Source organism: Rathayibacter rhapontici, assembly GCF_001995175.1.
Classification (GTDB): Bacteria; Actinomycetota; Actinomycetes; order Actinomycetales; family Microbacteriaceae; genus Rathayibacter.
Map to the genome: position 1 here is coordinate 1 of NZ_MUKN01000018.1, position 56,838 is coordinate 56,838.

The window sequence follows — 56,838 nt, forward strand, 5'->3', positions numbered from 1 at the left end:
GTCGCGTTCTGCAGAGCGGGGTGCGTTCCGTTCCGCGGTGCCGATACGGGGCCGGTCCCTGCCCGGCCCCGCGCGGTCGGCTCGGGCGGGTGGTCGCGTTCCGCAGAGCGGGGTGCGTTCGCGTAGGTCGATCCGCTGGCACGCGGATCGCCCGTTCAGCTCGGGGTGGTCAGTGTGCCGGTGCGCCCCGCTCTTGCTGATCGAGTAGGGCGCGCAGCGCCCGTATCAAGATCCGCGTCCGCTCGGTAGGTGGCTCTCGATACGCCCCTGCGGGGCTACTCGACCAGCAGGAGGAGGCGGAAGCATCGTCGGAGCGCCAGCGTGATGCGCTACGCCAGCTGCCAAGGCGGACCAGCCCCTGTCAGCGGACGCACCCCCTCCTCAGCTCCTGTTCCGTACCGGGATCGTTCACCGGGACCGTTCTGTACCGGGACCGAGCTGCAGCGGCCGGGTGGGCGGCCCCGTTCGAGCCGAACAGGTGATCCGCGTGTCAGCGGATCGCCGTAGGCGGACGGGACCCGCTCTGCGGAACATCCACCGTCGAAAAGCCGACCGCGAGTCGCCGGGCGGGGACCGGCGACTACGATGGACACCGTGCCAGGACGGATTCGACAACAGGATGTCGAGGAGGTCAAGGCTCGGGTCAACATCGGCGACGTCGTCGGCGAGTACGTCACCCTGAAGTCGGCGGGCGTCGGGTCGCTCAAGGGTCTCTGCCCCTTCCACGACGAGCGCAGCCCCAGCTTCCATGTGCGTCCGCAGGCCGGTTTCTACCACTGCTTCGGCTGCCAGGAGTCGGGCGACGTCTACAGCTTCATCATGAAGATGGACCACACGTCCTTCAGCGAGACGGTGGAGCGGCTCGCCGCCCGCGTCGGCATCGTCCTCCAGTACGAGGAGGGCGGCGGTCAGGCCCCCGAGACCGGTGGTCGCGTGCGCCTGCTCGAGGCGAACCGGGCGGCGGAGGAGTACTTCCGCGAGCAGCTGGCCACGCCGGGCGCCGACGTCGGCCGCAGGTTCCTGGGCGAGCGGGGCTTCGACCGCGCCGCTGCCGACCGCTTCGGCGTCGGCTTCGCGCCCGACGGCTGGGACGGGCTGACGACCGCGCTCAAGCGGCGCGGCTTCTCCGAGACCGAGCTCACCGCGGCGGGACTGGTCAGCAGCAGCAACCGCGGCGGCGTCTACGACCGGTTCCGCGGTCGCCTCGTCTGGCCGATCCGCGACGTCACCGGGCAGACCGTCGGTTTCGGCGCCCGCCGCCTCCTCGAGGAGGACAAGGGCCCGAAGTACCTCAACACCCCCGAGACGCCCGTCTACCACAAGTCGCAGGTGCTCTACGGGCTCGACCTCGCCAAGCGCGACATCTCGCGCGGGCACCAAGTCGTCGTGGTCGAGGGCTACACCGACGTGATGGCGTGCCATCTCGCGGGAGTGACGACCGCGGTCGCCACGTGCGGCACCTCCTTCGGCGTCGACCACATCAAGGTGCTGCGCCGGGTGCTGGGCGACGACAGCGGAGTGGGGGAGGTCGTCTTCACGTTCGACCCCGACGCGGCGGGTCAGAAGGCGGCGATGCGGGCGTTCCAGGAGGAGCACCGCTTCGCCGCGCAGACCTTCGTCGCCGTCGCACCCGAGGGCCTGGACCCGTGCGACCTGCGGCTCAACCGCGGCGACGACGCGGTCCGGCGCCTGATCGACGACAAGAAGCCGATGTTCGAGTTCGTGATCCGCCAGCTGCTCTCGCGGTACGACCTCGAGACGGTCGAGGGGCGGATCGCCGCTCTGCGCGCGGCCGCCCCGGTGGTCGCCGAGATCCGCGATCCCGCGCTCCGGCCCGGCTACTCCCGCGAGCTCGCCCGGATGCTCGGCCTGGACATGTCCGAGGTCAACTCCGCGGTGCGCTCGGCCGGCTCGCGTCCCCGCGGCTCCCGCGAGGAGCGCCGTGAGCCCGAGCGCGAGACCGCTGCCACCGAGCCGCCCGCGGCGCGCGCCTCGCCGACCTCCCCGTCGACGTCGTCACGCGCATCGAGCGCGAGGCGCTGATGGCGATGCTCCAGCTCCCGCAGGCGATGGGCGTCGAGCTGCTGACCCGCGCCGCGCACGCCGCCGTGACCAACGAGACCCTGCGCGTCGTCCGCGACGCCGTCGTCGCCAACCTCGAGCGCGCGGAGGACCGCGACTGGGTCGAGCACGTCGCCAACGACGTCCCCGGTCCGTTCGCCTCCCTCGTCCGCCAGCTCGCGGTGGCGCCGATCCCGGCCGCCGACGAGGCCAAGCTCGCGCGCTACGCCCGCGACGTCGCCGTCTCCCTGATCGAGCGCGACCTGCTCCGCGAGATCGCCGAGCTGCGCGGGGCCCTGCAGCGCGCCTCCGCCGACCCCGTGATGTCGCGCGCCGTGCAGGTGCGCCTCGTCGAGCTCGAGCGCGAGAAGCGCGCTCTGCGGAGCGAGTGAGCACCGGAGCAGCGACGGTCACCCTTCCAGGGGCGTGTTGCAGTCGTGTGAAGATTCCGACGCGGCGGAGCGCTCGGGCCCGGAGAGCGCTTCCACATGTGTTACCACTGAACAACAGCACTGCAGGCGCCCGGCCCGGGTGCGCTGGTGCGCGCCCGGGAGAACCGGTGCGCCGCACGACCGCGCGCGCCACGAGCGCGCCCGCATCAGATCCTTACCAGGAAGAGGTAGACGGACAATGACATCCGCATCCACCCGGGGCGCTCGCGCGCTCTCCGCCGCCGCCGGCTTCGCCGCGGTCGCGATCGTGCTCGCGGGCTGCTCCGCCGGCGGCTCCGACTCCGCGGGCGACAGCGCCGCCGGAGGCGCCCTGACGATCGGCACGACCGACAAGATCACGACGCTCGACCCGGCCGCTCGTACGACAACGGCTCCTTCGCCGTGATGAACCAGGTCTACCCGTTCCTCATGAACACGCCCTACGGCAGCCCCGACGTCGAGCCCGACATCGCCGAGTCCGCCGAGTTCTCGGCGCCCACCGAGTACACCGTGACCCTCAAGGAGGGTCTGAAGTGGGCGAACGGCAACGACCTCACCTCCTCGGACGTCAAGTTCTCGTTCGACCGCCAGCTGGCGATCGCGGACGCCAACGGCCCGTCCTCGCTCCTCGCGAACCTCGACAGCGTCGCGGCTCCCGACGACACCACCGTGGTCTTCACGCTCAAGTCCGAGAACGACCAGACGTTCCCGCAGATCCTCTCGAGCCCCGCCGGCCCGATCGTCGACGAGGACGTCTTCTCGGCCGACGCGCTGACTCCGGACGACGAGATCGTCTCTGGCGAGGCCTTCGCCGGTCAGTACACGATCGCGAACTACGACGTGAACAACCTCATCCAGTACAAGGCGTACGAGGGCTACGAGGGCGTGCTCGGCGCGGCCGAGACCGGCACCGTCAACGTCAAGTACTACGCCGACTCGTCGAACCTCAAGCTGGACATCCAGGAGGGCAACATCGACGTGGCGTTCCGGAGCCTCTCGGCGACCGACGTCGAGGACCTCCGCGGCAACGACGCGGTCAAGGTCGTCGACGGCCCCGGCGGCGAGATCCGCTACATCGTCTTCAACTTCGACACCCAGCCCTTCGGAGCGACGACCGCCGAGGCCGACCCGGCCAAGTCGCTCGCCGTGCGCCAGGCCGTGGCCGACCTGATCGACCGCGATGAGATCGCCGACCAGGTCTACAAGGGCACCTACACCCCGCTCTACTCCTTCGTCCCCGAGGGCCTGACCGGCGCGACCGAGCCGCTCAAGTCGCTCTACGGCGACGGCCAGGGCGGACCGGACGCGGACAAGGCCGCGGCGCGGCTCCAGGCGGCCGGCATCACCGAGCCTGTCACGCTCAGCCTCCAGTACTCGAACGACCACTACGGCCCGTCCTCGGGCGACGAGTACGCGCTGATCAAGGACCAGCTCGAGTCGTCGGGTCTGTTCACCGTCGACCTGCAGACCACGGAGTGGGTCCAGTACTCCAAGGACCGCAGCTCGGACGTCTACCCGGCGTACCAGCTGGGCTGGTTCCCGGACTACTCGGACGCCGACAACTACCTCTCGCCGTTCTTCATCGAGGAGAACTTCCTCGCGAACCACTACGACGACGCCGAGGTCCAGGGCCTGATCGCGGAGCAGGTCTCGACGACCGATCCCGACGCGCGCACCGCGGTCATCGAGGAGATCCAGGACAAGGTCGCGGCGCAGCTGTCGACCGTCCCGTACCTCCAGGGCTCGCAGGTCGCGGTCGTCGGCAGCGACGTGAGCGGAGCAGAGGACACCCTCGACGCCTCGTTCAAGTTCCGCTACGCGGCGCTCAGCAAGGGCTGATCCACCCCTCCGAGGCCGGCGCCTCCCCGATCGGGAGCGCCGGCCTTTCTCCACGAAAGGCATCACGTGACGACAGCCACGACGGCTGCGGCGACGACGCCCACCCGGCGATCGCGCGGCTCCGGAGGTGGACTCGGGCGCTACCTGCTCGTCCGCTTCCTGCTCATCATCCCCACCGTCTTCATCCTCGTGACGCTGGTGTTCCTGCTCATGCGCACCACGGGCGACCCGATCACGGCCGCCCTCGGCGGACGCCTGACCGCCGACCAGCTCGCCGAGCGCGTCGCGGCCGCCGGCTACGACCGGCCGCTGTTCGTGCAGTACGTCGAGTACCTCGGCCAGCTGCTCACGGGCGACTTCGGCACCACGCTGAGCGACAACCGTCCCGTCACCGAGGTGCTGCTGACCTACGGCGCGGCGACCGTCGAGCTCGCGTTCTACGCGCTCCTCGTGGCGTTCCTCGTCGGAATCCCGCTCGGCATGCTGGCCGCCTACCACCGCGACCGCACGCCCGACGCGGTGCTGCGCATCTTCGCGATCCTCTGCTACGCCACTCCGGTGTTCTTCGCCGGACTCCTGCTCAAGCTCGTCTTCGCGGTCTGGCTGAAGTGGTTCCCGGTCGCCGGTCGCGCCTCGACCAGCACGGAGCTGTCGCTGCAGTTCCTCGAGAACAAGACCGGCATCTACCTGATCGACGCGTTCCAGACCGGCGACCCGGCGGCGGTGTCCGACGTGCTCTCGCACGCGGTGCTGCCCGCCGTCGCGCTGGGCCTGCTGACCGCCGGCATCTTCCTCCGCCTCGTCCGCACCAACGTCATCGGCACCCTCGGCACCGACTACGTCGACGCGGCGCGCTCGCGCGGCGTCGGCGAGTTCCGCCTGGTCCGCACGCACGCCTACCGGCCCGCGCTCATCCCGATCATCACCGTGATCGGACTGCAGATCGCCCTGCTGCTCGGCGGCGCGGTCCTGACCGAGACCACGTTCGAGTGGAAGGGACTCGGCTTCCAGCTGGCCGAGTACCTCCAGGCGCGCGACTTCGTGGCCGTCCAGGGCATCGTCGCCCTGCTGGCGGTCATCGTGGCGCTCACCAACTTCATCGTCGACGTCATCGCGGCGCTCATCGACCCGCGAGTGAGGTACTGAGCATGAGCACCACCACCGCCTCCGCCGCGCGTCCGCGGCGCCGCCTCGTCGACCGGCTCCCCGTCGTGCACCAGCTCCGCCAGAGCGTGGGGCTGCAGCGCGGGATGCTCGTCACGGGCCTCGTCATCACCGGCGCGTTCCTCCTGGTCGCCCTCTTCGCTCCGCTGATCGCGCCGTACGGCTACTCGCAGCTGCGCTCGGACGACGGAGCGTTCGGCGCCCAGCAGCCGCCGAGCGCCGAGCACCTGCTCGGCACGACCGTCGGCGGCTACGACGTCCTGAGCCGCGTGCTCTGGGGTGCGCAGACCGCGTTCCTCGTGATCGTCGTCGCGGTCGTGCTGTCGATCTTCGTCGGCGTCTTCCTCGGGCTGGTCTCGGGGTACCTCGGCGGCTGGCTCGACCGCGTGCTCGTCGTGATCTGCGACGCGATCTACGCCTTCCCGACTCTGCTCCTCGCGATCGTCATGTCGATCGTGATCTCGGGCGGGCAGTCGAACCTCTGGGCCGGCATCTTCGCCGCCGCCGTCTCGATCACGGTCGTCTACATCCCGCAGTACTTCCGGGTGATCCGCGCCGAGACGGTGCGGATCAAGGGCGACGCCTACGTCGAGTCCGCGAAGGTCGTCGGAGCCTCGACGAGCCGGATCATGTTCCGTCACGTGCTGCGCAACGCCACCCGCACCCTGCCGCTGATCTTCACGCTCAACTCGTCCGAGGCGATCCTGACCCTCGCAGGTCTCGGCTTCCTCGGGTTCGGCATCGAGCCCACGTCCGCGGCCGAGTGGGGCTACGACCTCAACAAGGCGCTCTCGGACGTCACGAGCGGCATCTGGTGGACCTCGGTCTTCCCGGGCCTCGCCATCGTCCTCGTCGTGCTGGGCATCACGCTCGTCGGCGAGAGCCTGAACGACCTCGCCGACCCGCGCCTGCGCGGTCGCGCGCGGTGGCCGCCGGAGCCGGCGACGTCGCCGCGACGTCCGTCGTCCCGGGCGGCGTGCTCGCCGCGGACGGCCTGGAGACGCCGGGGCACGACCCCGTCGCCGGAGTGGAGGGGACGCGATGAGCGACCAGAGGCCGATCGTCGACATCACCGATCTCGAGGTCGCCTTCGCCAGCGACCGGGGTGCCGTCCGCGCCGTCGCCGGAGTGAGCCTCCGGGTCGAGCGCGGCGAGGTGCTCGCGATCGTCGGCGAGTCCGGCAGCGGCAAGACCGTGACGGCGAAGACGATCCTGGGCCTGCTGCCCGAGACCGCCACCGCCTCGGGCGTCGTGCTGCTCTCGAAGAAGGACGGCAGCTCCTCCACCGACGTCGTGTCGGTGCCGAAGGCGCGACTGCGCGAGATCCGCGGCACCGACGTGGCGATGGTCTTCCAGGAGCCCTCGACCGCGCTGAACCCCGTCTTCACCGTCGGCTGGCAGATCGCCGAGGGGCTGCGCGCCCACGGCAGCGTCTCGAAGAAGGAGGCGCGCGCCCGCGCGATCGACGTCCTCCGCACCGTCGGCATCCCCGAGCCGGAGAAGCGGGTCGACTACTACCCGCACCAGTTCTCGGGCGGGCAGAAGCAGCGCGTCGTCATCGCGATGGCGCTCGTGCTCGATCCCGGGCTCATCGTGGCCGACGAGCCCACCACGGCGCTCGACGTCACGGTGCAGGCCGAGATCCTCGATCTCCTCCGCCGCTGCCGCGACGACTTCGGCACCTCCATCGTGCTGATCACCCACAACATGGGCGTGGTCGCCGATCTCGCCGACCGCGTCGCCGTGATGTACCAGGGCGAGCTGGTCGAGGAGGCGCCGGTCGCCGAGCTCTTCGCCTCGCCGAAGGCCGAGTACACGAAGAAGCTGCTCGCCGCCGTGCCGCATGTCGGCCAGGGCGTCGAGCGGGCGAAGGACCGCGCCATCGAGCGGGCGAGCCTGCCCGAGGCCGAGACCCTGGTCGAGGCCGACGGTCTCCGGATCCAGTACCCGGGCCGGCTCGGCCGCTCCGGCTTCGTCGCGGTCGACGGCGTCTCGTTCCGCATCCGCGCGGGCGAGGTCCTGGGCCTGGTGGGCGAGAGCGGATCGGGCAAGACGACGATCGGGCGCGCGATCGCGGGCCTGACGACCGTCACGGGCGGATCCCTCCGCGTCCTGGGGAAGGAGATGCGCGGCATCCGCGAGCGGTCGTTCCGCCCGGTGCGCGGCGACATCGGCTTCGTCTTCCAGGACCCGGCGTCGAGCTTCAACCCGCTGCTCACCATCGCCGAGTGCGTCGCCGAGCCGCTCGTCGTGCATCGGCGGTTCCCGGATGCCGGCTCCGCGCGATCCAGGGTGGACGAGCTCCTCGAGGCGGTGCAGCTGCCGAAGTCCTACGGCGACCGCTACCCGCACGAGCTCTCGGGCGGGCAGCGTCAGCGCGCGAGCCTCGCGCGAGCGCTCGCCCTCCAGCCCAAGCTGCTGATCGCCGACGAGCCGACCTCGGCGCTCGACGTCTCGGTGCAGGCCCGCGTCCTCGAGCTGTTCTCGGAGCTGCAGCGCGAGTTCGGCTTCGCCTCGCTGTTCATCAGCCACGACCTCGCGGTCGTCGACCTCCTGGCCGACCGGATCGCGGTGCTCTACCGCGGCGAGCTGGTCGAGGAGGGCACGGGCGAGGAGGTCCTCGCGACCCCGAAGCACCCCTACACGCAGCGACTGCTGGCGTCCCTGCCGGTCCCGGATCCCGCCGAGCAGGCCGAGCGGCGTGAGCTCCTGCGCCGCATCACCCGCGCGGAGCGCGACGCGTGAGCACGGAGTCCGCGCCGATCGTCGTCGACGATCTCAGCGTCGAGTACCCGCCGCGCGGCATCAGCCGCCGGTGGACCGCCCTGCGCGGCATCAGCCTCCGGGTCGAGCCGGGGGAGGTGCTCGGGATCCTCGGCGGCAGCGGCTCGGGCAAGTCCACGCTCGCCCGGGTCCTCGGCGGCGACGGGCTCGGCGGCGACGGCGACCGGGCCCGCCCGCTGATCGTCGGAGGCGATGCGACCGTCGCGGGTCACCGGCTCCGGCACCTGCCCGCCCGCGAGATCAAGCGCTTCACGTTCGACGTGGCGTACCTGGCGCAGGACGCGGGAGCGACGCTCCGACCGGAGCTCACCGTCTCGGAGCTGATCGCCGAGCCGATCTTCCTCCGCGACCGCCACTACGACCCCAAGAGCGCCGCCGTGCGCGTCGCGACCCTGCTCGACTCGGTGCACCTGCCGCTGTTCCTGCTCGACCGCTTCCCGTACGAGCTCTCGAGCGGCCAGCGCCAGCGCGTCGCGATCGCCCGGGCGCTCGTGCTCGGCCCGAAGGTCCTCGTCGCCGACGAGCCGACGTCGGGCATCGACGCGACCGTCCGGGAGTCGATCGTCGATCTGCTCGCCGATCTGCGCCGGCGGGAGGAGTTCGCCGCGGTCGTCGTCAGCCACGACATCGACGTGCTCAGCCGCGCTACCGACCGCATCGCCGTGCTCGTGGGCGGGGAGGTCGTCGCCTACGGCCCGCTCCTGGACGTGCTGATCGAGTCGCGCCACCCGTACGTGCGGGAGCTCGGCGCCGCCTTCGCGGAGTACGAGCGGTTCGACGCCTCGCGCGCCCAGCGCGTCGCTCCGGTCGAGGAGGCGCTGTGACGACGCCGCGGGTCGCGGTGCTGCCGCGCACGAAGGACGTCTTCACCCGCGCGATCGAGGACGGCGGCGGCCGGGTCGTCGGACTCGACGGCACTCCGGATGCGCTGCTCTGGCTCTCGTACGGCCGGGTGGACGAGCTCGAGGACGTCCTCGAGCAGCACCCGTCGATCCGCTGGGTGCAGCTGCCCTGGGCCGGAGTCGACGCGTTCGCCTCCACCCTGCGCAGCGCCGCGCGACCGGGACTGTCCTGGACGAGCGCGAAGGGCGCCTACTCGGAGCCGGTGGCCGAGCACGCGCTCGCCCTGACTCTGGCGCTCCTGCGCTCCCTCCCCGAGCGCGCCCGGGCGACCTCGTGGGGTGCGAAGCGCGCCGCGACCCTGCACCGCGCCCGCGTCGTCGTCGTCGGCGCAGGAGGCATCGCGCAGGAGCTCGTCCGCCTGGTCACGGTCTTCGACGCGCACGTCACGGTGGTCCGGCGCGGCGCCGACCCGCTGCCGGGCGCCGAGCGCACCGTGACGAGCGACAGGCTCGCCGAGGTCGTGGCCGACGCCGACGTGCTGGTCCTCGCGGCCGCCGCGACCGGTGGGACGCGGCACCTCGTCGACGCGGAGCTGCTCTCGCGACTCGCGCCGCACGCGGTCCTCGTGAACATCGCACGGGGGAGCCTCGTCGACACGGACGCACTCGTCGCCGCGCTGGCCGAGGGCCGGCTCGCAGGAGCCGCGCTCGACGTCACAGACCCGGAGCCGCTGCCCGACGGGCACCCGCTGTGGAGCGAGCCGCGGTGCCTGATCACCCCGCACTCCGCCGACACCCCCGAGATGACCGCGCCGCTGCTCGCCGAGCGCGTCCGGATCAACACCGCGGCGTTCGCCTCGGGGGAGGACCTGGTCGGCGTCGTCGACCCGGAAGCGGGCTACTGACGGACCCCGCCGCCCGATTTGGTCTTCCCGCAGAGTTTGCTAAAGTAGTCCTGCGCTGATCGCCTCCGGGTGGTCGGATGATCCTCGATAGCTCAATTGGCAGAGCAATCGGCTGTTAACCGGTAGGTTCTTGGTTCGAGTCCAAGTCGGGGAGCGAAGGGCCTGGGACTCCACTCTCGGGCCCTTTTTCTTTGCCCTGGTGAGGGTCGCGGGTGCTCGAGCCCGTGGCCGCCGCCGGAACGGAGGCGCGATGCGCGAGGACGTCCTCGGCCTCCTCCGTCGACGCCCCGATGTCGAGGCCCCGTCCCTCGTGGCGGTCGACGCCTCGGACCGGCTCCTCCTCGACCTCCTCGAGCAGCGCGGCCGCGTCGCGGTCGTCGGAGACGCCTACGGAGCCCTCGCCCTCGCTCTCGCCGCCGAGGGGGTCGCGGTGAGCGTCGTCCAGGACTCGATCACCGCCGAGCGGGCCCTCGCCGCGAACACCGAGGCGGTGCGCGCTGCGGGCATCGAGCTCGCCGCCGTGACCGTCGCCGAGAGCGTCGAGGCCGCCGTCGGCGGGAGCGACGCGGTGCTCCTCCGGCTGCCCCGCTCGCTCGACGCACTCGCCGCGATCACGGCCGGGACCGCGCGGTCCGCCCCGACCTCCCCGCTGATCGCCGCGGGACGGATCAAGCACATGAGCCACGGCATGAACGACGTGCTGCTCGCCCGCTACGAGCGCGTCGACGTCAGCCCGGCGCGGCAGAAGTCGCGGGCGCTGCTCGCCACCACCGCCCGCGCCGAGCAGGCGCCCGCCCCCGTGCCCGAGCGCCGCCGCCTCGACGAGCTCGACCTCGAGGTGGTCGCCGTCCCCGGAGCCTTCGCCGGCGCCCGCCTCGACATCGGCACCCGGGCGCTGCTGGCGGCCCTCGACACGCGGAGGCTCCCCGCGGGCACGGCCGTCGACCTCGGCTGCGGCACGGGGATCCTCGCCGCCGTGCTCGCCCGCTCCCGCCCCGACCTCGACGTCGTCGCCACCGACACCTCCCGCGCGGCGACGGAGTCGGCCCGCGCCACCGCCGAGGCCAACGGCCTGCGCTACCGCGTCCTGCGTGACGACAACGCCTCGACGCTCGAGGCCGGATCGGTCGACGTCGTCGTCTGCAATCCGCCGTTCCACTCCGACGGAGCGGTCACCGACCTCGTCGCGCGGCGCATGATCCGCGCAGCAGGCCGCCTCCTGCGCCCGCGCGGCGAGCTCTGGACCGTCTTCAACTCCCACCTCGCCCACCCGGCCGAGCTGCGGCGGTCGATCGGAGCGACGTCCGTCGTCGCCCGCGACCGCAAGTTCACCGTCACCCGCTCGGTCCGGGCCGCCGACCGCTGAGCGCAAGCCCCGTCGCAGGCTCAGCGAGCGGCCGCCGCACGCGGGTACCATCGCTCTCCGGCGTGCCCTCGCGCCGATCCCCGTCACCGCACCGGAGGCCGTCGTGCTCGAAGTCGTCCTCGTCCTGGCCCTGATCGTCGCCGTCGGCGCGATCGTCCTGTGGCGCCGCTCCTTCACCGCCGAGAAGGAGCTGCGCGAGCGGCACTCCCGCGAGACGGAGCGCGTCGCACGTCTCGAGCTGGCCGTCGGCGAGCAGGAGGCGCGGCTGCGGATCGTGGGGGAGCTCGAGCAGCTCGCCGTCCGCAGCGCCTCCCTCGTCGTCGAGGAGGCCGAGAGCGTGCGGCTGACCATCGAGCGCGACCCCGCCGCCGCCGAGCGCTCCGCGGTGCGCGCGGTGCGCGCCGCTGAGTCCTCGCTCGCGCAGCTGCGGCGCATCGCGGTCGTCGCAGCGGTCGACCCGCGGGAGCTGCCCGCGACCGACGGCGCCGAGACGCTGACGGCCCTCGCCCGCGACCGCGGCCTCTCCGTCCACGAGGAGACCTTCGGCGAGCCGTTCGCACTGCAGGACGGAGCCGAGGTGGCCGTCCTGCGCGTCCTCGAGTACGCCTTCGACCAGGCGTCGGCGACCGGTGGCACCGGCACCGAGGTCCGGATCAGCTCGCGCTGGACATCGACGGGCCTGCGCGTCGAGATCGACGACGACCGCGAGCGGCACGGAGCGGCGCAGGCGGATGCGAGCGCCGTCGAGGCCGATCTGCACGCCCTGACCGAGCGGATCGACAGCCCCGCCCTCCTGGAGCTTCGCGAGCGCGCCGCCCTCTTCGGCGGAGACGTGACCGAGAAGCGGACGCCGGGCGTGGGCCGCTCCGTCACCGCCTCGTTCCCCGCGCTGCGCCACCACAACGGCGTGCACGGGGTCGACCTGGGCTGAACGGCCGGAGGTCAGTCCTCCAGGCCGTCGACTCCCGGCATCCACGTCGTGCCGGGCACGCCCCAGCCGCGCTTGCGGGTGATCTTCGCGACGGGCTTCCGGTACTCGTGCTCGAGGCGGTCTGTGTAGAGGATGCCGTCGAGGTGGTCGTACTCGTGCTGGAACACGCGCGCGAACCAGCCGTCGGCCACGATCTCGAAGGGCGCTCCGTCGAGATCGACGGCCCGCAGGATCGCCTTCTCGGAGCGGCGCAGCGGGAAGCGCTCACCCGGGAACGAGAGGCACCCCTCGGACTCGAGGTCCTCGTCGGCCTCGCCGAGGGGCGCGGGCGAGACGAAGAGCTCCGGATTGATCGCGACGCCGCGGCGGGGGGTGCCGTCGTCGTCGGCGTAGTCGTAGACGAAGAGGCGCAGCGCCACTCCGACCTGCGGGCCGGCGAGGCCGACGCCGGGGGCCGCCTCCATCGTCTCGAACATGTCCGCGACCAGCGTGCGGAGGGTGTCGTCGAACACGGTGACGGGGGCGGCGGGGGAGTGCAGCACGGGGTCGCCGGCGATGAGGATAGGGAGGACGGCCATGGAGCCCAGGGTATCGCGGGGGTCCTCGAGCCCCGTCCTCGGGGGTCATCCGCTGGGCTTCCCACGTCACCCGTGCGCCGGACGGCCCGCGGAGGATATGTCGGTAGGGTCGAGCGCATGCCCGCAGACCTGACCGAGTTGACCGAGCAGTTCACGCTCGACCCGGTGCAGTTCATCGGCATCCCGATCGCGCTCGTCGGCGCGGTCTTCCTCTCGCTGGGGGCGCAGTTCCAGCACCGCGGAGTCGCGAAGGTGGAGCGGTTCTCGGGCCGCTCCGGCTCCTCCGGGCTGAACGGCGGCCAGCTCTTCGCCCTGCTCTCGCGGCCCTCGTGGGTCGTCGGGACGCTCATGCTCGGCCTCGCCGTCGTGTTCCAGCTGACGAGCCTCGGCTTCTCGCCGCTCATCGTGGTGCAGCCGCTGGGCGCGGTCGCCCTGGTCATCACGGCCGTCATGAACGCGCGCGTCAGCCGGGTCCGCCTCAACAAGGCCTCGATCCGCGCGATCGTCCTCTGCGTCGGCGGCGTGGGAACCTTCGTCCTCGTCGCGGCCTTCAACGCGGTCGACAAGTCGATCCGGACGCCCCAGCTGATCACCATCCTCGTCATCCTGGGGATCGTGCTCGCGGTGTTCGTCGTCGCGTTCCGGGTGTTCCGCCGCCGGGCGCGCGCCATCTTCTACATCCTGGGCGCCGGAGTCGTCTACGGCTTCGTCGCGACCCTCGCGAAGGTCGTCCTCAACCGCATCAAGTTCGGCGAGTTCGACCCGCTCACCGTCGTCTGCATCGTCGCCCTGCTCGCGGCCAGCGCGCTCGGCGGCTACTTCGTGCAGAACGCCTACTCGTCCGGTCCGCCGGACCTCGTCGTCGCCGGTCTCACCGTCATCGATCCGCTGGTCGCCGTGGCCATCGGCATCATCGTGCTCGGCGAGGCGCAGTACGCGGCCCCCTGGGCGATCCCGCTCTTCGTGATCGCCGGAGCGGTCGCCATCTGGGGCGTCCTGCTGCTCGCGAAGCACCACCCGCAGGCCCGCTGACCCGGACGACGCGGCCCGCCAATCCGCGGATCCCCGAGGCCCGCTGTCTACACTGGGACCGCGCCGAGGTGATCCGAAGCCGACCGACCACTCGCCGATCGTCACCCCGCCACGAGCGGACAACACCGTGAGGAACCACCCCGTGCCAGACCCCCGCGCCGCGTCACGACCGGAGTCGCCCGTGCCGAGCGAGACCTCGGACGCTCCCGACGAGTCCGTCCCGCACGGCACCGAGGCGACGTCCTCGACCGGCTCCTCCTCCGACTCCGGCGCACGAGCGCTGAAGGTCGTCATCGGCTGCGACACGTTCGCCCCGAACGTGAACGGCGCCGCGAAGTTCGCCGAGCGCCTCGCCGCGGGCCTCGTCGCGCGCGGTCACGAGGTGCACGTCGTCGCTCCGTCGGCCGACGGCTGGAGCGGCACGCGGTTCGAGACCCACGAGGGCCGGCGGATGATCGTGCACCGCCTCCACAGCTGGCGCTGGTTCCCGCACGACTGGCTGCGCTTCGCCATGCCGTGGCGGATCAAGCAGAACAGCGCGCGGATCCTCGACGAGGTCAAGCCCGACGTCGTCCACTTCCAGTCGCACATCATCGTCGGCCGCGGCCTGGGCATCGAGGCGGCGAAGCGCGGCATCCGCATCATCGGCACCAACCACTTCATGCCCGAGAACATGCTCGAGTTCACGCTGCTGCCCAAGGCGTCCAGGCGAAGGCCGTGCAGATGGCGTGGCGCGCCGCCCGCCGCACCTTCGGCCGCGCCGAGGCCGTCACCACTCCGACCCGCCGGGCCGCCCAGTTCCTCGAGCAGTACACCGGGCTCCGCGGCGTGCACGCGATCTCGTGCGGCATCGACGCCGACAACTACACCCCCGACTTCACCCCGCGCGGCGAGAACCGCATCCTCTTCGTCGGCCGCGTGACCGGCGAGAAGAACATCGACGTCCTCCTGCGCGCCGTCGCCCTGCTCGATCCGTCCCTCGACGCGCAGCTCGACATCGTCGGCGGCGGCGACCAGATGCGCAACCTCCAGCAGCTGGCCGCGAGCCTCGACCTCGGCGACAGGGTCCGCTTCACCGGCTACGTCTCCGACTCCGAGCTCAAGCAGGCGTACTCGCGCGCGACCGTCTTCGCGATGCCCTCGATCGCCGAGCTGCAGAGCATCGCGACGATGGAGGCGATGGCCTCGGCCCTCCCCGTCGTCGCCGCCGACGCGATGGCCCTCCCGCACCTCGTGCACGACGGCGAGAACGGCCACCTCTTCGAGCCCGGCAACGCGCAGGTCCTCGCCGACCGCCTGACCGAGGTCCTGACCAGCACCCCCGAGCACCTCGAGGAGATGAAGCGCGCCTCCCTGCGCATCGTCGCCGCCCACGACATCAACCGCACGATCAGCACATTCGAGAGCCTGTATCGTGGTGAGCCGGTGGCCGATCCGACCATCGACGCAGCCTCCGCCACGGCTGGCCGAGCCTGACGGCTCTCCCGCCGGCGGGGTCCGCGGGGCGTTAGCTCAGCCGGTCAGAGCAGCGGACTCATAATCCGTCGGTCACGGGTTCAAGTCCCGTACGCCCTACTTCCGCACGACCGCTCGCCACGAGACGTCCGGCCTCCGCCGCGACTCGTCGGGCACCGGTGAGCCGACCGTCAGCCTGCGTCGAGGGTGTCTCCCTCGCTCGCACGCTTCAGTCGTGCCAGGTGGTAGCGCCACCCCTCCTCGTGCTCCGCCGGCAGCGCCGACGTCGTCCGCGCGCGGAGGAAGCCGCTCTCGGTGATCGTCACGGCGGTCGACCGCTCCACCGCGGCGAGGCGGATCTCGACGTCGAGCGGGTGCGCCCACGTCGGCTCGGTCCAGGTGAAGCCGAGGAGGTGCGGCGCCTCGCAGCGGGTGACCGCTCCCGAGGCGCTCATCGGACGTCCGTCGTCGAGCCAGGTCTCGACGAGCGGGGAGCCGACGGCCGGGTCGAAGCGCAGATCGGGCCACCAGGAGCCGCGCTCGAGGGTCAGGACACGCCAGACGACCTCGGGGGTCGCATCGACGATCGCATCGACCGTCACCGGATCGCGGAGCACGGGATCACCGTACCGACGCCCGAGCGGGCTCCGGGGGCCGTCAGGCCGAGGGCGACTTCTTCAGGCGGGACTTGGCGGCGCGCTCCGTGAGCACCGACAGGTAGTCGCGGACCGGGCGGTCGGCGAGGGCGTCGAGCTCGGTGCGGACGGTCGCGTCGACCTCCTCCGCGGAGCGGTCGGGGAAGCGGGCGCGCAGGCGCGCCGATACTTCGGAGGCGATCTCGTCGAGGTTCACGTCAGCAGCCACCGGAGAATGATGCACCAGTCGGGTGAACAGCAGGTGCCGCTGTCCAGGAAGGGGGGTGCGCCGCGCCGTCCGGCGTCTCTAGCCTGGTCGTGGAGGCGACGGAGCGTTCACCCGCACTGCAGGAGGCCTGCCGCGGGCGAGAGGGCCCGGCCGTCCCGCCCCCGCCGGCCGCGAAGGACGACGGAGGATCACCGATGGAGCACATCGAGCTCGCGACGCGGTTGCACGACCTGGGGCGGGGCGTCCTGTCCGACGCGGTCACCCGTGCGGTGAACAGGGGGGATCTGACGGTCGCACCGCTGCCCGTCCGGTCGGCGACCCGGGTCCATGTCGGGCGCGGACGGCGGTCCGTCGACGCGACGGTCGAGACCGCCGGGGTGAACGCGTGGCTGCTCGACGACGACACGGCGGTGGCGCTCGCGCGCGGAGGGATCCTGCTCCGCGACCCCGCCGACGGGGTGTTCAGTGCGCCGACGATCGCCCGGCTGGCGGAGGCCCGGGAGGCGGCCGCGCTGCTCGGCTACCTGGCGGACGCCGACGAGCTCATCGCCGCCGTCCTCGGACCGCGTCCGGACGCCACCTCGTGATCGCTAGCACGTCCGTCGCCCGTGCGCCCGTACTGGCCGCCGACTGCCGGACATGATTCCCTGGACCTGTGCCTGACCTCCCGATGTTCCCGCTCGGCTCCGTGCTCCTGCCGCACATGCCGCTCCCGCTCCGGCTCTTCGAGCCGCGGTACCTGCGGATGCTCGGCGACGTGCTCGAGGACGAGAGCCTGTCCTTCGGCGTGGTCCTCATCGAGCGCGGCCAGGAGGTGGGCGGCGGCGATCAGCGCTTCGCGGTCGGCACCGTGGCGCGCATCCTGAACATCGACGGCGCGGAGTCGTTCGTCACCCTCGACTCGGTCGGCGAGCACCGCTTCGAGGTCGTCCGCTGGTACGAGGACGACCCGTACCCGCGCGCCGAGGTCCGCCTGCTGCCCGACCTGGAGTGGGAGCCACGCCTCGCCGAGGCTCTGACCGCCGCGGAGTCCGCGGTGCGCACGGCGCTGGCCGTGGCGAGCGAGTTCGTCGAGCAGCGCTACGGCGCGGTCGTCGAGCTCGCCGAGGACCCGGCCGCGCACGCGTGGCAGCTCGCGGGCGTCGCCCCGGTGACGGAGCTCGACCGCCTGGCGTTCCTCCGGAGCGAGTCGATGGAGCAGCTGCTCGAGGCCGTGCGCGAGAGGTCGACCGAGGCGACGGAGTCGTTCCGCGCCGGCTGGGCCTGAACCGACCCGCGCCCTCCTCAGGGCTCGAGATCGACGCCGCGGTCCTGGGCGAGCTTGGCCAGGTCGTCGACGACGACCAGCGCCATCCGCACGGAGCGGTCGCGGCGGTACTCCTCGTCGTCGGGGTCGATCCTCGGTGCACGGTCGAGGGTCTCCTCGATCGACTGCGAGAGCTCGCGCCAGGCGTCCTGGCGCGCTCCGTCGACGAGAGTCGCGAGGTACGCGTCGTCTCCCGCGCGGCGGCGCAGGGTATCGGCGACGGCGAGCGACAGCCGCTCGCGGTGGTCGAGGTTGTCGACGTCGGCCGAGCGGTAGTCGTGCACGTGATCGGAGCGGCCGCCCACCGAGGTCGCCTCAGCGGCGATCGCGCGCAGCCGCGCGGCGGCGGCCTCCGACTCGTCGGCGAGCTTCCGCAGCTCGAGCGCGGCGGCCCGCGAGTAGTGCCCCACGTCGAAGGGGACGTCGGCGGTCAGCCCGTCCATCAGCACGCGGTTCTTCACGGCCATCCGGCTCGCGTACTCCGCGAGCATGAGACCTTCCTCGGTGGCCTCCTCGACCGAGACCGGCTCGCGCGAGGGGTTCTCGTCGGGATCGTACGGCCGCATCTTGAGTCGGCGTCGACGGCGGAACCACACGCGCGTCACCTACATCCCGAGCCCGGCGCTCCGCCCGCCGGAGCACCTCTTCGAGAGTACCGGTCGGGGGAGCGGCGCGGGGAGTCGCTCAGGCCTCGCGCCAGTCGTCCTGCAGCAGATGCGAGCCGGCCTGCGGGCCCATCTGCAGCATGCCGCCGTCGACCACGTACGAGGAGCCGGTGACGTAGGCGGCTCCGGGGGAGGCGAGGAACGCGATGACGGAGGCGATCTCGCGCGCGTCGCCAGGGCGGCCGAGCGGGATGCCGGGTCGGTCGATCGTGAAGGGGTCGACGTCGTCGGCGTCGTTCATCGGGGTCGCGATCTCGCCGGGAGCGACGGCGTTCACGGTGATCCCGTGCGCCCCGAGCTCGAGTGCGGCGACCTTGAGCAGCCCGCCGAGTCCGTGCTTGGACGCGACGTACGCTCCGGCTCCGACGCGGGGCTGGTGCTCGTGCACGCTGGTGACGGCGATCAGCGTCCTCCGGTCCCCGCGTCCACCATCCGCCGAGCCGCCCGCTGCAGGCAGACGAAGGCGCCGTCGAGGTTCAGCGCCACCGTGCTCCGCCAGCTCTCGACGCTCTGCTCGAGGAAGGGCTCGCCGCCTCCGCCGCCCGCGTTGTTGACGAACACGTCGAGGCCGCCGAGGCGCTCGGCGAGATCGTCGATCACGGCCCCCGCCCGGTCGAGCTCTGTGGCATCGAGCTGCGCGATCTCGGCGCGGCGGCCGTGGGAGCGGACCTCCTCCGCGGTGCCGTTCGCCCCCTCCTCGTCGCTGTGCCAGGTGATGCCGACGTCCATCCCGGCCCGGGCCAGGGCGACGGCGGTCGCCCGGCCGATGCCGGAGTCCGACGCCGTCACGACGGCGCGCGTCGGGTGGAAGTCTCGAGGTCCGTGGGTCATGTCGTCTCCTGATTCCGAGTGGGGGTCGTCGTCGTCACCTCGATCCGAGCATCCGGAGGAGGCGTGCGGGACCGGCTTGACACGATCGCGAGAGGCGCGACCGGCGTGGGAGGGTCCCTCCGGCCCCTGGGATCGCGTTGACTGGGCGGATGGAACACCGTCGCATCTCGTCGTCGTCCCCGTGAAGGACGACGCCCGCCACCTGGAGCGGCTGCTCGCCCTCCTCGCCGAGCAGACCCTCGCCCCCCTCGAGGTCGTGGTCGTCGACGACGGGAGCACCGACGACAGCGCCGAGGTGGCTCGGGCGTTCGGCGCCCGGGTCGTGGTGCACGAGGGGAGCGGGATCCCCGCGAGCACGGCGTTCGGCTTCGACGCCGCCGAGGGCGACGTGCTGGCCCGGCTTGACGCCGACTCGCAGCCGGGACCGGACTGGATCGCACGACTCTCCGGTCACTTCGCCGATCCGACGGTCGGAGCCGTGACGGGCCCGGGCCGCTTCGTCGAGCTGAGCCCCGTGCCGCGCCTGCTCGCCCGCGTGGTCTACATGGACGCGTACTTCGCCCTGATGGGCTCCGCCCTGTCCCACTGGCCGCTGTTCGGGTCGAACTGCGCGATCCGCCGCTCCGCCTGGCGGGAGATCGCGGAGGAGATGCACCGCGAGGACTCGTACGTGCACGACGACGTCGAGATCAGCGTGCACCTCGGCGTGCGGCACAGGATCGTGCTCGACCGCCACCTCGAGGTCGGCATCTCGGCACGGCCGTTCGGTGCGGCGAGGGACATGATGCGCCGCCTCGACCGCGCGCTGCACACGCTGCGCCGGCACCCGGGTCTCGGCGACCCCGTGCTGCGCTGGACGCACCGGGTCCGGCGCTCCCGGATCGCACGACTGCAGCGGATCGCCGCGTCGCGCCGCGCGATCGCTGCGCGAGCCGACCGCACGCGCGACTGATCAGTCGGCGGCGGGACGCCCCTCCTTCGGCATCGCCGCGACCGCCGCGAGCATTCCGAGGGCGACGACCGCGAGGGCGATGCAGACGGACCGCGTCCCGGCGGCCAGATCCTCGGGGGCGGGAGTGCCGTCTCCGGTCGCGGCGTTGACGATCGCGCCGAAGACCGCGACGGCGACCGCGCTGCCGATGTTACGGGCGAAGAAGTTGGTCGACGACACCACGCCGCGCTCGTTCCACTCGACGCTGGACTGCGCCCGGATGAGGGTCGGAGTGGCCACGAGGCCCATGCCCGCACCGATCAGCACGCAGAAGCCCGCGATCTGCCAGAGCGTCGAGCTGCTGCCGAGGAGGATCGTCAGCGCGGTGCCGACGACGACGAGGCCCGCTCCGATGAACCCCGTGCTGCGGAAGCCGATGCGGAGGTAGAGGCGCCCCGACAGGCTCGCCGCGACGGGCCAGCCGAGCGTCATCGCCGCGACGGCGAAGCCCGCCCCGAGCGCCGAGCTGCCGAGCACGCCCTGGGCGAAGGTCGGGAAGTAGGAGGTGACGCCGAGGGTGATCGCGCCGACGGCGGCCGAGACGAGGCTCGTCGACAGCAGGAGCCGACGGCTGAGGACCCAGAGCGGCAGCACCGGGGCGGCGGCGCGCCGCTCGATCGCGACGAAGACGGCGAAGGCGAGGGCCGAGAGCGCGAAGACGCCGATCCCGGCGGGCGAGAGCCAGGGCCAGGCGGTCCCTCCTTCGAGCAGGCCGAGGATCAGCAGTGCGGTTCCCACGGCGAGGACGGCCGCTCCGGCCACGTCGATCGGCTGCCGCTCGCCTCTGGTCGTCTCGCGGAAGCTCCGGATCAGGAGGAACGCGGCGAGCAGGCAGAGCGGGATGTTGATCAGGAAGATCCCGCGCCAGGCGCCGAGGTCAGACAGCACACCGCCGAGGGTCGGCCCGACGACGGAGGAGATGCCCCACACGCTCGCCAGGTAGCCCTGGGTCTTCGCGCGCTCGGCGACGGTATAGATGTCGCCCGCGATGGTGATGCCCATGGGCTGGATCGCACCCGCGCCGAGCCCCTGCAGAGCCCGGAAGGCGATCAGCGCCGGCATGCTCCAGGCCAGCCCGCAGAGCAGGGAGCCGAGGAGGAACAGCCCGATGCCGATCAGCATGATCGGCTTGCGCCCGATCACGTCCGAGAGCTTGCCGTACAGGGGGACCGAGACGGCCTGGGCGAGCAGGTAGATCGAGAACAGCCAGGGGAACTGCGCGAATCCGCCGAGGTCGTCGACGATCGACGGCACGGCGGTCGCGAGGATCGTGGCGTCGAGGGCGACCAGCGCGGTCGAGATCATCAGCGAGAGGAGGATCGGACCGCGCTCGGAGCGCAGTCCGACGCTGGCTCGGGTCGGGGCGTCGGTCACTCGTCCGACGGTATTCCATAGCCGGGGGATGGAAGGAGGACTCGACGCGCTCGGTAGACTCGTCGTATGGAACTCGTGCTCTGGCTCGTCATCGCAGGTATCACCGCCGCCGGCCTCGTCTCGGGCACCGCCGCCCTGATCGCCATGACCGTGGCGCCCTGGTCGGCCGACAAGTAGCACCGGCGCCGTCGCGCCTCGCTAGCACCGGCGCCGTCGCGCCTCACTCGTAGACCCGCACGACGCTCCAGCTCGGCTCCGTCGACGCGATGACGTCGAGGACGAACGACCCGCCCGTCTCGACGTGCGTGGCCTGGAACCGCCAGCCGCCGATGCTCACGGGGGGCCTGCCGAACGTGGGCCGGAAGCCCTCGAGCGGCGCCCACCAGGCGCTCGTGCAGGTCCAGACCGTCGGCCGGTCGGTCACGCGGTAGCGCCCGCCCCGCCAGTCGAGCGCGACAGGCACGCCCTCGCCGTCGGTCGAGACCAGCGCCGTCTCGTCGATCACCGCCATCCTCGCGCCCCGTTCCTCCTCGTCGGCGACCCGCCCGGATGCTCCGGTGCCGGTTGGCCGTTCGAACATGTGTTCGATAGTCTGCGAGTGTACGCCGCGGCGCAGATGCCCGCCACGGCCACGAGCGAACGGCGGGAGGCGCGATGATCGAGTGGAGTCCGCTGCAGATGCTGCGCAGCAGCGGCCCGGACGAGTGGGTCATGGTCGACGCCGTGCGCACCGGTCGCATCGGACTCGTGCGCCGGATCGAGACGGGCCCGTACCGCGAGACGTGGTTCCGCGCGGTGACCTGGGCGGCCGAGCCCGAGAAGCGGACGCTCGTCGGCTACTCCCGCGACATGGAGACCATCGCGAAGGCGCTCTGGGAGCGTCAGCCGCCGACCGCGCAGGAGAAGCCGTTCCCCGGCTACCCGGCCTCGCAGCATCCGCGATGAGCACTTCCGGCGCCGGGGGCGTCCGCTCTCCGGAGGAGAATGGACGGATGCTCCTCGTCCTCGCCGGTTCCCCCTCGGGTGCCTGGTGGGCCGTCTCCGTCGCGGAGACGGGGGAGTCGTCTCCCGAGGGGAGCGGGCGCGGCGCCGCGGACCTCGCCCGCTTCGTCCGGGCGAACGAGTCCCGCGCCCGCGCTGGGTGTGGGACGACACCTCGCGCTGGTACCCCGCGCTGCTCGACGCCGACGTCCGCGTGTCGCGGTGCCACGATCTGCGGCTGGGCCGCGCGATCCTCCGCCGCTCCGTCGCCGCAGGCGGCTCGGAGCTCGCCCGGGCTCCTCGGGACGCGTGGGACTCGGGCGCCGTCGCGCCCGCCGCCACCGACACGCTCGTGGGCTTCGAGGAGGCCGACTCCGACCCCGCCGAGCTCGACCCCGTCGTCGAGCTCGCCCGCCAGGAGGAGGCGGTCACGGCCTCCTCGCAGCCCGGCCGTCTGCGCCTGCTCCTCGCGGCGGAGTCGGTCGGCGCGCTCATCGCGCGCGAGATCGCCGCCGCGGGCCTGCCCTGGCGCGCCGACGTGCACGACCGCGTGCTGACCGAGGCGCTCGGTCCGCGGCCCGTGTTCGGCGGTCGTCCCGCCCGCCTCGAGGCGCTGGCCGATCGCATCCGCGAGGCTCTGGCGGCCCCCGAGCTCAACCCCGACTCGCCCGCCGACCTCATCCGCTCGCTCCGTCGCGCCGGTCTGGCCGTCGAGTCGACCCGGTCGTGGGAGCTCCAGTCGATCGAGCACCCGGTGATCCCGCCGCTCCTGGAGTACAAGAAGCTGTCGCGGCTGCTGACCGCGAACGGCTGGGCGTGGCTCGACGCCTGGGTGCACGGCGGCCGGTTCCGGCCGGAGTACGTGGTGGGAGGGGTGGTCACCGGCCGCTGGGCGACCTCGGGCGGGGGCGCACTGCAGCTCCCGCGGCAGATCCGCGCGGCCGTGGTCGCCGACGACGGTTGGAAGCTCGTCGTGGCCGACGCCGCGCAGCTGGAGCCGCGGATCCTCGCGGCGCTGGCGGGCGACTCCGCCATGGCCGCCGCAGGGCGCGGACGCGACCTCTACCAGGGCATCGTCGACGCCGGAGTCGTCCCCGACCGTCCCCGGGCCAAGGTCGCGATGCTCGGCGCGATGTACGGCGCGACCAGCGGGGAGGCGGGGAGCCTCCTGCCTCGGCTGACCCGCGCCTATCCGCGCTCCGTCGCGCACGTCGAGGCCGCGGCGCGCGCGGGGGAGAGGGGCGAGAGCGTCTCGACCTGGCTCGGCCGCAGCTCCCCGCCGGGAGCCGTGGGAGCGAACGACGAGAGCCCCGACGCGCGCAGTGCGCAACGGGCCCGGGACTGGGGCCGCTTCACCCGGAACTTCGTCGTGCAGGGCACGGCGGCGGAGTGGGCGCTCTGCTGGATGGGCGATCTGCGCGCCCGACTGCGGGACGGCGGCCCGGGCCTGGACCGGGCGCACCTCGTGTACTTCCTGCACGACGAGGTGATCGTGCACGCTCCGGCGGACGTCGCCGAGCAGGTCGCCGCGATCGTCCGGGAGTCGGCCGCCCGTGCGGGCCGGGCCCTGTTCGGCGGGGCCGACATCGACTTCCCCGTGACCGTGGCCGTGGTCGACGCCTACGACGAGGCGAAGTGAGGCGCGGGCTCAGTACCAGTGCGGCGTGCGGGAGTTCCACTTCGCCCAGGCGTTGCAGGGCGATCCGTACGAGCTCCTGATGTACGAGAGGCCCCAGTCCACCTGCGTCGCCGCGTTGGTCTGGTAGTCCGATCCGGAGGAGGCCATCTTGCTCGCAGGCAGTGCCTGCGGGATCCCGTAGGCACCGGAGGAGCGGTTCAGGGCGTTCCAGCGCCAGCCGGACTCGCCGTTCCAGAGCGGGACTAGGCAGGAGTCCATCTGGTCCTGGCCCCAGCCGTAGTTCCCGAGGACCGTCCGCGCGTACGCCTGCGCCTGCGAGGGCGACATGCCGTCGGTGCGGCCGGCGTAGGTGCTGAGGGCCGCGATGGTCTCGGGGGAGCTGTTGCGCGCTCCGGTCGGATCGTCGTTCCCGAGCTGCAGCGGCCCACCACCGGGAGCGGCGGGGGCGGGTGCGGCGGCCACGGGGCGCGAGCCGGCGGCCGGCGCAGTGCGCGTCGCCTCCTGCTGGGCGGCCTCCCTGGCGCGGCGCTGCTGGTCCTCGAAGACCGCCTTCTCCTGCTGCCCGGTCGCGTACTGCTCCTCGAGTGCCGCGGTCGTGTTCTTGAGCTCGGCGAGCTGGGCGTAGAGCGTCGAGCTGTACTCCTCCTGCTCGGCCACCTTCGCGTCGGCCGCCGACTGCGCCGCCTCGGCCTCGTCGAGGGCCCGACCGGCCGCATCGGCGAGGGCGACCCGCTCGGAGCGGGCCTTCTCGGCCTGGGCGGCGAGAGCGCCGGCCTCGTTCTCGCTCGTCTCGGCCGCGGTCTGCAGGGTGCTCGTCTGGAGCGTCAGCTGGCTCATCGTGCCGATGCGGTACAGCAGCTCGTCCGACTCCTGGCCGCCGACGAGGAGGTTCAGCGTGGCGTCGGTGCCGCCGGTGCGGTAGAGCTGGGCGGCCAGCCGGCCGGCCTGCTCCTTCGCGGCATCGGCGGCGGAACGTGCGGCATCGGCTCGGCTCTCGAGAGCGGTGACCCGCTGGCCCGCCTCGTCGAGCGCGGTGCGAGCGGCGTCCGCCTCGGACGCGCGGGCGATGGCGACGTCGGTGAGCTCGGCGGCCTGGTCGCGGAGATCGGCCAGGAAGGCCGTGATCCTGTCGACCTCGGCCGCCGTCGCGCCCTCGCTGTCCTTCGCGGCCTCGACGTCGGACCACGACGGGTAGTCGGCGGGGTCGTACGCGGCGGAGGCGGTCAGCGGTGAGGCGAGGGAGGCGCACAGGACGAGGAGAGTGCCGGTGCCCGCCGCGATCAGGCGTCGACGCGCGCGCGAGGCGACGCGGAGGCCGAACGGGGAGCGGGACATGCGCTCCAGCCTAAGCGACGGCCCCTTCGCCTGTCTCGTCCCGGGACACCGCTCTCCGGCCCCGGCGCGGACGCTCGAGGGTGAAGCCGCGGACGCCCGCCTCCGCACCGGCCCCGGACAGCTCCTCGCGGGCCGCGTCGAGCAGGCTCCGCAGGGCGTCGTCGCGGACGCGGACGGCGCGGGCGGCGAGACGGCGCTGCGGATGGTCGTCGACGGGATCCTCCTCCGCCGGGAGCGCGACCGAGTAGGCGGCCAGGACCGCGTCGAGGTCGGCCTCCTCGAGGGTCGACGCGAGCAGGATGCGGTCGAGGACGTCGTCCCAGTCCTCCCGCGCCGAGGCGCCGTCGCCGTGCAGCCAGGCCGACGCCTCCGCCCGGCCGTCCTCGGTCAGGGCGTGCAGGGGGAGTCCGTCCTCCGTCGCTCCGGCCGGGAGGACGAGACCGCGCTCGCGCAGGCGCTCGAGCGTCGAGTAGATCTGCCCCACGTTCACGCGGCGGCGGTGCGCGGCGCGATCCAGCAGCTCGGAGTGCAGCTGCAGCCCGTAGGCGGGACCGAGGGTGAGGAGCGCCAGGAGACCGTCGCGGACCGACACGGGACTCCTCTCGAACGTGCCCGAGCAGGAGCAGGCACCGGACGTCCCGAGTATAGGCAGGGGATCCGAGCGCACCCCGGGCGGGCGCGGCGAGCCGCCTTGTCGGCGCGGGACGGCTGATGCATACTCTGACGTGGTGGCTCGTCCACCGCACAATCGAAGAATGCACCGCTAGTCGTACGTGGTCCGGGTCGTTGGGGAAGACGCACCGGGACGAACGGAGGACAGCATGGTGGCGCAGCAGACTCGGGGTGTGCTCTTCGTGCACTCCGCCCCTCGCGCGCTCTGCCCCCACCTCGAGTGGGGAGCCGGGCGCGCTCTCGGTCGTGCCGTGAACTTCGAGTGGATCGACCAGCCGGTCCTGCGGGGCACGCAGCGCGCCGAGTTCGCCTGGGAGGGACCCCCCGGCACCGGCGCGAGCATCGCCTCCGCTCTGCGCGGCTGGGAGGACGTCCGCTACGAGGTCACCGAGGAGCCGTCCCCCGGTGTCGACGGCGGCCGCTGGATGCACACCCCCGGCCTCGGGATCTTCTTCGCCCAGACCGACAGCGTCGGCAACACCGTCGTCCCCGAGGACCGCGTCCGCGCCGCGATGGAGACCGCCGGCGCGACCCCATCGAGCTCCACCGCGAACTCCGCCTCGCCCTCGGCCAGGCCTGGGAGGACGAACTCGAGCCGTTCCGGTACGCGAGCGACTTCGCGCCGGTCATCTGGATGCACGGAGTCGGCTGACGCCGACTCCGTGCATCGTCGACGCCGCTCCTCGCGCGGCGTCGCGCGGTCGGCTTCGCGAGCTGGTCGCGTTCCGAAGAGCGGGTTGCGATCGGCGACGCCGAATCGCTGGCACGCGATTCGGCGGATGCGCCTTGCGGGGCTCGGCGATCGGGTGACGGGGGCGAGCTCGGGACCTTCGACCGGTGGAGTCCGGCTCAGGCGCCGCACCTTCGGCTCGTGGGAAGCGGCTGGGCTCGCCGGATCGTCTGATTTCGCGAGCCGAGTGTGGTTCTGCGGGTCGGAGACGACGTCAGGAGGTCGGGACGCCGCTGCGCGTCGCGGGGAAGGAGACGAGTCCGTACCGGGTGATCGGCTCGACGGAAGGGACAGTGCCGGTCGGAGGCGCCCGAGGGCATCCTTCCCGCGGTTTCGGCTCGTGGGATCGGGTCGGGCTCGTCAGATACCGTGATTCTCGTGCGCCCAACGCGGTTCTGCGAGCCCGAGGTGCGGTCCGCGGGTTCCAGCGACGGGTGCTGGTGCCCGGTACGGCGAGCAGTGCGTCGATTCCCTCTCGGCGACCCCTGCTGCGGAAGCCCGACGGAAGTGCTTCGCGTCGATGTCCGGCAGGGCGAGCGCGCGGTGCCCGATGCCCGATCGGGCGAGCTGACCGCCGATGCCCGGATGGGCGAGTACCGCGCCGATGCCCGGCAGGGCGAGCCGTGTATCGATGCCCGGCAGGGTGGACTGTGTGCCGCTGCCCGGCAGGGCGAGCCGTGTGTTAGTGCCCGGCAGGGTGAACTGTGCGCCGATGCCCGAGAGGGCGAGCCGTGTGTCGATGCCCGATAGGGCGAGCCGTTTGTCGATGCCCGGAAGGGCGAGCTCCGCGCCGATGCCCGGCAGGGCGAGCCGTGTATCGATGCCCGGCAGGGTGAGCTGAGCGCCGATGCCCGGAGGGCAGCGCGCACCCCACCCGAGCGCCGCGAGGCGCATCCGGAGATCCGCGTCCCAGCGGATCTCCGTCGCCGCACCGCACCGGCCCTCGGGAACTCAGCCCCCTAGGGAGCGGACGCGCCTTCGTTGCGCTCGGCGCAACGAAGCCCGCGTTCCGCTCGGTCTACTGGGCGAAGCCCCGTCAGACCGACCGGAACGCGGCCACAGCATTGTGCCCCCCGAACCCGAAGGAGTTCGAGAGGGCGACGAGCGGGCCGTCGCCGAGGGCGCGGGGGCTGGTGACGACGTCGAGGGGGATCTGGGGGTCCTGCTCGGTGAGGTTGATCGTCGGCGGGGCGGTGCGCTCGTGGAGGGCGAGCACGGTGAAGATCGCCTCGAGGGCGCCGGTGCCGCCGAGGAGGTGGCCGGTGGCCGCCTTCGTCGCCGAGACGGCGATGCTGGGCAGGTGGTCGCCGAACACGCGGGCCAGGGCGCGGTACTCGGCGATGTCGCCGACCGGGGTGCTGGTCGCGTGGGCGTTGACGTGGACGACGTCGGTGGGCGCGGCGCCGGCCTGCTCGAGGGCGGCGATCATCGCGCGGGCGGCGGCGGAGCCCTCGGGGTCGGGGGCGGTGATGTGGTACGAGTCGCTGGTGACGGCGCCGCCGGCGAGCTCGGCGTAGATGCGGGCGCGCGGGCGAGGGCGTGCTCCTCGGTCTCGAGGACGAGCGAGGCGGCTCCCTCGCCCATGACGAAGCCGTCGCGGCTCACGTCGTAGGGGCGGGAGGCGGTGGCCGGGTCGTCGTTGCGGCGCGAGAGGGCCTGCATGGCGGCGAAGGCGGCGAGGGGGAGCGGGTGGATGACCGACTCCGTGCCGCCGGCGATGACGACGTCGGCGAGACCGCGCTGGAGGTGCTCGTAGGCGTTCGCGAGAGCTTCGGTGCTCGAGGCGCAGGCCGAGACGTCGGTGCGGGCGTAGGCGCGGGAGGGGATGGACATGCTGATCGCGGCGGCGGCGGCGTTGGGCATGAGCATCGGGATGGTCATGGGCAGGACGCGGCGGGGTCCGCGCTCGCGCAACGTGTCCCACGCGTCGAGCAGCGTCCAGAGTCCGCCGATGCCGGTGGAGTAGTCGACGCCCACGCGCAGCGGGTCGATGTCGGTGATGCCCGCGTCGGCCCAGGCCTCGCGAGCCGAGATCACGGCGAAACGGGCGGAGGGATCGAGCCGCTTGAACTCGGCACGGGGCAGGACGTCCTCGGGACGGACCTTGGCCTGGCCGGCGAACGTCACGGGCAGCTCGTGCTTCGCGACCCACTCGGCCTCGATGGTGCTGATGCCGGACTCCCCTGCGAGCAGGGCGTTCCACGAGTCCCGGGCGGTCCCGCCGAGGGGCGTGGTGGCTCCGAGGCCGGTGACGACGATTTTCTTGGTGCTCATGACGACGTTCTCTGTTCCGTGACGGGGTGGGTGCGGGCGCACCCCGGCCGGGCGGGAGCCGGGCCGGGGTGTCCGCCTCAGGGGCGCGGAAGTGCTACTCGGACGCCTTGACGATGAAGGTGACCGCGTCGCCGACCGTCTTGAGGTTCTTGACCTCGTCGTCCGGGATCTTCACGTCGAACTTCTCCTCGGCGTTGACGACGATGGTCATCATCGAGATGGAGTCGATGTCGAGGTCGTCGGTGAACGACTTGTCCATCTCGACGGAATCGGTCGCGATGCCGGTCTCGTCGTTGACCAGCTCGGCCAGGCCGGCGAGGACTTCTTCGGTGGACAGTGCCATGGTGCTCTCCTTGAGGGGTTCGGTTCGGGTTGTCGTCGAGTGACCGTGAGTCAGTTTAGGGGTGGGGTGGTGCCCCCTAAGGGAGCACCACGACCTGCGCGCCGAAGACGAGTCCGGCGCCGAACCCGATCTGCAGGGCGAGTCCGCCGCTGAGCTCGGGGTGCTCCTCGAGCAGGCGGTGGGTCGCCAGCGGGATGGAGGCGGCGGAGGTGTTGCCGGTCGTCTCGATGTCGCGGGCGATCGTGACGGTGTCGGGCAGCTTGAGCTGCTTCGCGAACTCGTCGATGATGCGCATGTTCGCCTGGTGCGGGATGAACGCGGCGAGGTCGGAGGGCTCGACGCCCGCCTCCGCCAGCGCCTGCTTCGCGATCTTCGCCATGTCCCAGACGGCCCAGCGGAAGACGGAGGGGCCGTCCTGGCGGAGGGTGGGCCATTCGGCGCGCCCCTCGCGGTAGGCGAGCATCGGGTTGTCCATGCCGACGGTGTCCCAGCGGGAGCCGTCCGAGCCCCAGACCGTCTTCGAGATGCCAGCCGAGTCGCTCGGCCCGACGACCGCCGCGCCGGCGCCGTCGCCCAGGAGGAACGAGATGCTGCGGTCGGTGGGGCTGACCAGGTCCGAGAGCTTCTCGGCGCCGACGACGAGCACGTACTCGGCGAGGCCGGAGCGGATGAACGAGTCGGCCTGCGCGATGCCGTACGTGTATCCGGCGCAGGCGGCCGAGATGTCGTAGGCCGGGGCCGGGTTGGCGCCGATGCGGTCGGCCAGGAGGGCCGCGAGCGACGGGGTCTGCACCGTGTTGCTGATGGTCGAGACGAGGACGACGCCGATCTGGTCGGGACGGATGCCGGCCTTCTCGATCGCCTCGAGGGAGGCGGTGGTCGCGAGGTCGACCGCCTGGACGTCGGCCGAGGCGCGGCGGCGCTCGATGATGCCGGTGCGCTGGCGGATCCACTCGTCGGAGGAGTTGATCGGCTCGATCAGGTCGTCGTTCGGCACGACGCGGTCGCCGCGCGCCGCTCCGATGCCGAGGATCCGGGTGTAGGCGGTACCGCTGGACTGGGTGAGGGAAGGGGTCGTCATGGGTCTCTCCTGCTAGGCGGCGTGCTCGTCGATGAAGGCGCGGGCGGCGTCGAGGTCGTCGGGGGTCTTGACCGCGAGGGTCGGCAGGCCCTTGAGGCCGCGCTTGGCGAGGCCGACGAGGGCGCCGGCGGGGGCGAGCTCGATGAGGCCGGTGACTCCCGCCTCGGCGAACGCGGCCATGCAGAGGTCCCAGCGCACCGGCGAGGCGACCTGGCCCACGAGGAGGTCCAGGAAGGCCGGGCCGGACTCGACGACCGAGCCGTCGCGGTTGGTCCACAGGCGCAGGGTCGGGTCGGACGGGGTGAGGCCGGCGGCCACCTCGGCGAGCGAGTCGCGGGCGGGCGCCATGTAGCGGGTGTGGAAGGCTCCGGCGACCTGGAGCGGGATGACGCGGGTGCCGGCGACCGGCTCGTCCTTGAGCGCCTGCAGGGCGTCGACGGCTCCCGCGACCACGATCTGCCCGCCGCCGTTGTAGTTGGCCGGCTCGAGGCCGAGCTCGTCCAGGCGGGCGAGGAGCGCCTGCTCGTCGCCACCGAGGACGGCGCTCATCGCGGTCGGCTCGGCGGCGGCCGCCGCGGCCATGGCGCGGGCGCGCTCGCGGACGAAGACGAGGGCGTCGGCCTCGGAGAGGACTCCCGCTCCGGCGGCCGCGGTGATCTCGCCCACCGAGTGCCCGGCGATGCCGGCGATCCGATCGCGGCGTCCGCCCTCGAGGAGGGCGGCGAGGCTGACGAGTCCGGCGGAGACGATCAGCGGCTGGGCGACCGCGGTGTCGCGGATGGTGTCCGCATCCGACTCGGTGCCGTGCGCCGCGAGGTCGATGCCGACGGCGTCGGAGTGGGCCGCCACCTGCTCGGCGACGGACGGAACGGCCAACCAGGGCGCGAGGAATCCGGGGGTCTGGGAGCCCTGACCCGGGGCGACGACGACGATCACGTGTCCAGTCTTCCGATCCGCGCCACCGTGGGCGCCACTTGTTCGTACGGAGAAACCACAAAGAGCTTGTGGCGGGTCTACAAGGAGTCGGCGTCAGCTGCGCGCGGGACGGCGCCGGACGGCTCCGTCGGGGTCGCTCATCGAGCCGAGGATGAGCGCCGACTGGAGGATGAGCGCCTCCCTGGCCCCCGTCGCGTCCCAGCCGATCACCTCGGCGACGCGCTTCAGCCGGTAGCGGACCGTGTTGGGGTGCACGAACAGCTCGCGGGCGGTCGCCTCGAGCGAGCGCCCGTTGTCGAGGTAGGCCCACAGCGTGGTGAGCAGCTCGGTCGAGTGCTTCTGCAGGGGCTTGTAGATCTGGGTGATGAGGCTCTGCCGGGCGAGCGGATCGCCGGCGAGCGCGCGCTCGGGCAGGAGGTCGTCGGCACTGACCGGTCGCGGCGCGTTCCGCCAGGAGCGGGCGACGGCGAAGCCGGCCAGAGCGGCCCGGGCGCTGCGGGAGGCCTCGACGAGTGTCGGGACCTCGTGGCCCAGCACCAGGTGGCCGGTGCCGAACCCGGGCTCGAGCGCCTCCGCGATCTCGAGGAACGCGACCGGCGGACCCGTCTCCTCCGTCGCGTTCTCGCTCGGCTCGGCGCGGCCGATCACCAGGACGAGGCGGCTGCCCTGGACGCCGATGAGCACGTCGGCGTCCATGTGCCGGGCGGTCCGCCGCAGCTGGTCGACGTCGAGCATCTTCGGCGCCGTGCCGACCAGGACCGCGACCTCGCCGTGCCCGTGCCAGCCGAGGGCGGCGATGCGGCTGGGCAGCTCGTCGTCGGCCTCGCCGGTCAGGATCGAGTCGACCACGAGGGCCTCGAGGCGCGCATCCCAGAGGCCGCGGGCCTCGGCGGCGCGCGCGTAGACGTCGGCCGCCGCGAACGCCACCTCGCGGGAGTAGAGGAGGATCGCCTCGCGGAGGTCCTCGCTGCCGTTGCGGACCCGGTCCTCGACCACCTCGACGGTGACCTTGATCAACTGCAGCGTCTGGGTCAGCGACACCGAGCGGAGCAGCTCCCGGGGAGCGGCTCCGAACACGTCCGCCGCGATCCACGGGGTCGCCTGCGGATCGTCGAACCACGAGATGAACGACGTGATGCCGGCCTGGGCGACCAGGCCGACGGCCGAGCGCCGACCCGGCGGCATCGCTCCGTACCAGGGGAGCGTGTCGTCCAGGCGCTTGATGGTCTGCGTCGCGAGTTCACCGGCGATGGTGCGCAGCCACGCGAGGGTCTGCTCCTTGGTGCGCGCAGCACCCGGCCGTGAGGCCGGGGCTGCGGCAGCAGACCCTCGCGTGGTCGACGACGACGCGTCGGGGGAGAGCACCGACTTGTCCGTCAGCTCTCGCCGCCCGCGTTGCCGGTGGTGCCGGCGTTCACGTCGTGCAGCCGGTACTTCTCGATCGCCTGGACCGACAGCGAGGGGTCGACCTCGCCGCGCTTGGCGAGCAGCTGCAGCGTGCGCACCACGACGGACGGGCCGTCGATCTTGAAGTGGCGACGAGCGGCGGCGCGGGTGTCCGAGAAGCCGAAGTCGTCCGCTCCGAGCGTCGCGAAGTCGCCCGGGATGAACTGGCGCAGCTGGTCGGGCACCTGGTGCGAGAAGTCGGAGACGGCGACGAAGGGGCCCTTCGCGTCGGCGAGCTTCTCGGTGACGTACGGCACCTGCTGAGCGTCCTCGGGGTGGAGGAAGTTGTGCTGCTCGGCCTTCATGCCGTCGCGGCGCAGCTCGTTCCACGAGGTGACCGACCAGACGTCGGCCGAGACGCCCCAGTCCTCCGCGAGGAGCTTCTGCGCCTCGATCGCCCACGGCACCGCGACGCCGCTGGCCAGCAGCTGCGCCTTGGGTCCGTCCCACTGGCCCCAGGAGACGCGGTGGATGCCGCGGACGATGCCGTCCACATCCACGTCCTCGGGCTCGGCGGGCTGCACGATCGGCTCGTTGTACACCGTGAGGTAGTACATGACGTTCGGATCGGAGTGCTCGCCGCCGTACATCCGCTGGAGACCGGACTGCACGATGTGCGCGATCTCGTAGCCGTACGCCGGGTCGTAGCTGACGACGGCCGGGTTGGTCGCCGCGAGGATCGGGGAGTGCCCGTCCGCGTGCTGCAGGCCCTCGCCGGTCAGCGTGGTGCGTCCGGCGGTCGCTCCGATCATGAAGCCGCGGGCCATCATGTCGCCCGCCGCCCAGATCGCGTCGCCGGTGCGCTGGAACCCGAACATCGAGTAGAAGACGTAGACCGGGATGAGCGGCTCGCCCTGCGTCGAGTAGGAGGTGCCCACCGCGGTGAACGCCGCCAGCGCCCGCCTCGTTGATGCCGACGTGCAGGATCTGCCCCTGGGGGCTCTCCTTGTACGCCAGCAGCAGCTCGCGGTCGACCGAGGTGTAGTGCTGCCCGCGGGGGTTGTAGATCTTCGCGTTCGGGAAGAACGCGTCCATGCCGAAGGTGCGGGCCTCGTCCGGGATGATCGGGACGACGCGGTTGCCGAAGTCCTTGGAGCGGAGGATGTCCTTCAGGATGCGGACGAACGCCATCGTGGTGGCGATCTCCTGCGTCCCGGAGCCCTTCTTGCCGATCTTGTACGCGGAGTCGTCCGGGAGGTTGAGCTGCGTGTACTTCGAGCGGCGCTCGGGGAGGTAGCCGCCGAGCGCGCGGCGGCGCTCCTGCAGGTACTCGATCGCCTCGTCGTTCTGACCGGGGTGGTAGTACGGCGGGAGGTAGGGGTTCTCCTCGAGCTGGGCGTCCGTGATCGGGATCCGCATGGTGTCGCGGAAGCCCTTCAGGTTGTCCAGCGTCATCTTCTTCATCTGGTGGGTCGCGTTGCGGCCCTCGAAGCTGCGGCCGAGACCGTAGCCCTTGATGGTGTGGGCGAGGATGACGGTGGGCTGGCCCTTGTGCTCCGTCGCGGCCTTCATGGCCGCGTAGATCTTGCGGTAGTCGTGGCCACCGCGGCGAAGACCCCAGATCTGCTCGTCGGAGTAGTCCTCGACCAGCTTCTTGGCGCGCTCGTCGCGGCCGAAGAAGTTCTCGCGGACGTAGGCGCCGTCCTCCGTCTTGTAGGTCTGGAAGTCGCCGTCGGGCGTCTTGTTCATCAGGTCGAGCAGCGCGCCCTCGGTGTCGCGGGCGAGCAGGTCGTCCCACTCGCGGCCCCAGATCAGCTTGATGACGTTCCAGCCGGCACCGCGGAAGTACGACTCGAGCTCCTGCACGATCTTGCCGTTGCCGCGGACGGGTCCGTCGAGGCGCTGGAGGTTGCAGTTGACGATGAAGTTCAGGTTGTCGAGGCCGTCGTTCGCGGCCACCTGGAGCTGACCGCGCGACTCGACCTCGTCCATCTCGCCGTCGCCGAGGAAGGCCCAGACCTGCTGGTCGGACGCGTCCTTGATGCCGCGGTTGGTGAGGTACTTGTTCGCCTGCGCCTGGTAGATCGCGTTGATCGGCCCGAGGCCCATCGACACGGTCGGGAACTGCCAGAACTCCGGCATGAGGCGCGGGTGCGGGTAGCTCGAGAGCCCTCCGCCGCTGTGCGAGCGCTCCTGACGGAAGCCGTCGAGCTGGTGCTCGGTCAGGCGTCCCTCGAGGTAGGCGCGGGCGTAGGGACCGGGCGAGGCGTGACCCTGGATGAAGACCTGGTCGCCTCCGCCGGGGTGGTCCTGGCCGCGGAAGAAGTGGTTGAAGCCGACCTCGTACAGCGACGCGCTCGACGCGTACGTCGAGATGTGGCCGCCGACGCCGATGCCGGGACGCTGCGCGCGGTGCACGAGGATCGCGGCGTTCCAGCGGATCCACGCGCGGTAGCGGCGCTCGACGTCCTCGTCACCGGGGAACTCGGGCTCGTTCTCGGGCGCGATGGTGTTGATGTAGTCCGTGGTCGGCACCATCGGCACGCCGAGGTGCAGCTCCTTGGAGTGCTTGAGGAGGCTGAGCATGACGTCGCGTCCGCGACCCGCACCCCGCTCCTGCACGAGCGCGTCCAGCGACTCGTTCCACTCCGACGTTTCCTCGGGGTCCGAGTCCACGTGACCGACGGAATACGGGTCCTGATCGTTAACAGTCACCCTCGACCTCTCTCTGGGGGCAGATCGTGCCCGAGACATCATTCTCATGAAGCGGTGCGGATCCACGCGCGGGGGCTACGGATGACGAGCTGCGCGCAGGCACCTGGGCAAGCCTAGCGATTCCCGCCTACTGTGGCGATCCACGACGGAAGCGTTCAGCGGTCTGTGGGGTAGCACCATCCGGAGGGCCCTTCGCGGCCATCGGGCGAGTCGGCTCCGATCCCCGGTTCGACGATCCCCCTTGGTGGGGGCCCGAAGCGGGTCTAGCATTGCCCCTCGTGCTCGCGCGAATCTCGTGCGCACGGAAGGACATCGGACCGATGGCTCTCGAGAAGCTGACGCTCGCTCCCGACTTCGAACTCGCCAACCAGTACGGCGAGCGGATCCAGCTCGGCGACTTCCACGGGCGGCGCAACGTCGCCCTCGTCTTCTTCCCCCTCGCCTTCTCGGGCACCTGCACGGGGGAGTTCTGCGCTCTGCGCGAGAACCTCTCGCTCTTCGAGCACGCGGACGTCGAGGTGATCGGCATCTCCGTCGACTCCAAGCACACGCTGCGCGCCTGGGGCGAGAAGCAGGGCTACGACTTCACGCTGCTCTCGGACTTCTGGCCGCACGGCGACGTGGCGAAGCAGTACGGCGTCTTCGTCGAGAGCAAGGGCTACGCGACGCGCGCGACGTTCCTCATCGATCGGGAGGGCGTCATCCGCGACACCTTCATCACCGAGCCCGGCGAGGCGCGCTCGATCGACGCGTACCGCGCCGCCATCGAGGCCCTGCAGCCGGCGCACGCCTGACGCTCTCCGCGAGATGCCGCTCCGGTACGGCTCCTGCGGCGTGCCGTGCACCGGAGTGGCATCCCGCCCAGGCGCAGCCCGAGTGATCGGGTAGCGGGTCAGTTCAGGATGTCGACCGCGCGGGCGATGACCAGGGCGAGCAGGACGAATCCGGTGACGCCCTCGACGGCCATCAGGAGCTTCGCCCGACTCGAGAGCGGCATGGTGTCGGTCGGGCTGAACGCCGTGGTGTTCGTCGTCGAGACGTAGAGGTAGTCGACGAAGCCGGGCCGCCAGTCGGCGCGCTCGGAGGAGGTCGCCGAGACCTCCTGCACCGTGTCGCGGTAGCCGTCCTGCGGGAACGCGAAATCGGCGGCGGGCAGCTCGGCCCGGGGGAGCGTGCCGCGGGCGACGGGGCCGCCGCGGTCCAGCTCCCAGTAGAGCAGCGCGTACGCGACCACGTTCGTCACCCAGACCTGCAGGGCGGTCAGCAGGAGGAGCGGCCCGTCCGTGGACCCGTCGACGAGCGCCGTGATGAGGGCGACGACGCTCACCTGGTTGGCGACCGCGAGGACGACGGCCAGCGAGATCGAGACGGCCCGCGACCACTTCGTCCCGCTGTCGAGGCGGCGCGGGTTGACGACGAACAGCGGCACGAGGAGGACGAGGGTGAGCGCCGCCGCGGCCAGCCTGACCGCCGACGTGCGGTCGTCGTGGCCCAGGACGTTGAGAGCGACGGCGACGAGGATCGCGGCGGAGGCGGGCCAGCGGCTCTCGGCGCGCCGCCTCGCCCGGTCGCCGGGTGCGTCGGTCATGTGCCGAGGCTAGCGGCGCCGAGCGGCCGGGGCCGCGGGGGACCGTGCCGTACGATGGGGACGCTCGTTCGCGGCCTGGCCGCGACGGGGGCCTTTAGCTCAGTTGGTAGAGCGCCACGTTTACACCGTGGATGTCATCGGTTCGAGCCCGGTAGGGCCCACCTCGGGATCGCGCTCGGCGGATCCGCACTCGGCGGCTCCGGCCTCAGCGGGTCTGGCGGCGCTTGTAGGGCTTGGGCTGGCCCTTGACGATCGGGGCGCGGCCGGTTCCCTTCGAGGCCTTCGCCTTGCCGCCGGCGGGAGCCGCCGCCTCGGGCTCGTCGCCGAGGGCCGCGAGCTCCGCGCGGGCGGAGGCGAGCCGTTCGCGGCCGGCCGCGGTGAGCACGGTGCGGGACGCGCCGGGCTCGAAGAGCGGACGCCCGAGGTCGAACTCGACGGCGGCGACGGAGGAGTCGAGCTTCTTCCGCGAGATGCCGAGCTTCTCGGCAGCGCGCACGAAGTGCAGCTCCTCGGCGACCGCCACGAAGTGGCGCAGCTGGCTGATCTTCATCCGGAACCCTTCGCGGCCGCGGGCACGGCCTCCTGAACCCTACGCGGTCGGGGAGGAGGAGCCGACCCGTCCATCGCCGCCGATCCCTCCGGCCGTTCTTGCATGAGAGCGCTCTCGCCTCTACCCTGCGCTGGTGGGCGGAACCCGAAGCCGCCCGCGGAGGAGGCCGACGTGGGCGCGCTCGTCTACAGCGGCTTCGCCTCGATCGACGGCTACACCCGGGACGAGGCCGGCGGCTTCACCTGGGCGGAGCCGCGACCCGAGGTGCACCGCTTCATCAACGAGACCGAGGCGGAGGTGCGCACCTACCTCTACGGCCGGCGGATGTACGAGACCATGAGCCCCTGGGGGCCCGGATTCGCTCTCGCCGAGCAGTTCGCCTTCATCCGCGACTTCCAGGAGATGTGGCGGGCGGCGGACAAGGTCGTGTACTCGCGGACCCTCGACGACGTCCGGACCGAGCGCACCCGGCTCGAGCGACGCTTCGACAGCAGCGTGGTGCGCGAGCAGGTCGACGCGCTCGATCACGACGCCTCGATCGGAGGGGCCGACCTCGCCGGTCAGGCTCTGCGCGCGGGCATCGTGGACGAGATCCGCTGGTACGTGGTGCCGGTCGTGGTCGGCGGCGGCACGCCGTTCCTGCCGCCGGGATTCCGGGCCGCGCTGGAGCTGCGCGAGCAGCGGCGCTTCAGCGACGGGACGCTCTTCCTCCGCTACGGGGTCGTGCGCTGAGGCGGGGTCAGGCGCCGACGAGCTCCGCGATCCTGCTCGCGATCCGAGCGCCCTGGGCGCGACCGGCCTCGGCCGAGGCGGCACGCACGGCGGGGTCGAGCGAGTTGGGTCCGAAGGCGCGGATCGACGCTTCGTCGGCGTAGACGACCTCGACCCGCGAGGACGAGAGGGCGTCCAGCTCGGCCGTCGGCAGCGTGCCCGCTCCGGGCGCGCCGATGCCGGGCAGCGGAGTGACGACGAGGACCCAGTCGGCGCCCGCGGCCAGGTCGGCGTTGCTCCCCGAGCGCACGCCCCCGTCCATGTAGCGCACGCCGTCGATCGTGACGGGCGGCCAGACGCCCGGGACCGCGCAGCTGGCGGCGATGGCGTCGACCAGCGGGACGCCGCTCGTGCGGTCGAAGACGACGAGGGCGCCGGTGGCGGTGTCGACCGCGGTGATCAGGAGGCGCCGATCGGGCCAGTCCGCGTCGGCGACGCGAGCGGCGATGACGTCGCGGCGCGACTCCTCCGGCAGGGTCGGCGTCGACAGGGCGAGCACGCCGATGCGACGACGAGCGTCCTCGGGCGAGGTCGCGCCCTCGATCGCGGCGGCGAAGCTCGCCTGCAGCGCCTCGGTGTCGATGACGGCGCCGATCTCGGCCGACTCCTCGCGCAGCTGCGAGGCGTAGGCCTCGTCGAGTCCGACGGAGGTGCTCAGCTGGGCCGCGACCGCGGATCCCGCCGACGTGCCGAGGAACGTGGTCGAGGGGTCGAGCAGGAGCCGGGCCGCCTCGGGGGACGCGTCGGCGATGCCGCGCACGACGCCGAGCTCCCAGGCGATACCGGCCAGTCCGCCTCCGGCGAGGACGAGGGCACCAGGCATGGACGAGTTCCTTCCGCAGGGGTCCCGCTGCTCCGGTTCCGGGCGCGGCGCCTCTACGCTGGCACACGGTTCTGGACGTCGCCCCCTGCGCCCCGTGGGGGAGTGCTCAGGAGCGCTTGCGCTCGCGCACGATCGTCCAGACGTTCTGCCCGTCGACGCGCCGGTGGTCGAAGCTGGTCACGAGGGCCTGGATGAACGGGATGCCGCGTCCGGCCTCCTCCCACTCGTCGGGCATCTCGCGGCGCTCGGCGACGTCGATGTCGGCCGCCTCGCCCGAGTCGCTCAGAACGGCGCGCATCTCGAGGTCGTCGACGCGGATCCCGACGCGGCAGACGACGGGCCGGGAGGAGCGCGCGTGCTGGACGACGTTGGAGGTCACCTCGACGAGGGCCGTGGTGAAGGACATGCGGTCCCACGAGCCCAGCCCGGGGCTCTCGGTCCAGAGCTCGTCGAGCGCCTCGTGGATCGCGGTCATCCCGTCGTCCGGGGGAGTGTGCAGGACGAAGGAGCGCTCAGGCACGGCGCGCCCCGCGGACGGCGTCCGCTCCGATGCCGGTGCGAAGCTGCATGAGTCCTCCTGCGAGCGAGCGCGCCCTGCGGCCCGAGCCGCGGATCCGCGGGGGCGGTCCAGGACGGGCGGTCGTGCGACTCCGGTTCCGGTGCTCGTGGCCCGGGAAGTCGATCCGGGACGACGGTACAAGGAATCCGGGCGATCCGGCGACGGCGGGCCGCGCTGGAGACACCACGACTCAGCCGCGGGAGGCGGCGATCGCGTCGGCGGCCAGGCGGGCGGAGGTCTCCCGGTCGCGCAGCCAGAGGGGCACCGAGCGCGCCCGCAGACCCGCGGCCTCGAGGGCGGGGACGGCTCCGGCGTCCTCCTCGCCGACCAGCCACGCGTCGAGCAGTCCGCCCGCGGAGCGGGAGCCGTAGTGCAGGCCGACGGCCTCGGCCGAGGGCTCGACGCCGATCGCGGCGAGGCAGGCGTCGGCCATGCCGCGCACGACGGCGCCCCCGATCACCGGGGAGACCCCGACGACGGGCGCCGACGTCGTGCGCAGGGCGTCGGCGATCCCGGGCACGCCGAGGATCGTGCCGATCGACACGACGGGGTTCGACGGAGCGACGAGCACCGCATCCGTGTCGGCGATCGCCTCGAGGACGCCGGGAGCGGGACGCGCGGTCTCGACCCCCTTCTGCACGAAGCGGCGGGCGGGGACGGAGGCGCGCAACCGCACCCACCACTCCTCGAAGTGCAGCAGGCGCACCCCCTCGCCGGGCAGGTCGACCTCGACGTGAGTCTCGACGTCGTCGTCGGACATGGGGAGCAGCCGGACGCCGAGGGGCCAGCGCGCGGTGATGCGCTCGGTCGCCTCCGACAGGGTGAGGCCGTCGCGCAGCATCGAGGTGCGGGCGATGTGGGTGCCGAGGTCGAGGTCCCCGAGCGTGAACCAGGGCCAGCCGACGCCGAACGCGGCGAGCTCCGCCGAGACCCGCTCCGACTCGCCCGCGCGACCCCAGCCGCGCTCGGTGTCGTTCACTCCGCCCAGGGCGTAGGTGAGGGAGTCGAGGTCGGGGCAGACCTTGAGCCCGGTGAGCCACATGTCGTCGCCCGTGTTGGCGACCACCGTGATCTCGGACGGGCCGCCGCCCGCGGCCTCGAGGTCGCGGAGGTGCTCCCGCACGGCCGAGGTGAAGCGGGCTCCTCCGACGCCGCCGGCGAGGATCGTGATGCGCATCCGCTCACGGTACCGCGCTCGCGGGGCGGCGACGGAATCGGTGGAGCCGACTCCTTAATCCCGCGGATTCCCAACCGAAACACGCGGGAAACGTCGAAGGACGACGATGAACCCCTGTCCACGGAGTCGGACGGGACGTTGCCTTCGGGCGCTCGGCCCACCACAGTGGGACCACGGTCCCCCGGCTCCGCATCCGCAGGGTGCCGAGGCACCCGAGGAGTTCCGCCGTCGAAGCCCCGCTGGCGGATGGCCCCACTGTCATGGAGGTACCGATGACCATCGTCCGCGCAGCGATCACCCAGACCACCTGGACCGGCGACAAGGAGTCGATGCTCGACAAGCACGAGCAGATGGCCCGGGACGCCGCCGCCGACGGGGCGCAGGTCGTCTGCTTCCAGGAGCTGTTCTACGGCCCGTACTTCGGCATCACCCAGGACAAGAAGTACTACCGCTACGCCGAGCCCGCCGACGGCCCGATCGTGCAGCGCTTCGCCGCCCTGGCGAAGGAGCTCGGGGTGGTGATGATCCTCCCGATCTACGAGGAGGAGCAGACGGGCGTGTACTACAACACCGCGGTGGTCGTCGACGCCGACGGCACGATCCTCGGGAAGTACCGCAAGCACCACATCCCGCACCTCGACCGCTTCTGGGAGAAGTTCTACTTCCGCCCGGGCAACCTCGGCTACCCCGTGTTCGACACCGCCGTCGGCAAGGTCGGCGTGCACATCTGCTACGACCGGCACTTCCCCGAGGGCTGGCGGGAGCTGGGCCTCAACGGCGCCCACCTGGTCTTCAACCCCAATGCGACCAAGCCGGGCCTCTCGAACCGCCTGTGGGAGGTCGAGGGACCGGCCGCCGCCGTGGCGAACGGCTACTTCGTGCTGCAGCCCAACCGGGTGGGGCGCGAGGACAACGAGTACGGCGACCTCGCGGTCGACTTCTACGGCACCAGCCAGGTCATCGATCCGCGGGGGGAGTTCGTCGGCGAGCGCGGCTCCGGGGAGAGCGAGGAGATCCTCATCCGGGACCTCGATCTCGACATGGTGCAGCAGATGCGCGACGACTGGCAGTTCTACCGCGACCGCCGACCGGAGTCGTACACCAGCATCCCGAAGCCGTGACCGCCCGAACCACCCAGGAGCGACGATGAAGACCCTCATCACCAACGGCACGGTCGTGAACGCGACCGGCACCGGTACCGCCGACGTGCTGATCGACGGCGAGACGATCGCGGCGGTCCTCGCGCCGGGATCGACGCTGCTCGGCTTCGATCTCGCGGCGAACGTCGACCGCGTGATCGACGCGACCGGCAAGTACGTGATCCCCGGCGGGATCGACGCGCACACCCACATGGAGATGCCCTTCGGAGGCACCTTCGCCTCCGACACGTTCGAGACCGGCACCCGGGCCGCAGCCTGGGGCGGCACCACCTCGATCGTGGACTTCGTGGTCCAGTACCCCGGCGAGAGCGTCGTCGACCGCTACCAGGCGTGGCAGGCGAAGGCGGCCGGGGAGTGCGCCATCGACTACGGCTTCCACCAGATCCTCTCGGACGTGCAGGACTCGTCGCTGGTCGCGATGGACGAGCTGATGGACGAGGGCGTGACCAGCTTCAAGCTCTTCATGGCCTACAAGGGCGTGTTCCTGTCGGACGACGGGCAGATCCTGCGGGCGTTCCAGAAGGGCGCGTCGAACGGCGCGATGATGATGATGCACGCCGAGAACGGCGCGATCATCGACGAGCTGGTGAAGCAGTCGCTGGCGGCCGGCAACACCTCGCCCTACTTCCACGGCACGTCGCGGCCGTGGCAGGCGGAGGAGGAGGCCACGCACCGGGCGATCATGATCGCCGACCTCACCGGCGCGCCCCTGTACGTGGTGCACGTGTCGGCGAAGCAGGCCGTGGAGCAGATCGCCCAGGCCCGCGACCGCGGGATGAACGTGTTCGGCGAGACCTGCCCGCAGTACCTCTACCTCTCGCTCGAGGAGCAGCTGGGCGCTCCGGGGTTCGAGGGCGCGAAGTGGGTGTGCTCCACCCCGCTGCGCTCGAAGGCGGAGGGGCACCAGCACCACATGTGGCAGTCGCTGCGCACGAACGACATCCAGATGGTCTCCACCGACCACTGCCCCTTCTGCATGAAGGGCCAGAAGGACATGGGCGTTGGCGACTTCTCGAAGATCCCCAACGGCATCGGCTCCGTGGAGCACCGGATGGACCTGATGTACCAGGGCGTGGTGTCCGGGCAGATCTCGCTGCCGCGCTGGGTGGAGCTGACCTCGACGACTCCGGCGCGGATGTTCGGCATGTACGGGAAGAAGGGCGTGATCCAGCCCGGAGCCGACGGCGACGTCGTGGTCTACGACCCGAACGGCCACACCTCGATCGGCCTCGGCGAGGGGCGCAGCCACCACATGAACATGGACTACTCCGCGTGGGAGGGGTTCGAGATCGACGGTCACGTCGACACCGTGATCTCCCGCGGGAAGGTCGTGGTCGACGACGGGCAGTACGTCGGCACCAAGGGCGACGGCAAGTACATCAAGCGAGGGCTCTCCCAATACTTGATCTGAGTTCGGAGCATCGCTCCGGACTCCGATCAAGAAAGGCGGGGAGCCCCGCGACCACGTCGCGGCCCCACGGAAGACCTCGAAGCGCAACGGCGACCCTCAATGGGTCGCATGATACGTCCGTCAGCACCTGCACTACCGCATCTCAGAAGGAACCCCATGGACTTCGGAGTCGTCCTCCAGACCAACCCGCCCGCCTCGCGCACCGTCGCCCTCGCCGTCCTGGCCGAGACCTACGGCTTCGACTACGCGTGGACGTTCGACTCGCACCTGCTCTGGCAGGAGCCCTACGTGATCTACTCGCAGATCCTCGAGAAGACGCACCGCATCACGGTCGGCCCGATGGTCACCAACCCGGCGACGCGCGACTGGACGGTCATCGCCTCCCTGCACGCGACGCTCAACGAGATGTACGGCAACCGCACCGTGTGCGGGATCGGCCGGGGCGACTCCGCGGTGCGCGTGACGGGCGGGGCGCCGACCACGCTCAAGACGCTGCGGGAGTCCATCCACGTCATCCGCGAGCTCGCCAACAGCCGCTCGGTCGAGTACAACGGCTCGACCCTGCAGTTCCCGTGGAGCCGCGGCTCCTCGCTCGAGATGTGGGTGGCCGCGTACGGCCCGCTCGCGCTGAAGCTCGCGGGCGAGGTCGGCGACGGCTTCATCCTGCAGCTGGCCGACGTCGACATCGCGCGCTGGATGATCACCACGGTCAAGGAGGCGGCCGCGAACGTGGGCCGCGACCCCGAGTCGCTGCAGTTCTGCATCGCGGCGCCGATGTACATCGGCACCGACCGCGCCCACATGTACGAGCAGTGCCGCTGGTTCGGCGGCATGGTCGGCAACCACGTCGCCGACATCGTCGGCCGCTACGGGAGCAGCGGCGCGGTGCCGCAGGCGCTCACCGACTACATCGCGGGGCGCGAGGGCTACGACTACAACGAGCACGGGCGCGCGGGCAACAGCCACACCTCGTTCGTGCCGGACGAGATCGTCGAGCGCTTCTGCGTGCTGGGCACGGCCGACGAGCACATCGCCAAGCTCGAGGCCCTGGCCGAGATCGGCGTGACGCAGTTCGCCGGCTACCTCCAGCACGACAACAAGGAGGAGACGCTGCGCGTCTACGGCGAGCGCGTGATCCCGGCTCTCGGCCCGCACATCACGGCCAAGGCATGAGGCTCCGGCCGCGGCGCGCGGGATCCTGCTCGGCGCGGCCGGCCTGCTCCTGCTCGCTCTCGTCTGGGAGGCGTACAAGGCGCTGGGGCCGGAGACCGGCGTGGTCGTGGGAGGCCTCACCGTGCTGCCGCGCACCAGCGCGATCGCGATGCCGCACCTCTGGGAGATCGCGACGCGACTCGTCGAGCCGGTGACCGGCGCACGCGGCGCGCCGGCGCTCTGGTTCGCGGTGCTGCAGGCGAGCGCCTTCTCGCTCGGGATCGCGGCCGTCGGCTGGGTCGTCGGGGTGGTCGTCGGGATGCTGCTCGCGCTGCTCATGCAGCGGTTCCGCACGGCGGAGTCGGCGGTGCTGCCGTGGATCGTGCTGAGCCAGACGGTGCCGCTGATCGCCATCGCGCCCCTGGTGCGCCGCTGGGGCTCGCAGCTCGAGCTCGGCGCGTTCACCTGGGAGAACTGGATGTCGGTGGCCCTGATCGCCTCCTACCTCGCGTTCTTCCCCGTGTCGATCGGCGCGCTCCGCGGCCTCGGCTCGCCCGCCGCGCACCAGGTCGAGCTGATGCACGTCTACGGCGTGGGCTGGTGGAAGACGCTCGTGCGGCTGCGCCTGCCGGCGAGCGTGCCGTACCTGCTCCCCGCCCTGCGCCTGGGGGCGGTCAGCGCCGTCATCGGGACCGTGGTCGCCGAGGTCTCGATCGGCCTGCGCGGCGGCATCGGCCGCATGATCATCGAGTTCGCCTCCGCCGCCGGGGGCGACCCCGCCAAGCCCTGGGCGCCGATCCTGGGCGCGGTGCTCGTCGGCCTCGCGGCCGCCGGCGCCGTCGCGCTGATCGGGGTCGCCCTCCGTCCGTTCCGCAGAGGGGAGCAGCCCGCATGAGCGCTGCAGAGTCCGCCGTCGTCGTCGACGGCGTCACCAAGACGTTCAGCACGAAGAAGGGCGCGAGCGTCGTCGCGCTCCAGGACGTGTCGCTCGAGATCGCGGCGGGGGAGTTCGTCTCGCTGATCGGACCCTCCGGCTGCGGCAAGTCGACCCTGCTGCGGCTGATCGCGGACCTCGACGAGCCGACGTCCGGCGCGATCTCGGTGTTCGGCAAGACGGCGCGGCGCGCGCGTCTCGACCAGGACTACGGCATCGCGTTCCAGCAGGCCGGGCTGCTGCCGTGGCGCAGCATCCGCGCGAACATCGCCCTGCCGCTCGAGCTGCACGGCGTGGGAGCCGCAGCCCGGCGCGCGAGGGTCGACGAGCTCCTCGCCCTCGTGGGGCTCGGCGACTTCGCCGACTCCTACCCCGACCAGCTGTCGGGAGGCATGCAGCAGCGCGTCGCCATCGCCCGGGCGCTGGCCGAGAGCCCGCGGCTGCTGCTGATGGACGAGCCCTTCGGGGCGCTGGACGAGATGACGCGCGAGCGGATGCAGACGGAGCTGCTGCGGATCCGCACCGAGACCGGCGCGGCCGTCGTCTTCGTCACCCACTCGATCCCGGAGGCGGTGTTCCTCTCGGATCGCGTCGTCGTGATGTCGCCCCGCCCGGGGCGGATCCGGGACGTCCTCCCGGTCCGCCTGCCCGACGCCGCCTCGCGCGACGAGGGCGTGCGCGAGGACGAGTCGTTCTTCCGCGACGTCAGTGCCGTGCGCGAGCTCCTGCACGGCGAGGCCGCGGCGCTGCCGCGCGGGGTGGAGAACCGATGACGACTCCGGCGCTCGCCCGCAGCGTCCTCGCGCCGCTGCTGCTCGGAGTCGCGGCCCTGCTCCTGTGGCAGGTCGGCGTGACGGCGTTCGACGTGAAGCCGTTCGTGCTGCCGTCGCCGGTGTCGATCGGCGCGGAGTTCGCGCAGAACCTCGGCTCGGTGGCCTCGGGGAGCCGTGTCACCGGCGGGAACGCGCTGATCGGCCTCGTCGTCGGAGCGGTGGTCGCGGTGCTCGTCGCGAGCCTCTCGGCGCTGCTGCGGGTCTTCGACGGCCTCGTCGCTCCGATCGTCGCGGCGGCCGCCGTGGTGCCGATCGTGGCGCTGGCGCCGGTGCTCTACACGATGTTCGGCGCGAGCGTCGAGACGGCTCGGCAGCTCGTCGCGGCGCTCGCCGTCTTCGTGCCGGTCTACGTGAACACTCTGCGGGGGCTGCGGCAGGCGACTCCGGTGCACCGCGATCTGATGCGGGCGTACGCCGCGACTCCGTGGCAGAGCACTCTCGCCGTCACGCTCCCCGCCGCCGTGCCGTTCTTCTTCACGGGACTGCGCATCGCCTCCTCCCTCGCCGTCATCTCGGCGCTGGTCGCCGAGTACTTCGGCGGACCGGTCGGCGGCCTCGGCAAGTCGATCACGACGGCGGCCTCGGGCAGCGACTACGCGCTCGCCTACGCCTACGTGCTCGGCGCCGTGCTCGTCGGCCTCCTGTTCTACTGCGCCACCGCGGGGCTCGAGGCCTTCGCGCTCCGGCGCAGTCGCGCGCGCTGATCCCAGCCGCTCCCGGGCCAGCCCGGTGCTCCACCGTTCCACCCGGGTCCGCCCGGCGCTCCATCCGCACCACGGCACGTCGCTCCACAGCACCGCCCGCACGGGCACGTCCTGCACCACACCATCAGGAGGAACAGTGAACAGACGCACGCGCATCGCGACGACCACGACGGCGGGGCTCGCCGCCGTCGGTCTCGCGCTCACCGGATGCAGCGCATCCGGCACCGACGACGGCGGCTCGGGCGAGGGCTCGAGCGGCCTCGCGCCGGTCACCCTGCAGCTGCAGTGGGTCGCCCAGGCCCAGTTCGCCGGGTACTACGCCGCCCTCGACCAGGGCTACTACGAGGACGAGGGCCTGGACGTGACCATCGCCGAGGGCGGCGGCGACATCGTGCCGCAGGACGTCCTCGCCTCCGGAGACGCGGACTACGCGATCTCGTGGGTGCCGAAGGTGCTCGGGTCGATCGAGCAGGGCGCGGCGATCACCGATGTCGCGCAGATCTTCGAGCGCAGCGCCACCACGCAGATCTCGTTCAAGGACAAGGGCATCACCTCGCCCGCCGATCTGTCCGGGAAGACGGTCGGCAGCTGGGGCTACGGCAACGAGTGGGAGCTCTTCGCCGGCATGCAGCAGGACGGAGTGCCGCTCGAGGACATCTCGCTCGTGCAGCAGCAGTTCGACATGAACGGCTTCCTCGCCGGCGACATCGACGCGGCGCAGGCGATGACCTACAACGAGTACGCGCAGGTGCTCGAGAGCGTGAACCCGGAGACGGGCGAGCTGTACACGCCCGACGACCTCAACGTGATCAGCTGGAACGACGTCGGCACGGCAATGCTGCAGGACGCCATCTGGGCCGACGCCGAGAAGCTCGAGAGCGACGACGCGTACGCCGAGCAGACCGTCGCGTTCGTGAAGGCCTCGATCAAGGGCTGGATCTACGCGAAGGACAACCCGGAGGAGGCGGCCGACATCGTGACCGCCGCCGGGTCGACGCTCGGCACGAGCCACCAGCTCTGGATGACCAACGAGGTCAACAAGCTGATCTGGCCCTCCACGGGCGGCATCGGCATGATCGACGAGGCCGCCTGGCAGCAGACGGTCGACATCGCCAAGGAGACGCAGAACGAGACCGGCGCGACGATCATCAGCGACGACCCGCCGGAGACCGCGTACTCGAACGAGTACGTCGAGAAGGCCCTGGCCGAGCTCGAGGAGGAGGGCGTCGACACGAGCGGTGCCGACTTCGCGCCGATCGAGGTGACCCTGCAGGAGGGCGGAGCCTGATCCGTGCTCCCCGGGCCGGGGTCGTCGTCCGCGACGGCTCCGGCCCGTCGTCGTGCGGGCCCCGTCTTGCCGCTCTCCCGCCCGCTCGGCGCCGTCGGGCGTAAGATGGATCCTCGTGACTACTTTCCGAAAGACGCCGTTCACCGTGCACGTGCGCGATCTCATCGGCCGTCCGGGGGAGATGCGCGAGCACCGTCTCGACATCGACGCGCCCGAGCAGTACGGCGAGGGGATCGTGGCGGTCCGACAGGGCGCGCCGATCGATCTCGACGTGCGCGTGGAGTCGGTGCACGAGGGCATCCTGGCCAGCGTCGAGGTCTCGGCGGAGGCCGTCGGCGAGTGCAGCCGGTGCCTGACCGACATCTCCCTGCCTGTCGATGTCGAGTTCCAGGAACTTTTCGCGTACTCTTCTGACGAAGCTTTCGACTATGAGGTTCACGACGACCACGTGGATCTTGAACCTCTGGTCAGGGATGCGGTGGTTTTGTCGCTGCCGTTCCAGCCGGTCTGCCGGCCGGATTGTCCGGGCCTCGACCCCGTCACGGGGGAGCGGCTGGCCGATTCCTCCGAGCGCGAACCCGATGCGCCGCACGACCCCAGGTGGGCCGCGCTCGCCGGGTTGAGCGAGACGGGGAACGGTGGGGCCGCAGCGCCCGGAGCTTCCGCAGACAGCGGTGCAGGCCGTCAGGCACGCACCGAAACCGACTAGCCCCGACACGGGACACACGTAGAGAAGAGAGAATCATGGCTGTTCCCAAGAGGAAGAAGTCCCGCGCGAACACCCACGCCCGTCGTTCGCAGTGGAAGGCCGAGGTCCCCACCCTGGTCAAGACCGTCGAGAACGGCAAGGTCGTCTACAGCCTCCCCCACCGCGCCAAGGTCGTCGAGGACTCCGCGGGCACCGCGCTGTTCCTCGAGTACAAGGGCCGCAAGGTCGCCGACGTCTGATCCGACTCCTCCGGCGAACCGTCGCCCCGCGACGGACGTCGAGTGGTCCATGGTGAACCAGACTTCCGCATCACCCTCCAGCGACGACCGGTCGCGTCTGGAGGCCACGCTCGGCGTGAGCCTCGACGGTGAGCTCTTCGAGCTCGCCCTGACGCACCGGTCGTTCGCTTTCGAGCACGGCGGCATCCCGCACAACGAGCGCCTCGAGTTCCTCGGCGACTCGATCCTCGGGCAGGCCGTGACCGTCATGCTCTACACGGAGTACCCCGCTCTGAGCGAGGGCGACCTGGCCAAGCGCCGGGCGAGCCTCGTGTCGACGGTGGCGCTGGCCGAGATCGCCCGCGGCATAGGCCTCGGCGAGTTCCTCCGCCTCGGCCGCGGCGAGGAGCTGACCGGCGGTCGCGAGAAGGCGTCGATCCTCGCCGACACGGTCGAGGCGATCATCGGCGCGGTCTACCTCGGCACTGGGCCCGACGCCGCGCGCGATCTCGTGCTGCGCCTCATCGCCCCGCTGCGCGCCGACCCCGGCCGTTTCGGCGTCTCGATGGACCCGAAGACCAGCCTGCAGGAGGCGGCCGCCGAGCACGGCGCTCCTGCGCCCCGCTACGAGATCGCCTCGACCGGCCCCGACCACAACAAGGTCTTCGTGGCGACCGTGATCGTCGGCGGCCTGGTCACGGCCCGCGGCGAGGGGACGAGCAAGAAGGCGGCCGAGATGGCCGCGGCGCTGGACGCCTGGACGCGCCTGGCCGCGCTGCCGCCCGCCTCCGGAGCCTGACGTGCCCGAGCTGCCCGAGGTCGAGGTGGTGCGCGCGGGCCTCGCCCCGGCCGTCACCGGATCCCTCGTCACCGGGGTCGAGATCGTCGACGAGCGCTCGCTCAAGCGGCACGTGCATCCGCACGGCACGTTCGAGCGGCTGCTGGTCGGCCGCAGGCTCGCCGGAGCCGTGCGCCGAGGGAAGTTCCTCTGGATGCCCGCCGGCCGCGACGAGGCGCTGCTCGTGCACCTCGGGATGAGCGGGCAGGTGCTGCTGCGTGCCGCGGACGCGCCGCCGGCCAGGCTGACGCGCATCCGGATCGGCATCGAGATGAGTGATCCGGACGACGGGTCGCACCGCGAGCTCGCCCTGCACTTCGTCGACCAGCGGATCTTCGGCTCGATGGCGATCGACACGCTCGTGCCGACCCCGGACGGCGCCCCGGGTGGCTACTCCGGCGACGGGCCGCTGGGCGACTGGACCGCACGCGTTCCCTCGCAGGTGGCGCACATCGCCCGGGACCCGCTCGACCCCTTCTTCGATCTGCCCGCGATCGTGACGGCGCTCGGACGCCGGAACAGCGGGATCAAGCGGTCGCTGCTCGATCAGACGCTGGTGAGCGGGATCGGCAACATCTACGCGGACGAGTCGCTGTGGGCGGCGGAGCTGCATCCGGAGCGCTCGAGCGCGTCTCTGAGCGAGCCCCGGATCCGCCGCCTCTTCGCGGAGGTGCGCTCGGTGCTCGAGCGCGCGCTGGCCGAGGGCGGCACGAGCTTCGACGCGCAGTACGTGAACGTGAACGGGGCGTCGGGGTACTTCTCGCACAGCCTGAACGCCTACGGGCAGACGGGGAAGCCGTGCCCGCGCTGCGGTGCGGCGATCGTGCGGGTGCCGTTCATGAACCGCTCGTCGCACCTGTGCCCGCACTGCCAGCTGCTGCCGCGCGTGGCCTGACCGCGACGGGGATCGGGAACCCGGATCCCGCTCGGAGCTCCTGCGGCGAGGGTCAGGCCGCGGCCTTCTCGGGCGCCGGCGCGTGCTTCACGTGCGCGACCAGGTGGCCGAAGAGCGACGCGATCAGGGTGATCGCGGCTGCGATCGCGAGGCCGAGCCAGAGGCCGACGTTCAGGGCCAGGGCACCGACTCCGGCTCCGGCCCCGATCAGCACGACGGCGGCCAGGCGGCGGAACCAGGGCTGGCCCTTGCCGCTGCCGAGCCACGAGTCGGCGGCGAGCCCGGTGATGGTCGAGGTGACGACGACGGTGGTGACGTCCTTGACGGCGATGTGGCGGGCGGTCGCCGCCTGCAGGCCCATCGCCAGGCCGAGGACTCCGGTGACGGTGAGCGCGAGCGGCTCCGGGTGCTCGGGGACGACGCCGAGGACGATCGCGAGGACGGCCATCAGCAGGCCGACGACCGTGAAGAGCCAGGTGGAGCGGGTGGTCCACCCGGTCTTCACCGGGCGCAGCACGCGGCCCCCGAGCGCGGCGCCGAGCATGAAGCCGACGAGCGCGATGATCGGACCGACGACGGGCAGGTCGGCGGCGCCGGCGAGGGCCATGCCGAGGATCACGACATTGCCGGTCATGTTGCCGGTGAAGACGCGGTCGAGCCCGAGATAGCCGACGGCGTCGATGATGCCGGTCGAGAAGGTCAGGGCGAGCATGAGGCCGAGGTGGACGTTGTCGGTGCGCGTGCGCAGGCGTCGGAACACGGGGGTCCTGTCGTCGGAGGGAGGGGGAGGCGGCCGCGAGATGCCGGTCCGGCACGCTCGCACCCGCGTGCCGCCGGCGGAGCGGGTGTCTCGCGGCGGAGGTGCGGAGGGCTGAGCTCCGCCGATCCTGCCACGGATGCGCGCGAAGAGACGAAACACGGCTTCGGTACTGTCGGACGGTCGCGGGAGGCTCCCGCGCGGGAAGGCGGGCGGCGCATGCGGTTGGCGGAGTGGGCGGTGCAGCCCGGTGAGTCGATCCCGGAGGGCGTGGAGTACCTGCCCGCGAGCTCGGACTCCGTGCTCTGGGGGCGGCTGCCCTGCGCGGGCGACCGCGCGGTGCTGAGCATCGACTCCGGCACCGAGGTCGTCATCGACACCCTCAGCCACGAGGGGGTGCTGGAGGATCAGGGCCGCGATCCGGTCGCGTTCTTCGGCCGGCACGGCGTCGCTCCCGAGGGAGTGCTGCGCGACGCGATCGAGCTCGCCGCCTCCGGTCCGTTCCGCGACGTCGAGGTCGACGGCCCGCACGTCGTCACCGGCCCGATCGCGGTGAGGGGCGCGCAGCCGGGCGACCTGCTGCGGATGACCCTGCTCGAGGCCGAGCCGCGCGTGCCCTACGGAGTGATCTCGAACCGGCACGGCCGCGGTGCGCTGCCGGGGGAGTACCCGCTCGCCGCGGGGCCCTTCAGCGCGTTCGCGCACGTCGAGGTCGGCGCGGACGGCGTCCGCCGCGGGGTGCTGCCGCTGGTGCCGGGCGGCGAGCGCTCGGCGCGCTTCGAGCTGCACCCGTTCCTCGGGATCATGGGCGTCGCCGTCGCGGGCGGCGAGCGTCCCCACTCCGTGCCGCCCGGGCCGCACGGCGGCAACATCGACATCTCGCTGCTGACGGCGGGGACGAGCCTCTACCTGCCGGTGCAGGTGCCGGGCGCGCTCGCGTACGTCGGCGACCCGCACTTCGCGCAGGGCGACGGCGAGGTCGCGCTCACGGCGATGGAGGCGAGCCTACGCGTCCGGGTGCGCTTCGAAGTGGTGACGCGCGCCGACGCGCTCGAGGCGTTCGGCGAGCTCGTCGGGCCGCTGGGCGAGACGAGCGAGTTCCTGGTGCCCACCGGGATGGACGCCGACCTCGACATCGCGGTGCAGAACTGCGTGCGCGCGGCGATCGCGCTGCTCCAGGCGCGCTACGGGATGGACGCGAGCCTGGCCTACGCGTACCTCAGCGCTGCGACCGACTTCAACATCTCGCAGGTCGTCGACCTGGTGAAGGGCGTGCACGCCCGCGTGCGGACGGCGGACTTCGATGTCTGACCGGCGCGTGACCTCGCTCGAGGGCGAGCTGCCGGACGGCCTGGTCGACGCGGTCCTCGCCTACGAGGCCGCGCTCTCGGCCGACGACGTGCCCGCGCTCGCCGACGCGTTCGTCCGCGCCCCGACGACGCTCCGGGGCGACGCCTCGGGGCTGCTGGTCGGCCACGACGCGATCACCGGCTTCCGCGGACGGCGCGGCGGGACTCCTCCGCGCGGCCTCGCCGAGCTGCACGTGCGGGCGGTGGACGCCGGCTCCGCGCTGGTCGTCACGGTGAACACGCCGTCCCGCGGCGGACGCGGACTCGTCACGCAGCTGTGGTCGCTCGACGAGGGCGTCTGGCGGGTGCGCGCCGCCCAGGTGCAGGCGCCCGCGCCGGCGCTGGACGCGCGCGTCTGGCGGGTCGTCGGCGCGCCGCTGGTGCCTCCGACCGGCTCGGGGGAGCTGGACGGGCTCGACGTCGCGGTGAAGGACCTCTTCGCGATCGAGGGGCAGCGGATCGGCGCCGGGATGCCCGTGCGCCTCGCCGAGGCCGCGATCGAGACCGGGACGGCTCCGGCCGTGGCGGATCTTCTCGAGGCCGGGGCGGCCGTGCGGGGTCTCGCGCAGACGGACGAGTTCGCCTACAGCATCGCGGGCCGCAACTCCGGCTACGGGACACCGCCGAACCCCGCGGTGCCCGGCGCGATCCCCGGCGGCTCCTCGAGCGGACCGGCGACCGCCGTCTCGCTCGGGCAGGCCGCCGTCGGGCTCGCGACGGACACGGCGGGCTCGATCCGCGTGCCCGCCTCGTACCAGGGGCTCTGGGGACTGCGGACGACGCACGGCGCCGTGCCGGTGGAGGGGCTGCTGCCGCTGGCTCCGAGCTTCGACACCGTCGGCTGGCTGACGCGGGACGTGCACACACTGCAGCGTGTCGCGCGGGTCGGGCTCTCGCGCTCCGAGCAGCGTCTTCCGGGCCGTGGAGTCGTCACGCGCCCGCACTGCTCGCTGCAGCCGATCCGGCGGTGCAGGAGGCGTTCGCGCGCCGTGTCCAGGCGCTGGTCGCCGATGGCGCGCTCGAGGAGCCGGAGAGCATCGTCCTGCCGCCCGTGGCCGAGATGTTCGAGGCCTTCCGCACCGTGCAGGCGGCGGAGGCGTGGGCCGCCGACGGCGAGTGGGTCTCAGCGCACCCGGGTGCCCTCGCCCCGGACGTGCAGGGGCGCTTCGACGCGGCGTCGCGGCTGGATGCGGCGACGGTCGGCGCCGCGCGGGAGCGCCTCGCCGGCCACCGCGCCGCCCTCGACGCCGCTCTCGGCGACCGGGTGCTGCTCCTCCCGTCCGCCTCCTCGCCCGCCCCGCCGCTGGACGCCTCGGCGGAGCGGATCGACGCGGTGCGCACGGCGACGCTGAGCATGACCTGCGTCGCGGGGATCGGCGGCTACCCGGCTCTGTCGGCGCCGTTGCTCTCGGTCGACGGCGCCCCGGTGGGACTGTGCCTGGTCGGACCGCGCGGTGCCGACCTCGCCCTCCTCGAGAGGGCCGCCGCGTTCGGCTCCCCGAAACACGGGTGAAACGTCTGTTCCGTAGAATGAGCATCTGAAACAGGTCTTCCGCCTGCGTTCCCCGTCCGTGAAGAGGTGGTTCCCATTCCGACCGCGCCCGCGATCTCGACCTTCCTGCCGATCGACCCGCCCCCGCGGCTCCTGATGGGCCCCGGCCCGATCAACGCGGACCCCCGCGTGCTGCGCGCCATGTCGGCGCAGCTGGTCGGCCAGTACGACCCCTCCATGACCGCCTACATGACCGAGACGCAGGAGCTCTACCGCCGCGTCTTCGTCACGGAGAACGAGAAGACGATGCTCGTCGACGGCACCAGCCGCGCGGGCATCGAGGCCGCCCTGGTGTCGATGCTCGAGCCGGGCGACCGCGTGCTCGTGCCGGTCTTCGGCCGCTTCGGCCACCTCCTCCGCGAGATCGCCGAGCGCTGCGGCGCCGAGGTGCACGTGATCGAGGCGGAGTGGGGGCAGGTGTTCCCCGTGTCGGCGATCGCCGAGGCGATCGAGAAGGTCCGCCCCAAGGTGCTCGCGGTCGTGCACGGCGACACCTCGACGACCATGGCGCAGCCCCTCGAGGAGCTCGGCGCGATCTGCGAGAAGCACGGCGTGCTCTTCTACACCGACGTCACGGCGTCCCTCGCGGGCAACCCGTTCGGCGCCGACGAGCTGGGGCTCGACGCGGTCTCGGCGGGCCTGCAGAAGTGCCTCGGCGGTCCCTCCGGCTCGGCGCCCGTGACCTTCTCGGAGCGAGCCGTCGCAGTGATCGAGTCGCGCAAGAGCATCGAGGCGGGCATCCGCGACGAGGGCGACGCGGTCAGCGCGCGCCCCGTCCGCTCCAACTACTTCGACCTCGGCATGGTCTTCGACTACTGGGGCCCGCGCCGGCTCAACCACCACACCGAGGCGACCACGATGCTCTACGGCGCACGCGAGTGCGCCCGGATCATCGTCGAGGAGGGCCTGGAGAACACGATCGCCCGGCACCGGGTGCACGGAGCGGCGATGCTCGCCGGCGTGCAGGGCCTCGGGCTCGAGGTCTTCGGCGACGTCTCGCACAAGATGAGCAACGTCGTCGCGGTCCGGATCCCGGACGGAGTGAACGGCGACGCCGTCCGGGGCGCGATGCTCGAGGACTTCGGCATCGAGATCGGCACCTCGTTCGGTCCGCTGCACGGCAAGGTGTGGCGGATCGGCACGATGGGCTACAACGCCCGCACCGACACGGTGCTGACCACGCTCGCCGCGCTCGAGGCGGTCCTGCGGCGCGCCGGCGCCTCCGTCGCTCCGGGCGGCGGAGTGGACGGCGCCTACGGCGTCTACGGGAGCGCGACGTGAGCGCCGTCGACGCCGCCGTGATCATGGAGCGCTGCGATCTGCTCGCGGCGGTCTCGAGCACGCGCGGGGCGATCGAGCGCGTCTACCTCTCTCCGGAGCACGCCCGCGTCAACGCGATGGCGGCGGCCTGGATGGAGGAGGCGGGCATGCGCACGTGGCAGGACGCCGCCGGCAACCAGTGCGGCCGTTACGAGGGCGCGAGCGCCGGGCAGCCCGCCCTGATGCTGGGGTCCCATCTCGACACGGTGATCGACGCGGGACGCTACGACGGGATCCTGGGCGTGATGCTCGCGATCGGAGTCGTCTCGCGGCTGAACTCCGCGGGGGTGCGCCTGCCCTTCGCGATCGAGGTCGTGGCGTTCGGCGACGAGGAGGGCACCCGCTTCGGCACCGCCCTGCTCGGCTCGCGCGCCGTCGCCGGGACGTGGGACGAGCACTGGTGGGAGCTCGAGGACGCGCAGGGCACCACGCTCGTCGACGCGTTCCACGAGTTCGGGCTCGACCCCTCCCGCATCTCCACTGCGGCCCGCGCGGCCGACGACCTGCTCGGCTACCTCGAGGCGCACATCGAGCAGGGCCCCTACCTCGAGGAGGCCGACCGCGCCCTGGGCGTCGTCTCCTCGATCGCCGGCGCCCGGCGGTTCGCCCTCACGCTCACCGGCAAGGCCGGTCACGCCGGCGGAGTGCCGTTCGACCGCCGCCGCGACGCGCTCACGGGGGCCGCGGAGGCGGTGCTCGCGGTCGAGCGGATCGCGCGCGACAACGGCTGCATCGCGAC

At 72.1% G+C, this 56,838-nt stretch carries 50 protein-coding genes, 3 tRNA genes and 8 pseudogenes (1 of these 61 only partly in view); 39 read left to right on the top strand and 22 right to left on the bottom strand.

Features of this window, described 5'->3' with window-relative positions:
• Nucleotides 1-594 precede the first annotated feature (594 nt).
• The 11 genes and pseudogenes from dnaG to B0T42_RS07575 all read left to right on the top strand — a co-directional run bounded on the left by dnaG (nt 595) and on the right by B0T42_RS07575 (nt 12,323).
• Nucleotides 595-2,043, top strand: coding sequence for a DNA primase (gene dnaG / locus B0T42_RS07530; RefSeq protein WP_446737362.1), 1,449 nt, complete (start codon nt 595-597; stop codon nt 2,041-2,043).
• Entirely contained in the window at nt 2,043-2,453 is a 411-nt protein-coding gene (locus B0T42_RS22655; RefSeq protein ID WP_446737363.1) for a hypothetical protein, read from the top strand. Before dnaG ends, B0T42_RS22655 begins: the two co-directional genes overlap by 1 nt.
• 238 nt (nt 2,454-2,691) lie before the next feature.
• Nucleotides 2,692-4,331 (top strand): annotated as a pseudogene (locus tag B0T42_RS07535) (ABC transporter substrate-binding protein).
• Between the two features lie 66 nt (nt 4,332-4,397).
• The gene (locus tag B0T42_RS07540) at nt 4,398-5,477 is read left to right on the top strand and encodes an ABC transporter permease (RefSeq protein WP_077222621.1); all 1,080 of its coding nucleotides are present in this window, start codon (nt 4,398-4,400) and stop codon (nt 5,475-5,477) included.
• 2 nt (nt 5,478-5,479) lie between these two features.
• Nucleotides 5,480-6,421, top strand: a pseudogene (locus B0T42_RS07545) (ABC transporter permease); the annotation flags it as partial.
• Nucleotides 6,422-6,536: 115 nt separating this feature from the next.
• Nucleotides 6,537-8,240 carry an ABC transporter ATP-binding protein gene (locus B0T42_RS07550; RefSeq protein WP_077222622.1) on the top strand — a complete coding sequence of 568 codons (1,704 nt, stop codon included), beginning with the start codon at nt 6,537-6,539 and terminating at the stop codon, nt 8,238-8,240.
• A complete protein-coding gene (locus B0T42_RS07555; RefSeq protein ID WP_077222623.1) occupies nt 8,237-9,103 on the top strand; it encodes an ATP-binding cassette domain-containing protein in 867 nt (288 codons plus the stop codon). Before B0T42_RS07550 ends, B0T42_RS07555 begins: the two co-directional genes overlap by 4 nt.
• Entirely contained in the window at nt 9,100-10,026 is a 927-nt protein-coding gene (locus B0T42_RS07560) for a D-isomer specific 2-hydroxyacid dehydrogenase family protein (protein WP_094742705.1), read from the top strand. The genes B0T42_RS07555 and B0T42_RS07560 overlap by 4 nt, the downstream gene beginning before the upstream one ends.
• 81 nt (nt 10,027-10,107) lie before the next feature.
• Nucleotides 10,108-10,180 (top strand) — tRNA-Asn (locus B0T42_RS07565).
• A 96-nt stretch (nt 10,181-10,276) separates the two neighbouring features.
• Nucleotides 10,277-11,392, top strand: coding sequence for a class I SAM-dependent methyltransferase (locus B0T42_RS07570; protein WP_077222624.1), 1,116 nt, complete (start codon nt 10,277-10,279; stop codon nt 11,390-11,392).
• Nucleotides 11,393-11,495: 103 nt separating this feature from the next.
• Complete coding sequence (locus tag B0T42_RS07575) at nt 11,496-12,323, top strand: sensor histidine kinase (RefSeq protein ID WP_077222625.1); 828 nt, start codon at nt 11,496-11,498, stop codon at nt 12,321-12,323.
• An 11-nt stretch (nt 12,324-12,334) separates the two neighbouring features.
• Here B0T42_RS07575 and def read toward each other — a convergent pair whose 3' ends face one another.
• Nucleotides 12,335-12,901, bottom strand: a complete 567-nt coding sequence (gene def, locus B0T42_RS07580) for a peptide deformylase (RefSeq protein WP_077222626.1) — start codon at nt 12,899-12,901, stop codon at nt 12,335-12,337.
• A 117-nt stretch (nt 12,902-13,018) separates the two neighbouring features.
• Between def and B0T42_RS07585 the strand changes: the two genes are divergently transcribed.
• From B0T42_RS07585 to B0T42_RS07595, 3 genes and pseudogenes are all read left to right on the top strand, one after another.
• A complete protein-coding gene (locus B0T42_RS07585; protein WP_077222627.1) occupies nt 13,019-13,933 on the top strand; it encodes a DMT family transporter in 915 nt (304 codons plus the stop codon).
• Between the two features lie 292 nt (nt 13,934-14,225).
• Nucleotides 14,226-15,409 (top strand): annotated as a pseudogene (locus B0T42_RS07590) (glycosyltransferase).
• 25 nt (nt 15,410-15,434) lie between these two features.
• A tRNA-Ile gene (locus B0T42_RS07595) sits at nt 15,435-15,508 on the top strand.
• Between the two features lie 71 nt (nt 15,509-15,579).
• Here the strand turns inward: B0T42_RS07595 and B0T42_RS07600 are convergent.
• Nucleotides 15,580-16,005, bottom strand: a complete 426-nt coding sequence (locus tag B0T42_RS07600; RefSeq protein ID WP_236720175.1) for an SRPBCC family protein — start codon at nt 16,003-16,005, stop codon at nt 15,580-15,582.
• Between the two features lie 40 nt (nt 16,006-16,045).
• Nucleotides 16,046-16,252, bottom strand: a complete 207-nt coding sequence (locus B0T42_RS07605) for a three-helix bundle dimerization domain-containing protein (RefSeq protein WP_139344449.1) — start codon at nt 16,250-16,252, stop codon at nt 16,046-16,048.
• Nucleotides 16,253-16,446: 194 nt separating this feature from the next.
• On the opposite strand from B0T42_RS07605, the gene B0T42_RS07610 reads away from it, so the two are divergent.
• Nucleotides 16,447-16,839, top strand: a complete 393-nt coding sequence (locus tag B0T42_RS07610) for a hypothetical protein (protein WP_077222629.1) — start codon at nt 16,447-16,449, stop codon at nt 16,837-16,839.
• Nucleotides 16,840-16,907: 68 nt separating this feature from the next.
• Entirely contained in the window at nt 16,908-17,519 is a 612-nt protein-coding gene (locus tag B0T42_RS07615) for an LON peptidase substrate-binding domain-containing protein (RefSeq protein WP_235577256.1), read from the top strand.
• A 17-nt stretch (nt 17,520-17,536) separates the two neighbouring features.
• Here B0T42_RS07615 and B0T42_RS07620 read toward each other — a convergent pair whose 3' ends face one another.
• Together B0T42_RS07620 and B0T42_RS07625 are read right to left on the bottom strand one after the other, a co-directional pair.
• Nucleotides 17,537-18,154 (bottom strand): asparagine synthase, encoded by a 618-nt coding sequence (locus tag B0T42_RS07620; RefSeq protein WP_158078069.1) that lies wholly within the window; start codon nt 18,152-18,154, stop codon nt 17,537-17,539.
• Nucleotides 18,155-18,242: 88 nt separating this feature from the next.
• Nucleotides 18,243-19,054 (bottom strand): annotated as a pseudogene (locus B0T42_RS07625) (SDR family oxidoreductase).
• Between B0T42_RS07625 and B0T42_RS07630 the strand changes: the two are divergent.
• Nucleotides 19,053-20,006 carry a glycosyltransferase family 2 protein gene (locus tag B0T42_RS07630; RefSeq protein ID WP_077222631.1) on the top strand — a complete coding sequence of 318 codons (954 nt, stop codon included), beginning with the start codon at nt 19,053-19,055 and terminating at the stop codon, nt 20,004-20,006. The pseudogene B0T42_RS07625 and the gene B0T42_RS07630 overlap by 2 nt on opposite strands.
• Here B0T42_RS07630 and B0T42_RS07635 read toward each other — a convergent pair whose 3' ends face one another.
• Both B0T42_RS07635 and B0T42_RS07640 read right to left on the bottom strand, forming a co-directional pair.
• Complete coding sequence (locus B0T42_RS07635) at nt 20,007-21,350, bottom strand: MFS transporter (RefSeq protein WP_077222663.1); 1,344 nt, start codon at nt 21,348-21,350, stop codon at nt 20,007-20,009.
• A gap of 289 nt (nt 21,351-21,639) precedes the next feature.
• Entirely contained in the window at nt 21,640-21,999 is a 360-nt protein-coding gene (locus tag B0T42_RS07640) for a hypothetical protein (RefSeq protein WP_236720176.1), read from the bottom strand.
• 74 nt (nt 22,000-22,073) lie between these two features.
• On the opposite strand from B0T42_RS07640, the gene B0T42_RS07645 reads away from it, so the two are divergent.
• A complete protein-coding gene (locus B0T42_RS07645; protein ID WP_077222633.1) occupies nt 22,074-22,364 on the top strand; it encodes a hypothetical protein in 291 nt (96 codons plus the stop codon).
• An 82-nt stretch (nt 22,365-22,446) separates the two neighbouring features.
• Nucleotides 22,447-24,039: a bifunctional 3'-5' exonuclease/DNA polymerase gene (locus B0T42_RS07650; RefSeq protein WP_077222634.1), complete on the top strand. Its 1,593-nt coding sequence runs from the start codon at nt 22,447-22,449 to the stop codon at nt 24,037-24,039.
• A 9-nt stretch (nt 24,040-24,048) separates the two neighbouring features.
• Here the strand turns inward: B0T42_RS07650 and B0T42_RS07655 are convergent, their stop codons facing one another.
• Both B0T42_RS07655 and B0T42_RS07660 read right to left on the bottom strand, forming a co-directional pair.
• Entirely contained in the window at nt 24,049-25,374 is a 1,326-nt protein-coding gene (locus B0T42_RS07655) for a coiled-coil domain-containing protein (protein WP_077222635.1), read from the bottom strand.
• 10 nt (nt 25,375-25,384) lie between these two features.
• A complete protein-coding gene (locus B0T42_RS07660) occupies nt 25,385-25,966 on the bottom strand; it encodes a PadR family transcriptional regulator (protein ID WP_158078070.1) in 582 nt (193 codons plus the stop codon).
• A 229-nt stretch (nt 25,967-26,195) separates the two neighbouring features.
• Here B0T42_RS07660 and B0T42_RS07665 point away from each other — a divergent pair.
• Nucleotides 26,196-26,698: pseudogene (locus tag B0T42_RS07665) on the top strand (DUF3145 domain-containing protein).
• 438 nt (nt 26,699-27,136) lie between these two features.
• On the opposite strand, the gene B0T42_RS07670 reads toward B0T42_RS07665, so the two are convergent.
• The 7 genes and pseudogenes from B0T42_RS07670 to aceE all read right to left on the bottom strand — a co-directional run bounded on the left by B0T42_RS07670 (nt 27,137) and on the right by aceE (nt 35,511).
• The gene (locus tag B0T42_RS07670; RefSeq protein ID WP_077222637.1) at nt 27,137-27,670 is read right to left on the bottom strand and encodes a hypothetical protein; all 534 of its coding nucleotides are present in this window, start codon (nt 27,668-27,670) and stop codon (nt 27,137-27,139) included.
• Between the two features lie 142 nt (nt 27,671-27,812).
• Nucleotides 27,813-29,050 (bottom strand): annotated as a pseudogene (locus B0T42_RS07675) (beta-ketoacyl-[acyl-carrier-protein] synthase family protein).
• Between the two features lie 94 nt (nt 29,051-29,144).
• A complete protein-coding gene (locus tag B0T42_RS07680) occupies nt 29,145-29,393 on the bottom strand; it encodes an acyl carrier protein (RefSeq protein ID WP_055792757.1) in 249 nt (82 codons plus the stop codon).
• A 76-nt stretch (nt 29,394-29,469) separates the two neighbouring features.
• Nucleotides 29,470-30,474: a beta-ketoacyl-ACP synthase III gene (locus B0T42_RS07685; RefSeq protein WP_077222638.1), complete on the bottom strand. Its 1,005-nt coding sequence runs from the start codon at nt 30,472-30,474 to the stop codon at nt 29,470-29,472.
• 12 nt (nt 30,475-30,486) lie between these two features.
• Entirely contained in the window at nt 30,487-31,410 is a 924-nt protein-coding gene (locus tag B0T42_RS07690; protein WP_077222639.1) for an ACP S-malonyltransferase, read from the bottom strand.
• A 93-nt stretch (nt 31,411-31,503) separates the two neighbouring features.
• Nucleotides 31,504-32,775 (bottom strand): PucR family transcriptional regulator, encoded by a 1,272-nt coding sequence (locus B0T42_RS07695; protein ID WP_077222640.1) that lies wholly within the window; start codon nt 32,773-32,775, stop codon nt 31,504-31,506.
• A gap of 11 nt (nt 32,776-32,786) precedes the next feature.
• Nucleotides 32,787-35,511: pseudogene (aceE, locus tag B0T42_RS07700) on the bottom strand (pyruvate dehydrogenase (acetyl-transferring), homodimeric type).
• A 320-nt stretch (nt 35,512-35,831) separates the two neighbouring features.
• Here aceE and B0T42_RS07705 point away from each other — a divergent pair.
• The gene (locus B0T42_RS07705; RefSeq protein ID WP_077222641.1) at nt 35,832-36,305 is read left to right on the top strand and encodes a peroxiredoxin; all 474 of its coding nucleotides are present in this window, start codon (nt 35,832-35,834) and stop codon (nt 36,303-36,305) included.
• A gap of 98 nt (nt 36,306-36,403) precedes the next feature.
• On the opposite strand, the gene B0T42_RS07710 is transcribed toward B0T42_RS07705, so the two are convergent.
• Nucleotides 36,404-37,099 (bottom strand): DUF1345 domain-containing protein, encoded by a 696-nt coding sequence (locus tag B0T42_RS07710; protein WP_077222642.1) that lies wholly within the window; start codon nt 37,097-37,099, stop codon nt 36,404-36,406.
• A gap of 88 nt (nt 37,100-37,187) precedes the next feature.
• Here B0T42_RS07710 and B0T42_RS07715 point away from each other — a divergent pair.
• Nucleotides 37,188-37,260 (top strand) — tRNA-Val (locus B0T42_RS07715).
• A gap of 44 nt (nt 37,261-37,304) precedes the next feature.
• Here the strand turns inward: B0T42_RS07715 and B0T42_RS07720 are convergent.
• On the bottom strand, nt 37,305-37,649 hold the full coding sequence (locus B0T42_RS07720) for a helix-turn-helix domain-containing protein (protein WP_077222643.1): 345 nt from the start codon (nt 37,647-37,649) through the stop codon (nt 37,305-37,307).
• 171 nt (nt 37,650-37,820) lie between these two features.
• Between B0T42_RS07720 and B0T42_RS07725 the strand changes: the two genes are divergently transcribed.
• Nucleotides 37,821-38,381, top strand: coding sequence for a dihydrofolate reductase family protein (locus tag B0T42_RS07725; protein WP_077222644.1), 561 nt, complete (start codon nt 37,821-37,823; stop codon nt 38,379-38,381).
• 7 nt (nt 38,382-38,388) lie between these two features.
• Here the strand turns inward: B0T42_RS07725 and B0T42_RS07730 are convergent, their stop codons facing one another.
• From B0T42_RS07730 to cofD, 3 genes are all read right to left on the bottom strand, one after another.
• Nucleotides 38,389-39,243: a patatin-like phospholipase family protein gene (locus B0T42_RS07730; protein ID WP_077222645.1), complete on the bottom strand. Its 855-nt coding sequence runs from the start codon at nt 39,241-39,243 to the stop codon at nt 38,389-38,391.
• Between the two features lie 106 nt (nt 39,244-39,349).
• Entirely contained in the window at nt 39,350-39,763 is a 414-nt protein-coding gene (locus B0T42_RS07735) for an ATP-binding protein (protein WP_077222646.1), read from the bottom strand.
• A 229-nt stretch (nt 39,764-39,992) separates the two neighbouring features.
• Entirely contained in the window at nt 39,993-40,979 is a 987-nt protein-coding gene (gene cofD, locus B0T42_RS07740) for a 2-phospho-L-lactate transferase (RefSeq protein ID WP_077222647.1), read from the bottom strand.
• A gap of 272 nt (nt 40,980-41,251) precedes the next feature.
• Between cofD and B0T42_RS07745 the strand changes: the two genes are divergently transcribed.
• The 11 genes from B0T42_RS07745 (at nt 41,252) to mutM (ending at nt 51,121) form a co-directional block, all read left to right on the top strand.
• Nucleotides 41,252-42,100, top strand: coding sequence for a nitrilase-related carbon-nitrogen hydrolase (locus tag B0T42_RS07745; protein ID WP_077222648.1), 849 nt, complete (start codon nt 41,252-41,254; stop codon nt 42,098-42,100).
• A gap of 25 nt (nt 42,101-42,125) precedes the next feature.
• Nucleotides 42,126-43,550, top strand: a complete 1,425-nt coding sequence (hydA, locus tag B0T42_RS07750) for a dihydropyrimidinase (protein WP_077222649.1) — start codon at nt 42,126-42,128, stop codon at nt 43,548-43,550.
• 156 nt (nt 43,551-43,706) lie between these two features.
• On the top strand, nt 43,707-44,723 hold the full coding sequence (locus B0T42_RS07755; RefSeq protein ID WP_055792722.1) for a TIGR03842 family LLM class F420-dependent oxidoreductase: 1,017 nt from the start codon (nt 43,707-43,709) through the stop codon (nt 44,721-44,723).
• 100 nt (nt 44,724-44,823) lie between these two features.
• Nucleotides 44,824-45,597, top strand: a complete 774-nt coding sequence (locus B0T42_RS07760; RefSeq protein ID WP_342418219.1) for an ABC transporter permease — start codon at nt 44,824-44,826, stop codon at nt 45,595-45,597.
• Nucleotides 45,594-46,409 (top strand): ABC transporter ATP-binding protein, encoded by an 816-nt coding sequence (locus B0T42_RS07765; RefSeq protein ID WP_077222651.1) that lies wholly within the window; start codon nt 45,594-45,596, stop codon nt 46,407-46,409. The genes B0T42_RS07760 and B0T42_RS07765 overlap by 4 nt, the downstream gene beginning before the upstream one ends.
• Nucleotides 46,406-47,173: an ABC transporter permease gene (locus B0T42_RS07770; protein ID WP_077222652.1), complete on the top strand. Its 768-nt coding sequence runs from the start codon at nt 46,406-46,408 to the stop codon at nt 47,171-47,173. The genes B0T42_RS07765 and B0T42_RS07770 overlap by 4 nt, the downstream gene beginning before the upstream one ends.
• Before the next feature lie 136 nt (nt 47,174-47,309).
• Entirely contained in the window at nt 47,310-48,461 is a 1,152-nt protein-coding gene (locus B0T42_RS07775; RefSeq protein ID WP_236720177.1) for an ABC transporter substrate-binding protein, read from the top strand.
• A 181-nt stretch (nt 48,462-48,642) separates the two neighbouring features.
• Nucleotides 48,643-49,170 carry a YceD family protein gene (locus tag B0T42_RS07780; RefSeq protein WP_077222665.1) on the top strand — a complete coding sequence of 176 codons (528 nt, stop codon included), beginning with the start codon at nt 48,643-48,645 and terminating at the stop codon, nt 49,168-49,170.
• A gap of 35 nt (nt 49,171-49,205) precedes the next feature.
• On the top strand, nt 49,206-49,409 hold the full coding sequence (gene rpmF, locus B0T42_RS07785) for a 50S ribosomal protein L32 (RefSeq protein WP_055792711.1): 204 nt from the start codon (nt 49,206-49,208) through the stop codon (nt 49,407-49,409).
• A gap of 49 nt (nt 49,410-49,458) precedes the next feature.
• Nucleotides 49,459-50,187: a ribonuclease III gene (rnc, locus tag B0T42_RS07790; RefSeq protein ID WP_077222653.1), complete on the top strand. Its 729-nt coding sequence runs from the start codon at nt 49,459-49,461 to the stop codon at nt 50,185-50,187.
• Nucleotide 50,188: 1 nt separating this feature from the next.
• Nucleotides 50,189-51,121: a bifunctional DNA-formamidopyrimidine glycosylase/DNA-(apurinic or apyrimidinic site) lyase gene (gene mutM / locus B0T42_RS07795; protein ID WP_077222654.1), complete on the top strand. Its 933-nt coding sequence runs from the start codon at nt 50,189-50,191 to the stop codon at nt 51,119-51,121.
• 52 nt (nt 51,122-51,173) lie between these two features.
• Here the strand turns inward: mutM and B0T42_RS07800 are convergent, their stop codons facing one another.
• Entirely contained in the window at nt 51,174-51,881 is a 708-nt protein-coding gene (locus B0T42_RS07800; protein ID WP_342418220.1) for a YoaK family protein, read from the bottom strand.
• A gap of 216 nt (nt 51,882-52,097) precedes the next feature.
• Between B0T42_RS07800 and B0T42_RS07805 the strand changes: the two genes are divergently transcribed.
• The 5 genes and pseudogenes from B0T42_RS07805 to B0T42_RS07825 all read left to right on the top strand — a co-directional run.
• Nucleotides 52,098-53,189, top strand: coding sequence for an acetamidase/formamidase family protein (locus tag B0T42_RS07805; protein WP_077222655.1), 1,092 nt, complete (start codon nt 52,098-52,100; stop codon nt 53,187-53,189).
• Nucleotides 53,182-54,069: pseudogene (locus B0T42_RS21955) on the top strand (AtzH-like domain-containing protein); the annotation flags it as partial. The gene B0T42_RS07805 and the pseudogene B0T42_RS21955, both read left to right, overlap by 8 nt.
• Before the next feature lie 125 nt (nt 54,070-54,194).
• Complete coding sequence (locus B0T42_RS21960) at nt 54,195-54,740, top strand: amidase (RefSeq protein WP_269087512.1); 546 nt, start codon at nt 54,195-54,197, stop codon at nt 54,738-54,740.
• Between the two features lie 135 nt (nt 54,741-54,875).
• Nucleotides 54,876-56,060: a pyridoxal-phosphate-dependent aminotransferase family protein gene (locus B0T42_RS07820; RefSeq protein WP_077222668.1), complete on the top strand. Its 1,185-nt coding sequence runs from the start codon at nt 54,876-54,878 to the stop codon at nt 56,058-56,060.
• Nucleotides 56,057-56,838: the 5' portion of an allantoate amidohydrolase gene (locus B0T42_RS07825; protein WP_236720178.1), read on the top strand. 454 nt of this gene lie beyond the right edge of the window; only the first 782 of its 1,236 coding nucleotides appear in the window; it begins with the start codon at nt 56,057-56,059; its stop codon lies off the right edge, out of view. Before B0T42_RS07820 ends, B0T42_RS07825 begins: the two co-directional genes overlap by 4 nt.

Bases quoted from the DNA above. Each gene is read 5' to 3' on its own strand.
- B0T42_RS22655 (WP_446737363.1), top strand. From the start codon at position 2,043: ATGGCGATGCTCCAGCTCCCGCAGGCGATGGGCGTCGAGCTGCTGACC.
- B0T42_RS07550 (WP_077222622.1), top strand. From the start codon at position 6,537: ATGAGCGACCAGAGGCCGATCGTCGACATCACCGATCTCGAGGTCGCC.
- B0T42_RS07570 (WP_077222624.1), top strand. From the start codon at position 10,277: ATGCGCGAGGACGTCCTCGGCCTCCTCCGTCGACGCCCCGATGTCGAG.
- def (WP_077222626.1), bottom strand. From the start codon at position 12,901: ATGGCCGTCCTCCCTATCCTCATCGCCGGCGACCCCGTGCTGCACTCC.
- B0T42_RS07585 (WP_077222627.1), top strand. From the start codon at position 13,019: ATGCCCGCAGACCTGACCGAGTTGACCGAGCAGTTCACGCTCGACCCG.
- B0T42_RS07610 (WP_077222629.1), top strand. From the start codon at position 16,447: ATGGAGCACATCGAGCTCGCGACGCGGTTGCACGACCTGGGGCGGGGC.
- B0T42_RS07630 (WP_077222631.1), top strand. From the start codon at position 19,053: ATGTCGTCTCCTGATTCCGAGTGGGGGTCGTCGTCGTCACCTCGATCC.
- B0T42_RS07635 (WP_077222663.1), bottom strand. From the start codon at position 21,350: ATGATCTCGACCGCGCTGGTCGCCCTCGACGCCACGATCCTCGCGACC.
- B0T42_RS07640 (WP_236720176.1), bottom strand. From the start codon at position 21,999: ATGTTCGAACGGCCAACCGGCACCGGAGCATCCGGGCGGGTCGCCGAC.
- B0T42_RS07645 (WP_077222633.1), top strand. From the start codon at position 22,074: ATGATCGAGTGGAGTCCGCTGCAGATGCTGCGCAGCAGCGGCCCGGAC.
- B0T42_RS07655 (WP_077222635.1), bottom strand. From the start codon at position 25,374: ATGTCCCGCTCCCCGTTCGGCCTCCGCGTCGCCTCGCGCGCGCGTCGA.
- B0T42_RS07670 (WP_077222637.1), bottom strand. From the start codon at position 27,670: ATGCGCCTCGCGGCGCTCGGGTGGGGTGCGCGCTGCCCTCCGGGCATC.
- B0T42_RS07680 (WP_055792757.1), bottom strand. From the start codon at position 29,393: ATGGCACTGTCCACCGAAGAAGTCCTCGCCGGCCTGGCCGAGCTGGTC.
- B0T42_RS07685 (WP_077222638.1), bottom strand. From the start codon at position 30,474: ATGACGACCCCTTCCCTCACCCAGTCCAGCGGTACCGCCTACACCCGG.
- B0T42_RS07705 (WP_077222641.1), top strand. From the start codon at position 35,832: ATGGCTCTCGAGAAGCTGACGCTCGCTCCCGACTTCGAACTCGCCAAC.
- B0T42_RS07710 (WP_077222642.1), bottom strand. From the start codon at position 37,099: ATGACCGACGCACCCGGCGACCGGGCGAGGCGGCGCGCCGAGAGCCGC.
- B0T42_RS07720 (WP_077222643.1), bottom strand. From the start codon at position 37,649: ATGAAGATCAGCCAGCTGCGCCACTTCGTGGCGGTCGCCGAGGAGCTG.
- B0T42_RS07730 (WP_077222645.1), bottom strand. From the start codon at position 39,243: ATGCCTGGTGCCCTCGTCCTCGCCGGAGGCGGACTGGCCGGTATCGCC.
- cofD (WP_077222647.1), bottom strand. From the start codon at position 40,979: ATGCGCATCACGATCCTCGCCGGCGGCGTCGGAGGAGCCCGCTTCACC.
- B0T42_RS07745 (WP_077222648.1), top strand. From the start codon at position 41,252: ATGACCATCGTCCGCGCAGCGATCACCCAGACCACCTGGACCGGCGAC.
- hydA (WP_077222649.1), top strand. From the start codon at position 42,126: ATGAAGACCCTCATCACCAACGGCACGGTCGTGAACGCGACCGGCACC.
- B0T42_RS07755 (WP_055792722.1), top strand. From the start codon at position 43,707: ATGGACTTCGGAGTCGTCCTCCAGACCAACCCGCCCGCCTCGCGCACC.
- B0T42_RS07765 (WP_077222651.1), top strand. From the start codon at position 45,594: ATGAGCGCTGCAGAGTCCGCCGTCGTCGTCGACGGCGTCACCAAGACG.
- B0T42_RS07770 (WP_077222652.1), top strand. From the start codon at position 46,406: ATGACGACTCCGGCGCTCGCCCGCAGCGTCCTCGCGCCGCTGCTGCTC.
- B0T42_RS07780 (WP_077222665.1), top strand. From the start codon at position 48,643: ATGCGCGAGCACCGTCTCGACATCGACGCGCCCGAGCAGTACGGCGAG.
- rpmF (WP_055792711.1), top strand. From the start codon at position 49,206: ATGGCTGTTCCCAAGAGGAAGAAGTCCCGCGCGAACACCCACGCCCGT.
- rnc (WP_077222653.1), top strand. From the start codon at position 49,459: ATGGTGAACCAGACTTCCGCATCACCCTCCAGCGACGACCGGTCGCGT.
- B0T42_RS07805 (WP_077222655.1), top strand. From the start codon at position 52,098: ATGCGGTTGGCGGAGTGGGCGGTGCAGCCCGGTGAGTCGATCCCGGAG.
- B0T42_RS07820 (WP_077222668.1), top strand. From the start codon at position 54,876: ATGGGCCCCGGCCCGATCAACGCGGACCCCCGCGTGCTGCGCGCCATG.